We start from the raw sequence: 54,539 nt of genomic DNA, 5'->3' as shown, positions 1-54,539 counted from the left end.
GGGCGTGGAGTAGCCGGGCGAGACCTGGCCCGCGTTGGCAAAGCTGGTTTCGGACGCGGGCGCATCCTGCCGGTCCAGCACCGTGACCTCGGCACCGGCCCGCGCCAGGTAGTACGCACTGGTCACGCCGATGACACCGCCGCCAAGAACAAGGACTTTCATGGGATTCACCGCCAGGTCAACAAGATGAAATCAAAGTCTATTGACGATGAGGCAGTGGAAACCACTGAAATATTGATAATCTCCAGTGATTGATCATCCCCGGGAAGCACCGCCATGGCCGCCAGAAGTGAAAACCGCGTGCTCGACCGCACCGACCGCAAGATCCTCGACATCCTGCAGCGCGACGGCCGCATCTCCATGACCGAGCTGGCCGAGCAGGTCAGCCTCTCGGCCACGCCCTGCTCGGAGCGCGTGCGCCGCCTGGAGCGCGATGGCGTGATCACCGGCTACTACGCCCATCTGTCGCCCGAGGCGCTGGGCAAGACGCTGCTGGTGTTCGTGGAGATCAAGCTGTCGTCCAAATCGGGCGAGGTCTTCGACAAGGTGCGCCAGGAACTGCTGCACGTGCCCGACGTGCTGGAGTGCTTCCTGGTCTCGGGCAGCTTCGACTACCTGGTCAAGGCCCGCCTGGGCGGCATGCGCGAGTACCGCCGCCTGCTGGGCGACATCCTCAAGAAACTGCCCGTGCCGGCCGAGTCGCACAGCTATGTGGTGATGGAAGAGGTCAAGGAGACGCTGGCGCTGCCTGTGGATCGGTGAGGGAGCCGTCCTCGGCGTTCCAGGGTCGGATCTACTGCCATTCCTTATTGTTATTTACTGTTTGAAACGTTTGTCACAATAGATTTGATTCAAATGGGGTATTGTGCGATCCCATCCAAATGGATATTGGACGGCAGATCGGTTGTTATGGAGTTCCGCATTCATCGGCGCTCTCCGTTGAAAAGTAGGCAGGACGACAACTTGGAGTTCCATTCCAATGGCGGTATTGCAAATATTTGTCATTGAATGGTGAATTTTTGGGATTGGTGATTTTTAAAGTTCAATGCCAGTGATAACTTGATAGCTCAAATCTATATATTGCTGGGAGTTCTATGAAAAATCACGCCCTCATGGCTGCCTTGATGGCCGGTGCAGCAATCTCGGCCTGCCCACCCGCCAGCGCGCAAGTGACGCGTTACTTCGGGGAGATGAGAACCTCCTACTCGGATTTCCAGGATCGCACGGCTTGTCCCCTGGGGCCTCACGGCTCATGCCAGGATTTTCCGAGGACCGCCCGCCTGGCCGGCTGGTTTGAAACGGCCGCACCCTTGCAGCCCGACCTGGACGAGAGCGAAATAAGGGCGCTGGTCACTTCCTATAGTTTCTCGGACGGATTGAACACCTACAGCAGTGCCGATCCGGATGTGCGCGCATTCATTTTCAGGGTTTCCACGGACAGTGGGTCCAATATCGTGAGAAACAGAATCCACCTTCAACGCTGGCTGACGGGAAACAATCCGCACCGCTCCATCAATGGCGTTGGCCCGGGTGGATCTCCCAATGATGTGGATATGCTGAGCCGGTTTGAAATGGCCACGGAACAGGTGGCGGCCGTGAACAACGCGATGTGCGCTTCCCTGTTTTCGGAAACATCCCAGCAGGTCAGCCATTCGGGTGAGAGCGACACCTGTCTGGGGACCTATGAGATGCCCGACAACGGCGTGTCCGTTGCGTGGACCGGGGCGCCCGTGCAAAACCAGAACGTCATGTCCTGGCACAGGGAGGCCGTGCATCCTGCCCTGTCGTTGACCCACAGCATCTCGCCCGCAGGCCAGGTGCAGGCGGGGCAGGAGGTGCGCTACACCATCACCGTCAGGAATACGGGGACCGTGGCCGCCACCCAGGCGCAGATTGCCGACAGCCTGCCTGCCGGCCTGGAGCGCGCCACCTGGACCTGTACGCCCGGCGCCAGCACGCCATGTCCCGTGGCGTCAGGCTCCGGATCGCTGGCGGTCACGGTGCCCGTGTTCGCGGCAGGAGACTCGCTGGTGTTCACCGTGATGGCCAGCGTGTCCAACCCGGCGCCCGCAACCATTACCAATGTGGCCACGGTGGATGCCGGGGACCCGTCGGTGCAGTGCATGCAAGCAGGGCAGGTCGTGGGAACGGTGCCGTGCATGGCTTCCGCGTCCATCAATACGGTGGCGGCTTTCCCCGGCGGTGGCCAGGTGACCCCCGTGCCGACGCTGCAGCACACAGCCCTTGTGGTCCTGAGCCTGCTGGCTGCAGCCATCGGATGGATGGGGCTGGGGCGGCGCCAGCGGGTCGGCGCGGGCCGCTGACGCGGCCACAGGGGCGCTGGCGCAGCTAGGTCGCGCTGGCGTCCTGCGCGGCGGCGCCCATTTTCTGGCGCGTGTCCTCGTCGAGCAGGCTGCGCACCTGGGCGAACAGAGGATCGGCGCCCGTGTACTTCCTGCCGTAGCCCAGGTTGAAGCCGTAGTCGAAATCCTGCGGATTGATCCCCTGGTTGTGCTGCAGGATGGTCTCCAGCTTGTCCAGGGCCTTGACGGCGCGGGCCTCGGGGGTGGCGGCGTCTTCGTACTCCTGCCACAGGGCCATGATGGCGTCGCGGTGCCCGGGCTGCAGCGAGCGGGTCAGGTGCAGCAGGTCGGCCTTTTCCTGCGCGCTCTTGTCGGGGTGCTGGTTCTTTTCCACAGCGGGGATGTCGCCGTGGATGGCCTCGCCCAGGTCGTGGATCACGCACAGCTTGAGCAGCTTGAGCATGTCCAGCTGTGCGAACTGGTCCTCGAAAGCGATGGCCATCAGGCACAGGCGCCAGCTGTGCTCGGCCGTGCTTTCGGTGCGGCCGGTGGAGGTGTGGGCGCTGCGCAGCACGCTCTTGAGCTTTTCCGCCTCGCGCAGGAAGTCCAGGCGGCCCTTGATGTTGTTGATATCCATGGCGGATATTCTCGTCGGCTTTCACCAGGGCCGCGCGCGTCCGAGCTCAGTCGATCAGCCGCCCCTGCGCATCCCAGAACGGGTGCGGTCCGTCAAACTGGCCGCTGGCCACGGCATGGCTGACCAGCCGGCCGCCGGGCGGCAGGGCGTGCAGCATGAAGCCGGGCGGCTCCAGCGTCCAGGCCGATGCGGCGTCGGGCGCCAGGTCCAGGCAGACCTGGTGGGCGGGCGCAGGCGAGGTCATGGCCACCGTGCCGCCAAAGGCGACCTGGATGCTGCGGTGCAGGTGGCCGCAGATGACGCGCTGCACGTTGGGGTGGCGGCGCACCAGGTCTTCCAGCGCCTGTGCACCCTGCAGCAGGCCGATCTTGTCCATGTGGCCTATCAGGGTCTCGAAGGGCGGGTGGTGCATGGCGATCACCACGGAGCGGCCCTCGCTGGCGGCCAGTTGCAGCTCCAGCCATTGCAGGCGCTCCTCGCACAGCGCGCCCTCGCTGTGGCCGGGCACCACGGTGTCCAGCGCGATCAGCCGCAGATCGCCGATGTCCACGGCGTACTGGATGAAGCCTTCGCTGCGCAGCCAGGGATGCTCGGGAAAGGCGGTGCGCAGCGCGTCGCGGTCATCGTGGTTGCCGGGCAGCAGGTAGACGGGAAGCGTGCCCAGCGGTGCCAGCAGGCTGCGCAGGTGGGCGTATTCGGCAGGCCGGCCGAAGTCGGTCAGGTCGCCGGTGATCACCAGGGCGTGCGGCTGCTGGGGCAGGGCCAGCACGCTTTGCACCGTGCGCTCCAGGTATTGGGCGGTATCGATGCGGCGGTAGGTCAGGCGGCCGGGTTCGCGGATGTGCAGGTCGGTGAGCTGGGCCAGGAAGGTGGTCATGGAGGGGCGCAGGGTTTCAGGCGTGGGCATGGTTGGGCATCCATTGGTGGGGGGCGATGCGCAAGGCCACGCGGTCGCCCGATTGCGCGGCGTGGTCGCGGGCCACGTCGGCCATCAGCGGCGTGTGGCCCGCCAGCTCCAGCGTGAGCTGCAGGCGGTCGCCCAGGAAGACGCGGCGCGCCACCGATGCGGGCACGGCGCCCGGCGTGCCGGCGGCGCAGACCTCGATGTCTTCAGGACGCAGCAGCAGCCGGGCCGCGCCCGTGCATTCGGCCGGGCAGGCCAGCTCCATGCCGGCCAGCGCCAGCCGGTTGCTGCGCGCATCGTCTTCGCTGCGTTCGACCTGGTTCACGCGCCCCAGGAAGGTGGCGACAAAGGGATGGGCCGGGCGGCGGTACAGGCTCTCACCGTCGCCCACCTGCAGGATGCGGCCTGCCTGCATCACGGCCATGCGGTCGGCAATGGCCATGGCCTCCTGCTGGTCGTGCGTGACGTGGACGGCGGTGATGCGCAGCTGGCGCAGCAGCTGGGCCAGCTCGTCGCGCAGGGTTTCCTTGAGCTTGGCGTCCAGCGCGGTCAGCGGCTCGTCCAGCAGCAGCACGCGCGGCCGCGATGCCACGGCGCGGGCCAGGGCCACGCGCTGGCGCTGGCCGCCGGACAGTTCGGCCGGGCGCTTGTGCTCCAGGCCGTTCAGGCGCACCAAGTCCACCAGTTCGCCCACCACGCGGCGCTGCTCCTGCTCGGACACGCCGCGTATGCGCAGGCCGTAGGCTATGTTGGCCTGCACGCTCATCTGCGGGAACAGCGCGTAGTGCTGGAACACCATGCCCACCTGGCGCTTTTCTATGGGCACGCGGGTGACGTCGGTGTCGCCGAAGGCGATGCGGCTGCCCGCATCCGGCGTCTCCAGCCCCGCGATGATGCGCAGCAGCGTGGTCTTGCCGCAGCCCGAGGGTCCGAGCAGGGCCAGCACCTCGCCGGGCTCCACGCGCAGGTCGGTGGCCTGCAGGCCGCGCGTTCCGTCGGCATAGGTCTTAGCGCACTGCCGGATGTCGATGGCGACGCTGTTACTTTCCATAATGCTTCTCGATGAAATGCCCCAGCGCCTGCAGCAGCCACATCACGGGCAGGATGACGATGAGGAAGATGAGGGTGTAGGCCGAGCCCACCTCGATGCGCATGGACGCATAGCTGTCGGCCAGGCCCACGGGCAGGGTGCGCGTCAGCGGCGTGTGCAGCATCCAGGTCAGGTTGAACTCGCCCATGGACAGGGTGAACACCATCAGGCAGGCAGCCACGATGGCAGGCAGCACGGCAGGCACCAGCACGCCCAGGAAGCGCTGCGCGAACGAGGCGCCCAGGCTGCGCGCAGCCTCCTCCAGCGCCACCAGCTCCTGGCGGCGCAGTGCCGAGCCCACCATGCGCACCATGAAGGGCAGGGTGAACACCACATGGCCCACCAGGATGAAGGCAAAGCTCTGGCGGAAGGCGGCCACGCTGCCATAGGCCAGCAGCAGGGCCAGGGCGCTGGCCAGGCCCGGAATGGCCACGGGCAGGGTCAGCAGCTCCTCGAAATGCCGGGCCCAGGGCGAGCGGCTGCGCGCCAGCGCATAGGCGCAGGGCACGCCCAGCACCAAGGTCATGGCCACGCAGGCGCAGGCCAGCAGCAGCGACATCAGCACGGTATTGCCGTAGCCGGCCCAGACCTCGGCCAGCCAGCGCGTGGTCAATCCGCTGGACAGGCCCTGGCCGTAGTTCTGCACCAGCCCGGCCAGCACCGACAGCAGCATGGGCGCCAGCATGAACACGGTGACGGTGGCCGTCACCAGCCACATCAGCGGCGGCATTTTTGGCCGCCGGGCCGCCCCAAGGCAAAAAGCGGCCCCTTCGGGTGGCAGCGGACCTTGCGCTGCAAGGGCAGCGTGGGGGCTATTTTTTTGTGTAGTCCGCATGGTCAGACTCCTGTGGCGGCCGGACCCGCCCAGCGCCGCGACAGCCACAGCACCAGCCAGGTGATCAGCCCCAGGCTGATCGACAGGCTGGCGGCCAGGGCGAAGTTGGCGTAGTTGGTGAACTCGTTGTAGATGGTGATGGGCAGCACCTCGAACTTGCTCGACAGGGTGAAGGCCGTGCCGAAGGCGCCGACCGAGGTGGCGAACACGATGGCGCCGCAGGCCAGCGTGGTGGGCAGCAGCTGCGGCCACCACACATCGCGCGCCACGCGCCAGCCGTTGCCGCCCAGCGAGCGCGCGGCCTCCTCCAGGTGCGGGTCCAGCGCCTCGGCCGCTGCCGTGTAGGAGGCAATGGCGCGCGGCAGCGAGAAGTACAGGTAGCCCAGGAACAGGCCCAGCAGCCCGTAGGCGAAGGTGATCCGCTCGCTGCCCAGGGCCACCGACAGGTCGGCCAGCGCGCCCTGGCGCCCGCCCAGCAGGATGATGAAAAAGCCGATGATCACGCCCGGAAACGACAGCGGCAGCGTCAGCAGCGACAGCAGCAGGCCGCGCCCCGTGAAGCGGTGGCGCGCCAGCGCAATGCCCATCACCGCGCCGATCAGCAGCGTGGCCAGGGTCACGGCCAGCGACAGGGCCAGCGTCTGCAGCAGGCTTTGCAGGTACAGCGCGTCGGTCAGGGTGGCGAAATAGGTGCGCCAGCCTTCACGCGCCGGCAGCGCCAGCAGCAGGCCGGCCGGCAGCAGCCAGAACGCCGCGAAGAAGGCCACGGCCGGCGCGCTGCAGGCCAGCAGCAGCGCGCGGGCGCGCCAGTCGCCTGGCGCTTGGGAGGAAATGCCCACGATGCAGTCCGCCTGGCTCAACGCACTTCACGCAGGTAGCGCGTGGAGAAGCCCTTTTGCACATCCGCCATCTTCTGGTAGTCCACCGAGGTGGCGCGTGCGTACTCGCTGGCGGGCAGGAAATGGCCGGCCACCTCCTTGGGCAGGGCCACGTCGCGCACCGGGCGCAGGTAGGCGTTGGCCCAGATGGACTGGCCCTTGTCGGACAGCACATAGTCCAGCACCTTCTTGCCGTTGTCCGTGTGCGGCGCCTTGTTCACCAGGCTCATCACATAGGGCATGACCACGGTGCCTTCCTTGGGGATCACGAAGTCCACGTCGGCCTTGTCTTTGTAGCGGGCGCGGTAGGCGTTGAAGTCGTAGTCCAGCAGGATGCCGATCTCGCCCGACAGCAGGCGTGCATACGAGGTCTGCTTGGGCACGATGGGCTCGTTCTTCTGCAGCTTCTTGAAGTAGTCGATGGCGGGCTGGAAGTTGTCCAGCGTGCCGCCCATGGCCTGGTTCACGGCCACGGCGCCCACATAGCCCACGAAGGCCGAGGCCGGGTCCAGGTAGCCCACCAGGCCTTTGTATTCGGGCTTGAGCAGGTCTGCCCAGGACTGCGGCACGGGCTTGCCGCCCAGCGCCGCCTTGTTGACCATGAAGCCCAGCGTGCCCGAATGGATGGTCACCCACTCGCCCTTGGGGTCCTTGAGGCCGGCGGGAACCTGGTCCCAGTGGGCGGGCTTGTAGGCGGCGACCACGCCGTCTTTCTGCGCCTGGATGGCGAAGGTCACGCCCAGGTAGGTCACATCGGCCACGGGGCTGGCCTTCTCGGCCACCAGCTGGGCCAGCGACTGGCCGGAGTTCTTGTTGTCGGGCGGCACGGTGATGCCGGTATCGGCCTTGATGGCCTTGATCTGCGTGCCCCAGTCGGCCCATTCGGGCGGGCAGTTGTAGCAGATGGCGCTCTGGGCCAGCGCCGTGCCGCAGACGGCGGTGGTGGCGGCCAGCAGGGCAAGGCGCTTGAAGGAGAGCTTGAAGGGGAGGGCAGTCAGTTTCATGGTGCGTACTCGAAGAGGTGGGGGAGCGTGGGGAAGGGAAGGGCGCGGCCTTGGCTTGCGCGGGCCGCTGTTGTTGGTTTCAGAGCCGGCAGGACTCGCCGCTGCGCCAGCCATGCGGCAGGCACAGGCTGTCCTGCGCGGCCAGGGTTTTCTTGCCCGCCAGCGCACCGCACAGCAGGCGCACGCAGGCCGAGCCGATCTCGTGGTTGGGCTGGGAAATCGAGGCCAGCGAAGGCGTGAGATCGCCGGCCATGGCAATCCCGTCAAAGCCGACCACGCTCAGGTCCGCAGGCACGGAGAACCCGGCCAGCGATGCCGCGCGGATGGTGCGTATCGCCAGCAGATCGTTGCTGCAGACAATGGCCGTGGGCGGCGCCTGCTCGCTCAGGTGCTGCTGCAGCATCTGCACGGCGGTGGCGGCAAAGGGCACCTCCCAGACCGGCAGCGGCGACAGGCCTGCGGCCTGCATGCCCAGCGCATAGCCACGGCAGCGCTGCTGGGCGCGGTCGGACGCCTGCAACTGGCCCGTGACCATGCCGATGCGGCTGTGGCCTGCCGCAGCCAGGCGCAGCACCAGCTCCCTGACGGCGCCCGTGTTGTCCACGCCCACGCAGGCATGCTCATGGGTGTGGTGATAGGCCAGCACATAGGGCTTGCCGGCCTGGCGCACACGCGCCAGCGCCGCCGAATCGCCAGGGTTGGAGACCACCAGCACCAGCGCATCCACCCCGCTGGCCAGCAGCCGCGTGGTGGCCGCGTCTTCACCGGCGTGGTCGTATTCGGTGGTGCAAGGCGAAATCGCGTAGCCGCGCAGCGCCGCCTGCGAGGCAATGCCCTGCAGGCACTCGGCAAACACCGGATTGGTGAGCGTGGGCAGCACCACGCCCAGCACCTTGCTGCTGCGCGTGCGCAGCGTGCGGGCGCTGGCATTGGCCACATAGCCCACTTCCTGCGCCACACGCAGCACCGTGCTGCGCGTTTGCGCATTGACCACCTCCGGCGAATTGAAAACCCGCGAAACAGTGGCGACGGACAGGCCCGCGCGGCGTGCAACCTCGGTGATGCTCATGGATGTAAACGATTTCTTGAAAACGTTTACATTGCACCCGCTGCGCGTGACGGTGCGGTGACGGAGATTTGAAGCTTTTGTGGCAGCCAAGCGTTTGGCGGCTTGGGCCCTGGCGTTGCCCGGTACCTAGACTGCCGTAGATGCAGCCCGCTGGCGCCGAATCCAGCTGATGAAGGCCGAAAGCTCTGCGTTGAAACGAGCTCTGGGTGCCTCGGGCGTCCTTGCCTGCGCCAGAAAGAAAGCCATGGACTGCGCCATTTCCGGATGGAGCTGCGCAAAGCAATCGGCGAACTCCTCCAGCGTGCGCGGCCAGAAGCCCCCTGAGCAGGGGCGCAGCACATTGGTGGCCCGGATCAGCTTGCGTGCGGCTTCGCGTTGCAGGCGCAGGGCCTTCATGTCGTCCCGGGTTGCAGCAATGCGCTGCAGGTAGTCGCTCAGCACCTGCACGTAGTCGCCATTGACGGCCTGTGCAATCGCCCTGGACGGCTCGAACGCCTCAAACTGCTGCGCCAGGTCTTCTCCATGGATGCAGCGGCACTCATGCTTGAGCCAGTAGCCCCAGCTGTAGAGATGGGCCGGGTCCAGCACCTCTTGCAGAGTGCTCAGGTCGAAATCGATCTTCACGACTTCTTTGTGACGTAGTTGCAGGTCCTGGCGCGATTGTTCCAACCGGGCGCTCTCCTGCCTGGAGAGGGGGCGGGCCAGCACGATCGTCAGGTCCAGGTCCGAGAAGCCCGCCCTCGCGCAGCCGCGCGCCACGCTGCCATACAGGTAGAGGCTGTCCAGCGCCTCGCCGAGGGCGCTGGCGATGGCTGCGCGCGCATCTGCCACCAAATCCACAAATTCCGGCTGGATGGGGGCTCTGACAAAGACTTCGAGAGTGCCAGCGGAGCCGAGGTTGTTCATTGGTCTTGCAGTAGTGGAACGGGAGGCACGGCTCTGAGCCAGTCTCCTGCGAACAAGCCTGGAGCCTACAGGCCCCCTTCAGGGTCAGGCATAGGATTTGCAGCGATTGGAAACCGCATGCATCCCAGCGTGCGGGCGTCCATCATAAAAACACAACTCCAAGCCTCCTATGTCTTCATTCGATACCCAACTGCTGCTCATCGCGCTGGCCAGCGTGCTGGTCCTGGTCGCGCTGATCGTCTCGCGCATCCGTCTTCATCCCCTGCTGGCGCTGCTGGTGGTTTCCATCGGCGTGGGCTTTGCCACCGGCATGGCGCCGGGCGAGATCGTCAAGAACCTAACCAACGGGGCCGGCAAGACGCTGGGCGCGGTGGGCGTGGTGATTGCCCTGGGCGCGATGCTGGGCAAGATCCTGGCGGACTCCGGCACCACCGAGCGGCTGGCCGGTGCCATCCTGCAGCGCACGTCCGAGCGCATGATTCCCTGGGCCATGACCCTGGTGGCCTTCGTGATCGGCATTCCCATGTTCTTCGAGGTGGGGCTGGTGGTCATGCTGCCGCTGATCTTCAGCGTGGCGCGCAAGCTGGAAAGCAATGAGCGCTTCAAGGGATCGGCCTATGTCTATGTGGGCGTGCCCGTGATCGCCGCGCTGGCCGCCATGCACGGCATGGTGCCGCCGCACCCGGGCCCGCTCACCGCCATTGCCACGCTGCACACCACGGTCGGCCCGACCATGCTGTACGGCTTTCTGGCCGTGATTCCCGCCATGGTGCTGTGTGGCCCGCTGTACGGCGCCTTCATCACGCCGCGCATGAGTACGCGCCCCGATGCAGCCCTGCTGGAGCAGTTCACATCAGGCAAGAAGGAAGGCGGGGAGGGCAGTGCGCCCAGCATCGGCATGGGCGTGCTGTGCGCCTTGCTGCCCGCGCTGCTGATGCTGGTGCATGCGCTGGCCGAGGTGCTGCTGCCCAAGGATTCGGGCCTGCTGCATGCGGCGGCCTTCCTGGGCAATCCGCTGGTGGCCATGCTGCTGGGCGTGGTGTTTGCCTCCATCACCCTGGGCTATCTGCGCGGCGCCGATGCAGAGAAGCTGCGCGACGCGCTGGGCCAGAGCCTCAAGCCCATCGCCGGCATCATGCTCATCATTGCGGGCGGCGGTGCCTTCCAGCAGATCCTGACCAGCGCCAAGGTGGGCGATGCCATCGTCCACATGACCCAGCAGTTCGCCCTGCCTCCGCTGGTGCTGGGGTGGATGATCGCCATGCTGCTGTCGGTGTCCACCGGCTCGGCCACCGTGGGCATCGTGGGCGCGGCGGGCCTGCTGGCGCCGCTGGCGGCCTCCGATCCTTCGCTGAACGTGCCGCTGCTGGCGCTGGCCATCGGCTGCGGTTCGCTGTTCTTCAACTATGCCAACCACGCGGGCTTCTGGATGGTGAAGGAGTCCTTCGGCATGAGCATGGGCGAGGCCACCAAGACCATTACCGTGGTGCAGTCCATAGTGTCCTTTGTGGGCCTGCTGATGGTGCTGCTGTTCAACCTGCTGCCCAAGCTGGGATAGGTGAAAGGCATGAGGCGGGCCGACGGCGGCCGCTTCGATGCCGCGGCAACCACCAAGAGAGGGCACTTCTTCCGGTTCGACTGCGAGTTGCCCCAGTCGCGGCAGGGAAAATGCCGCCCCGTACAGGTGCGGTACCCGGCGCCGCTTCAACGCGGGTCCGGCAATTGACCTATACTGCTGGAGGTGCTGTCCTTGTTGTTCGCCTCCTCAGTGCCCGTCTGACATTCTTGCAGTCCCCGGACTGCCGTTGGCCGCCCACTGTGACGAAGTCCGCAACTGTCACTCCCATCGGCGAGCACCACGCGGGTCCAACACCCTTCCCCGGGCCCGCACTCTCCCTGCCACCTGCAGGGGCCTCTTTCCCTTTTTTCCGATGATCCGCTGCCTGTGTGCGGCGGTCATCCTGCGCTGGCCCAAGGCCGCAGCATGGTGCTGCACCGGCAACTTGCGGCGACGCACCCCTTTCAACATGTACTCACAGGAGTCCCATTGGCTAAAGAAGAACTGATCGAAATGCAAGGCCGGGTAGACGAAGTGCTGCCTGATTCCCGCTTCCGCGTAACGCTGGAAAACGGCCACCAGCTCATCGCCTATACCGGCGGAAAAATGCGCAAGCACCGCATCCGCGTGCTGGCCGGCGACAAGGTCACGCTCGAGATGTCGCCCTATGACCTGAACAAGGGCCGCCTCACGTTCCGTCATATTGAGCAACGCTCCGGCGGCGCCCCGGGCCAGCGCCCACCCCAGCGCCGCTGAGGTCTGCCAGCCCGCTCTTGCCTCGGAGCGGGCATGGGGGGTGCACAGAAAGGACCCGGCTTTGCGCCTGGTCCCATGGCCGGCAGCCCCGCCAGCCCGGCCGCCCGGGCGGCATCGGCCGGGACAGGCGAGTTCCCCGGCTTACTTGGACATTCCGTCCTTGCCCATGGAGTCCTTCTTCATTGCGTCCTTGGACATGCCATCCTTGTGCATGCCGTCCTTGTGCATGGAGTCCTTCTTCATTCCATCCTTGGACATGGAATCCTTCTTCATCCCGTCCTTGGACATGGAGTCCTTCTTCATCCCATCCTTGGACATGGAATCCTTGGTCATTGCGCCCTTGGACATGCCGTCCTTGGACATCTCATCCGCAGCGAATGCCGAGGTGGCGCCGGCCAAGGCGAGGCAGGCGGCGAGCACGGTGGTGATGAACTTGGTCATTTGAGTCTTCCTTTGGATTAGCGGTTTGCAGGTTGCACAAGTGGCCGGCCTTGCATGGCCCGGCCTCGCACCTTCGTTGGCAGCACAGCGGCTTGTGAGGCCGCTCAGCTGCCTCCGAACCAGTTGTAGCCCTGGTCTTCCCAGTAGCCGCCGGAGTAGGTGTTGGTGACGAACATGGCCTGGACGTGCTTCGGGTTCTTGTAGCCCAGCTTGGTGGGCATGCGAAGCTTCATCGGGAAGCCATATTTGGGCGGCAGGGGCTGCCCGTCGTAAGTCAATGCCATCAGCGTCTGCGGATGCAGGGCCGTGGCCATGTCGATGCTGGTGAAGTAGTCGTCCACGCACTTGAAGCCGACGTACTTGGCGCTGGTGTCGGCGCCTATATGGCGCAGGAAATCGGCGAAACGCACGCCGCCCCAGCGGCCTATGGCGCTCCAGCCCTCCACGCAGATATGGCGCGTGATCTGTTCTTCCTGCGGCATGGCGCGCAGCTCGGCCAGGCTCCAGGCATGGCGGTCGGCGACCATGCCGGTCACCTCCAGGCGCCAGCTGGCCTCGTCCACCTCGCGCACCTCGTCCTCGCCGTAGTAGGCATTGAAGGGGAAGGGGCGCGTGATCTCGGCTGCTGAATAGGTGGGCGCCAGCCGCGTGGGGCTGAACAGCAGGCCCTGCACGCGATCGTTGAAGCGCGATACCTGATTGAGCGCGGCCTCGACGTGGCTGTCATCGCTGATGCTGCAGCCCGTGAGCAGGGACAGGCCGCCCAGCGTCAGCGAGCGTTGCAAAAAGGCGCGGCGTGCGGGCTGGTCCAGCTTGCGGGCGATCAGCGAGCGTGCCTCGTGCACCACGGCCGCGCCATCGACGCCGGGCAGGGAAGGGGCTTTGAAGATTTTCATGGTGACTTGGGCGCACGGCCGTGGATCATGGTCAGGAAGGTCCGGGGCACCAGGGCGACCATTGCCAGGTGCACCACCACAAAGGCGACCAGCGCAGCCATGCCGAAGAAGTGCACGCGCCGTGCGGATTCATAGCCGCCCAGCAACTCGCGCAGCAGCGGAAACTGCACCGACTTCCACAGCACCAGGCCCGACAGCACGATCACCACCAGGTCCAGCACCACGAACAGGTAGGCCAGCTTTTGCACATGGTTGTAGCGGGCCGGGTCGGCGTGCGAGAGCCGGCCCTTGAGGGCGGCCAACAGGTCCTGGCGCACGCCCTGCACCGTGATGGGAAAGAACTTGCGCAGCCACCGGCCGCTGGCGATGTTGAGCAGCAGGTACAGCAGCCCGTTGAACACCAGCAGCCACATGGCCGCGAAGTGCCATTGCAGCGCCCCGCCCAGCCAGCCGCCCAGCGTGATCGAGCCCGGAAAGGTGAAATCAAAGAACGGCGCCGCGTTGTAGATGCGCCAGCCGCTGGTCACCAGGATGACCACGGCCAGCGCATTAAGCCAATGCGTCAGGCGCAGCCACAGCGGGTGGATGCGCTGGCCATCATGGGGCTGTGCCGGTTGAGGGGTGATGAGGGCGGTGTTCATGGGTCCCATTGTTGGAGGGACCCTGTAGCGGATGTATCACGCAAACTTCAATTAATCGTGATAACTCCCAAGGCCGGCTCAGCCCGCCTGCGCGCACCCGGCCAGATAGTCCACCAGCGTGCGCGCCGCAGGCGATAGCCGGCTGCCGTCCCTGAAGCAGATGGCGAACTGGCGCCGCGCCCAGGCATCGGTGAGCGGCACCATGTGCACACCCTGCACACCCTGCACACCCTGCACACCCTGCACGCCCTGCACGCCCTGACCGGAGCCCGCCATGCCCAGGATCTCCCTGGGCATGATGGCCACGCCCAGGCCGGCGCGCACGCAGCGGATCGTGGCGTCGAAGGAGCTGACCACGGCGCGGTAATTGAGGGGCCGGCCGATGATGGCCGCCGCCCGCGCCAGCATGGTGTAGACGGCCGTGGAGGCGGGCAGGCCCACATGCTCGCAATCCAGCGTTTCGCTGAAGCTGCAGCTGTCGCGCAAGGCCAGCGGGTGGCCGGCCGGCACGGCCACGGCCAGGGTGTCGCAGCGGTAGGGCAGGGTCTGCAGGCCCTCCAGATCGGCCGCGTTCCAGCACACGCCCACCAGGGCCAGGCCTTCGCGGATGGATCGGATGATTTCGCTGCTGGTCAGCTCCTCGATGTCCACGCGGATCTGCGCGTGCTCGGGCTTTTGCAGAAAGGCCGCAATGTCATCGGGCAGCGACTCGGCAATCGATGAGACCGAGGCCAGTATCCGCACCTGCCCCTTCACGCCATGCTGGTAGGCCGCCATGTCGCGGGCCGCGCGGTCGGCGCTGGCCAGCATGGCGCGTGCATGCTCCAGCAGCATCAGCCCGGCTGCGGTGGGCACCACGCCCCGGCGGTGGCGCTCCAGCAGCGGGGCCTGCACCTGCTCTTCCAGCAGCGCCATGCGCTTGCTGATGGCCGATGAGCCGATGTGCTGCTGCTCGCCCGCGCGGGCGATGTTGCCCAGGTCGCAGGCCGCGACAAAGAGCCGCAGGGTGGTCAGGTCCAGGTCTTTCATGGCGGTTATGGATTTCCATTTGGGAAACTCTGAGCCGAAAAATTATCGCTTCTGCACGCTGGTGGGAATGTCTAAAGTGCCATTCAAGACAAACCACCCTACGCGAACCTTCCCATGCCAGAACCCATCCGTGCCCTGCAGTCCGCCGTCATCCGCGAGGTCGGCCTGCGCGATGGCCTGCAAAGCATCCAGACCGTGCTGTCCACCGAGCGCAAGAAGGAATGGATACGCGACGCCTACGCTGCCGGCCAGCGCGAGATCGAAGTCGGCTCCTTTGTCCCCGCACGCCTGCTGCCGCAACTGGCCGACACGGGCGAGCTGGTGGCCTATGCCCGAACGCTGCCGGGCCTGTTCGTCTCCGTGCTGGTGCCCAATCTGCGCGGAGCCGAAAGCGCCCTTGCCAGCGGGGCCGACCTGATGCTGGTGCCGCTGTCGGCCAGCCATGCCCACAGCCTGGCCAACCTGCGCAAGACGCCCGATGAGGTCGTGGCCGAGGTGGCCCGCATGCGTGCCGCACGCGATGCCGCAGGTTCGAAGATGCTGATCGAAGGCGGCATTGGCACGGCCTTCGGCTGCACGCTGCAGGGCCGGGTGGAGCCGGCCGAGGTGCTGCGCTGCATGCAGGCCTTGCTGGACGCGGGGGCCGACCGCGTCAGCATGGCCGACACCGTGGGCCATGGCGGGCCGGGCCAGGTGCAATCGCTGTTCGAGCAGGCGCGGCGCATTGCGGGCGAACGCTTTTGGTGCGGCCACTTCCACGACACGCGCGGCCTGGCGCTGGCCAATGTGCATGCGGCCCTGCAGACCGGCGTCACGCGCTTCGACGCCACGCTGGCCGGCATCGGCGGATGCCCCCATGCGCCCGGCGCCAGCGGCAATGCCTCCACCGAAGACCTGGCCTTCATGCTGGACACCATGGACATCGACACGGGCCTGGACATCGAGGCCCTGCTGCGCCTGCGCGCCAAGGTGGCCGCCTGGCTGGACGGCGAAAGCCTGCATGGCGCGCTGTGGCGCGCGGGCCTGCCGCGCAGCGTCAAAGCCGACGCAGCCCCTGCCGCTGAATGAACCCCTTACCTTCCCACGAGCACACCTGTATGGCCACCGAACCCCTGCTGCCGCTGTCCGGCATCCGCATCATCGAATTCACCCACATGGTCATGGGCCCCACCTGCGGCATGATCCTGGCCGACCTGGGCGCCGAAGTCATCAAGGTCGAGCCGCCGGGCGGCGACAAAACGCGCACGCTGCCCGGCCTGGGCATTGGCTTTTTCCGCAGCTTCAACCGCAACAAGAAAAGCGTGGTGCTGGACATCACCACCGAAGCGGGCCGCGCCACCGCTGCCGAGCTGGCCGCTGGCAGCGATGTGGTGCTGGAGAACTTCCGCCCCGGCCTCATGCAGTCCCTGGGCCTGGACTACGCCACGCTGTCGCAGCGCGCGCCCGGTCTCATCTACGTCAGCCACAAGGGCTTTCTGCCCGGCCCCTACGAAAAGCGCCTGGCGCTGGACGAGGTGGTGCAGATGATGGGCGGCCTGTCGTACATGACCGGCCCTGTGGGCCGGCCGCTGCGCGCGGGCACCAGCGTCAACGACATCATGGGCGGCATGTTCGGCGCCATCGGCGTGCTCGCGGCCCTGCGCGAGCGTGAGCGCACCGGGCGCGGCCAGGAGGTGCAAAGCGCGCTTTTCGAGAACTGCGTCTTCCTGTCCTCCCAGCACATGCAGCAGTACCTGATGACGGGAGAGGCACCGCCGCCCATGCCCTCGCGCGTGTCGGCCTGGAGCGTCTACGACGTGTTCACCCTGGCCGGTGGCGAGCAACTGTTCATCGGCGCCGTCAGCGACAAGCAGTTCGCCACCCTGTGCCGCGTGCTGGACCGCGCCGACCTGCTGCAGCGCCCCGAATACGCCGACAACGCCGCCCGCGTGGCCGTGCGCCCCCAACTGCTGGCCGAGCTGGGCGCCATCCTGGCCGGCCATGAATCGGCCCGGCTTGCGCCGCAGCTGGAGGCCGCAGGCATTCCCTACGCGCCCATCACGCGGCCCGAGCAACTGGTGGACGACCCGCACCTGCGCCAAAGCGGCGGCCTGGCTTCCATGCAGACCGAAGACGGCGGCCAGACCGACGTGGTGCTGCTGCCCCTGCTCATGAACGGCCACCGTCCCGGCGTGCGCATGCCGCTGGCCGGGATTGGCGAGCACACCGAAGAAATCCTCGGAGCCCTTGCATCACGGACCTGACAGCCATCCCCGGGCGCCGAAGGCCGCAGAAAAACCACCCCGGCGCGCATGAGACAACACAAAAAGGAGACAACCCCATGCACTCGTCCCATCCCTTCCGCCGCCGCACCCTGCTGGCCCTGGCCGGCGCATCGCTGGGGGCCGCTGCCCTGGGCGTGCGCGCCCAAAATGGCACGCCGCTGCGCGTCATCCTGCCCGTGGGGGCAGGCTCGGGCGCCGACACCATCGTGCGCTCGGCCCAGACTGCGCTGGTGCGCTCGCTGGGCGGCCAGCCCGTGGTCATGGAGAACCTGCCGGGCGCGGGCGGCATCACGGGAACGCAGGCCCTGGTCAAGGCGCCGGCCGATGGCAACACCATCGCCTTCATCTCCAACAACCACGCCGTCAACCCCAGCGTCTTCAAGAAGCTGCCCTACGACAGCCTGGCCGACATCACGCCGCTGTCCATCGTCGGCGGTTCGCCCTTCGTGCTGGTCGTCCACCCCAAGGTGGCGGCGCGCAATGCGCGCGAACTGCAGGCGCTCATGAAGGCGCGGCCCGGCGACCTCAACTACGCCTCGTCCGGCAACGGCACCATCTTCCACCTCGCGGCCGAAGTCTTTCTGGACGCCGCCGGCGCCACGGCACGCCACATTCCCTACAAGGGCGTGGGCCAGATGGTGGTGGACCTGCTCAGCGGGCAGGTGGACTTCGGCGTGATCGCCGTGGGCACTGCGCAGGCGCACCTCAAATCCGGCGCGCTGCGTGCCATCGGCATCATGGGCCGCGAGCGCGTGGCATCGCTGCCCGATGTGCCCACCGTAGCCGAGCAGGGCTTTCCCGGCGTGGACATCGCCGGCTGGGTGGCCGCCATCGGCCCCAAGGGCATGCCGCCCGCCCAGGTGCGGCGCCTGCACGACGGCATCGCCTCTGCCTTTGCCGACCCCGAGGTCAAGGCCGGCTTTGCACGGCGCGACGAATACACCGTGCTCAACAGCCCCGAGGCGGCAGCCCAGTTCCTGCGCTCCGAGCAGGAACGCTTTGCGCGCCTGGTCAAGAAGGCCAATGTCGTGTTGGAATAAAAACTCGGCCCTCTGACTCCTAAGGACAATGCTGGGGCTGTGATCAGCGGGGCGGAGTGGGTGCTGTTGCCGCTGGATCTGCAGCCGGTTGGCCGGACGACATCACCGCCTCCAGCCCGCTTCTAGGGAAGACCGGGCTGTAGTTCACCTGGATCTCGGAGAGCCTGTCATTCACCCGCGTCGCCATGAAATAGCGCGGCATGTCGAATCCCACTTTCATCACCAGGCCGCGAAGTTCGGAGAGGGCGCCGACCTTCACATCGGGATCGACCAGCACGGCAATGCGAACCGTACTTTTGGCATCGTGGGCAGCGGTCAGCTTCCTGGAGAGTGTGTTTCTCAACTGAGCCGGACTGACCCGCTGGCCATCCAGACTGTACGGGCGATCATTGCCGCTTGCCGCATGCATTTCGATCACGGTCAGATCTGCAGCAAGAGCGGGTGGGCCGAGCAGGGCGGCCAGCAGCAGGAATCTTGTTGGTTTCATGGTTCTGTTGTGCGATGCAGAGCTTGTTGACCCACTCGCTCTGTGAGCTTGTACCAGCTCGTCCCCACTTCTCCCAATTTCCCCCCAGATTGGTCGCAAGAATTCCTGTGCAACTCCAGGAAAAGACCATGATTGATTTCTCGCAAACCAACGCTTCACGCATTCGCCCGGCACTGGTGCTGGCGCTGGCGGCCTTCGCGGCGGCCTGCAGCCATGCGCAGGGCCACGGGGGGCACGGCAATCCGCCGTCGCCGCCGCCCGAGGCCTATACGGCCTGCCAGGGCAAGGCCGAGGGCGACAGCGTGACGCTGACCATGCCCGATGGCAAGACGCTGGCCGGCACCTGCCGCAGCCTGAACGGGCAGCTGGTGGCCATGCCGGCCGGCGGGCCCGGCGCAGGCGGGCCGCCGCCCCATCCGCAGCAGTGATCGCGTGGCCCGGCGGGCCACGCCGCCGGGCTGTCTGCAACCCCACGGGCCTGCGCACAGGCCCTCATGAAAAGCCATCCCCATGAACCACTCTCAAGATGCCCATGATCTTGCCCACGACCTGGGCCTTCAGCACGATCTGCAAGTCATGGCGCGCCGCCTGTCCGAGCGCCGCCGCCTGTTGGGCCTGATGGCTGCCGGTGGCGCTGCCGCGCTCTTGTCCGCCTGCGGTGGCGGCGGAGGTGATTCCGGTGATTCGACAGGGACCGGCACAGGAACCGGGACAGGAACGGGCACCGACACGGGAACGGGCACAGGTACGGGTACTGGAACCACGACCGGCACCTGCATGGTCGATCCCACGGAAACCGAAGGCCCTTACCCCGCCGACGGCTCCAACGGCTCGCGCGGCAGTTTGGTCAACGTGCTGTCGCAAAGCGGCGTGGTGCGCAGCGACCTGCGCAGCAGCTTTGGCGGCATGAGCGGCACGGCTGCGGGCCTGCCGCTGACGCTCAGGATCACCCTGGTCAACGTCAGCACCAACTGCAGCCCGCTGGAAGGCTATGCCATCTACCTGTGGCATTGCACCCGCGAGGGCGAGTATTCGCTGTACTCCACCGACCTGCTCAACCAGAACTTCCTGCGCGGCGTGCAGGCGACGGACAGCAATGGCGAATGCACCTTTGTGACCATCTTCCCGGGCTGCTATGACGGGCGTTGGCCGCACATGCACTTCGAGGTGTTCCGCAGCCTCAACACGGCCGGCAGCTACACCAACAAGCTGCTGACCTCGCAGATGGCCATGCCCAAGGACATCGCCAGCGCCGTCTATGCCGGTGTCAGCGGCTACAGCGCCAGCGTCTCCAACCTGTCGCGGGTCAGCGTGACATCGGACAATGTCTTCGGCGACAACACCAGCGAGCAGATCGCCTGGCAGACGCCCACCTTCACCGGAGACACCACCAATGGCCACACCGCCACGATATCCATCGGCATTGCCGTCTGACGCAGCAACTGAATGAGCCTCCGCCTCCCACGCCTGAAGCTGCAGCACAAGGCCTTCTTCGCCCTGGCCGTGCTGCTGGTGGCCCTGCTGCTGGTGTTTCTCGGCTTCTCGCGCCTGGGGCTGCAGAGGGGCTTGGGGCCCTACATGGCCGAGGTGGAGCTGACCGGCATGGACGGGCTGGCCGAGCGGCTGGTGCAGCACCATGAGCAAAACGGCGGCTGGGATGCGGCGCGCGCCAACCCCGGTTTCTGGCGCGACATGGTGCGCCCGGGCGCAGGCATGGGCCGGGGCTTTCCTGCGGGCGAGCCCGGGCCACGGCCCCCCATGCCCATGCCCATGCCGGAGCCGAGGCCTGGTTTTGAGGGAAGCCACGGCCCGGGGCCGGGCCCGGAGTTTCCGCCGCCGCCTGGGCTGGAAGGCGGAGAGCGTGCCGATCGCTCAGATCGATCAGATCGCTCCGACCGTACAGACCGTACAGACCGCCCCGGCCCGCCGCCGGACCGCCCCTTCGGCGGCCCGTGGGCGCGCGTGGGCCTGCTGGATGCCCAGGGCCAGCTCATCTCCGGCATGGCGCCGCAGCCCGGTGCGGCGCACCGCGTTCTGCGCGCCGCCAACGGGCAGGCCATTGGCGAGATCGTGCTGTCCCCCGTGCAGACCGGGCAGGGCATGCAGCGCGACCTGGACCGTGCCTTCCTCGCGCAGCAGATGGGTTTTGTGGCCTGGACCGGGCTGGCCGGCCTGCTGCTGGCGCTGCTGCTGTCGGCCTGGCTCACGCGGCGCTGGCTGGAGCCGCTGACCGCCTTTGTCGACGGCCTGCGCGGCATTGCGGCCGGGCGGCTGGACACGCGCGTGGCCATCAGGGGCGATGCGGAACTGGCCCGCCTTGCGGAAACCTTCAACGACATGGCCGTGCAACTGGCCACCATGGAGGCCTCGCGCCAGCGCTGGCTGGCCGACGTGGCGCATGAGCTGCGCACACCGCTGTCCACCATGCGCGCCGAGGTCGAGGCCGTGCAGGACGGCGTGCTGCCCATGGACGACCGCATGGCGCTGCGCCTGCACCGGCAGATCATGCGGCTGATACGGCTGGTCAGCGACCTGCGCGTGAGCCTGGACGACCCGCAGGCCCTGCACGGCTCGGGCCATGTGCCCGTGCATGTGCTGACCCTGCTGGGCGAGGCGCTGGACGGCGCGCGGCCCGGCTTCGAGCAAGTCGGCATCGGCCTGGACCGCTCCACCGTGGACCAGCTGGCCGCGCGCGTTCCGCCGCCGCTGGTGCAGGGCGACCCGCACCGGCTGCACCAGGTGTTTGCCAACCTGCTGGAAAACAGCCTGCGCTACACGGCTGCGGGCGGGCGGCTGCAGGTGTCCGCCGAAATTGTCCAGATGCAGGACCGCAGCATGCTGCAGCTGCGCTGGGACGACACGGCTCCCGGCGTGGCCAGCCCGCACCTGCCGCGCCTGTTCGACCGCCTCTACCGCGTGGACGCCTCCCGCGTGCGCGACGGCGACGGCCTGGGCGGCTCCGGCCTGGGGCTGGCCATCTGCCGCACCATCGTCCAGGCCCATGGGGGCAGCATCGAGGCCGCCGCCTCGCCGCTGGGCGGCCTGCGCATCACGCTGTGGCTGCCCTTGCTGGAAAATCCCGCGCCATGAAGCCTGCACGCATCCTCCTGGTCGAAGACGAAACCGACATGGCCGCCATCGTCATCGACTACCTGCGCCATGCCGGCTACGAAGTCGAGCACATCCGCCACGGGCGCGAGGCGCTGGACCGCATGCTGCGCTCCCCGCCCGACCTCACCGTGCTGGACATCATGCTGCCCGGCCTCGATGGCCTGGACATCCTGCGCCAGTTCCGCCCCCACAGCGCCAGCCCCGTCATCCTGCTCACCGCGCGTGTCGAGGAAATGGACCGCCTGCTGGGCCTGGAGCTGGGCGCGGACGACTACATCTGCAAACCCTTCGCCCCGCGCGAAGTCGTGGCCCGCGTCAAGGCCGTGCTGCGCCGCAGTGCCGGCCCCGGCCCCGCTCAGCAACGCCTGACGCTGCTGCCCGAGCAGGGCCGCGCCATGCTCAACGGCAGCGTGCTGCCGCTGACCAAGCGCGAGCTGACCTTGCTGCAGGCCCTGATGCGCCAGCCCGGCCGCCTGTACTCCCGCGCGCAGCTGCTGGAGCTGGCCTGCGCCGACACGCTGGACGTGAACGAACGCGCCATCGACAGCCACATCAAGAACCTGCGCAAAAAGCTCAAGGCGGCGGACGACCGCCATGAGTGGATTCGCTCCGTCTATGGCGTGGGCTTTGCGTTCGAGCCCGATGGCGGGTCCGACACGCGGGCGCAGTGAAGGCCCGGCGAGGGCAGGGCGCAGCCCCTACCTCGACTCGTCGAGGTGCTCCATGAACGTGGTGCCCGTGTAGCGGGAGCGGAACAGGCCGGCCTCCACCAGGCGCGGCACCAGCTGCTCCAGCACGCAATGCAGGGACTCGACGGAGCCGCCGGGCGCGGCCAGAAAGCCGTCGATGGCGCCGGCAGCGCTCCACTCGGTGATCTGCGCCACGGCATCGTCCACCGTGCCGACCACCTGCCAGTGCGCGGCGGAGAGGATTTCCGGCCGCAGCAGCAGCTCGTCGATGCGCAATGACTCGCGCTCCATCAGGCGCCTGAGCAGGCCCGCATGCGTGCGGCTGGACGGGGTTGCCACAGGGGCCGGAAGGTCGGCTGCGGTGATCGGCCGGTCTGCGGGCCAGTCCGTCAGGTCCAGGCCGACCATGGCCTTGATCGATGCCAGCTTGCGGCCCCTGTCCACCCGGCCGTGCGTCTGCTGGAACATCTCCCGGGCCTGCTCGCGGGTGTCGGCCAGGTACAGGCTCAGGCCGGGCAGCAGGCGCACATCCTGCGCCTGGCGGCCATGGCGCTGTGCGCGCCGAGACAGGTCCCGGCGCAGCTCCAGCGCCGCGTCCAGGTCCGGCGTGGGCGCGAAGACAATGTCTGCCACCGATGCGGCAAAGTCGCGCCCGGTGCTGGACGCGCCCGCCTGCACCAGCGGAATGCGCGGGCCGCCGAACTCCGGCAGGTTCAGCGGGCCGCGCACCTTCAGGTGCGGTCCCTCGTGGTCTATGGGGTGGACCAGCGAGGCGTCGGCATAGCGGCCGCTGTCCCGGTCGATCTTCAAGGCCTCGTTGGGGAAGCTGGCCCACAGCCGGCGCACCACGTCGGTGAACTCTGCGGCCCGCGCATAGCGTTCATCGGCATCGGGCATGGCCTGCAGCCCGAAGTTCTCGTGGCCCTGCAGGGCCGTGACGATGTTCCATCCGGCGCGGCCGTTGCTGATCCAGTGCAGCGACTGCAGCTGGCGCGCCACCGCATAGGGCGGAAAAAACGTGGTCGATACCGTGGACACCAGGCCGATGCGCGAGGTCTCGCGCGCCAGCGCGGCCATCAGCACCGTGGGGTCCAGGCTGGCGAAGCCCGCGCCCGTCTCCAGCGCCTCCATGGGCAGAAAGCTCACGTCGGGGCGGAAGACGAAGTCCAGGTGCGCGGCCTCGGCGCGCCGGGCCAGGTCCAGGGCGAAGTCGCTGGAGTACAGCCCTTCGATATTGCTGCCGGGCCGCCGCCAGGCGTCGCCGCTCAGCCAGGTGGGGGCCAGCGAAAGGCCGATGTGCAGGGGTTTGCGGGTTGTCATGTCTGCTGTCATTCCCATCTCAGAACGTTCCGCGTACGCCCACGCCGATCATGCGCGGCGCGGTCATGCTGGCCTCGATGCCGCCGATGCCGCGGTTTTGCTGCAGATACGTCGGTGCTCGCCTGTCGAACACGTTCTTGATATAGCCGTACAGCTGCACGCGCGCGCTGTAGGCATAGGTCATGCGCAGGTCGGCGATGGTGTTGGAGCCGACCGCATAGGCGCGCGTGTTGGCGGTATCGGAGTAGTAGCCGTCCAGATGGCGCACCTGGCCGGAGACATTGAACCGGGGGCTGGCGTCCCAGCTCACGCCCAGGCTCAGGTTGTAGCCGGGCGAGCGGGCGAAGCGGTTGTGCTCGTAGCCGGGGTTGCTGCCCATTTCCTCGATGCGGGTGCGCAGCACGCCCACGCCGGCCTTGATCCGCAGGTTGTCCAGCGCGCGGTAGTCGGCGCCCAGCTCGAAGCCGTAGGCATGGGCCTTCTCCGCGTTGATGGTGTAGGACTGGGCCACGCCCGGGGAGATGACGACGGGGATGTTGTACTGCGCATCCCGCATGTCCATGTAGAACAGGTTGGTGTTGAGCATCAGCCGGTCATCGAGCAGGCTGGCGCGGCTGAACAGCTCGTAGTTCCAGATCGACTCCTTCTTGAAATACGCCCATTGCCGGCTGGTGAGGTTCAGCGACACACCGCCCGGGTTGTAGCCCCGGCTGACCAGCGCGCCCACGGTCCAGCGCGGTGTGGCGGCATAGGCCAGGGACAGCTTGGGCAGCAGTGCCGAGAAGGTTTTCGTGTAGTCGAGGGCGGTGGGTGCCAGCACCGAAGTGCCGGTGCGCACCACCTCGTCCTGCTGGTAGCGCAGGCCGCTGGTCAGGGTCCAGCGGTCGGCCAGGCGCCAGTTCAGCTCGCCGAAGACGCCCAGGTTCTTCTTCGTGTCGTCGAAGGCGGACAGGCCGCGCAGCAGCAGGCTTTCGTCCGTGCCGGTGCGCGCGTAGTAGACGCCGCCGAAGCCGCTCAGGCGGTCCTTGTCGCTGCCCACCAGGGCGCGGAACTCATTGGAGACATTGTTCTGGCGGATATCGGCATCGCCCTCGCCGGGAATGCCCGTGTAGCGCTGCACGGACGAGCGCGAATACTGGGACTGGTTGACCAGCCGCACGCCGTTGCCCAGCTCGTAGCTGAGGTCGAGGATGCCGGTGTCGGTCTTCTGCTTCCAGCTGGGCATGGTCGTCGTCCAGTGCTCCAGCGCGTTGAACGGAGCGGACGCCGCCTCCTGGCTGGGGCGGTTGCTGTCGTTGTGGGAATAGGTGAACTTGGCCTCCAGGCCCGGAACGCTGCTGGGCAGCCACAGGAACTTCATGCGTGCGTTCAGTGCGCGGAAATCCTGATCGGCCTGGCCCCGCTGGAACTGCGGATTGGTGTAGTCGATGAAAGTGTCGCGCCCCGAGTAGTCCACGGCCAGCCGCGCGGCCAGCTCCTCGCCCACGGGGCCGGAGACGGCGATGGACGCACGCCGCGAGTGGTAGTCGCCCGCCTCCAGCTGGTAGGCCCCTTCGCGCTTGAAGCTGGGGTCCTTGGTGTTCACGACGATGGCGCCCGCAATGGCATTGGCGCCCTGTGAGGTGGTCTGCGGGCCGCGGAACACCTCGATGCTCTCCACATCCCAGACCGAGGTCGCGCCGAAGAACATCTCGTTGTAGTTGAGGTAGTGCCCATCCAGGTTGATGGTGGCGCGCGGCACCGTGCCGCCCCAGAAGACGTTCTGGCCGTTGTTGGGGCCCTGCGTGTCCTGCCCGCGGATGATGGGCGCGCCCACCGTGTCGGTGTAGACCACGTTGGGCACGTCGTGCAGCACCTCGTGGACCGAGGCATTGCCGGACTCCTGCCGGGCCAGGTCCTTGCCGGCCTTGACCGACACGGAGGAGGCCGTGTCCTTGAGTTCGCGCCTGACCTTTTCTCCGCTGACCACGACCGCTTCAAGCGCGTTGGATTCCCCCCCGGAACCCGACGCGCCCTGAGCGAAGGCGCCGGCCGGCGCCATCAGGGTAGAGAGTGCGATGGCGCCCGCCCGGGACGGGAGCCTGCGATGGAAACACAGCTTCACAGCATCTTCCTTTGATGAGAATGATTCGTATTTTTCAAAGGTCGCCATCATGCATTGAAATTCCACAGTAGGGAATGCATTCCCACATGCGGAAGGAAGAAACAGCGGAGAAATGGTGTGCGCGCACCCGTGCAGAGCCTTCGGCAGAGCCGGTATCATCGACACCGGCGGCGCATGCGCCCCCACCTGCGATGCGCCTGGTACAGGCAAGAAAGCCCAGCCCTTGAAAACAACAACACCTCAGACGACAGCCGGCGAGAAGCGCTCCGGCACCATCCAGTCCGTCTCCATCGCCACCCGGTTTCTCATGGTCCTGGCCAATGCCGAAAGCGAGCTGGCGCTGGGCGAGGTGGCCCGGCGAACGGGAACGGGGGGCTCCACGGCCCACCGCTACCTGCAAAGCCTCGTCAAGGAAGGCCTGGCCAAGCAGGACCCGGCCAGCGGCCTGTACGACCTGGGCAGCGCGGCGCTGAGCATCGGCATTGGCGCGCTCAAGCGTGTGGATGCGGTGGAGATTGCGGCGCAGCGCATGAAGGCGCTGACGCACAGCCATGCGCTCAGCGGCGGCGTGGCCATCTGGACCGACCGGGGGCCCACCCTGGTGCGCTGGTACCGCAGTGCCTACTTCTCGATCAACCCGCTGGCGCTGGGCGACATCCTGCCCATAGACAACACTGCCTGCGGCCTGGTGTTCCAGGCCTTCCTGCCCAAGGCCACCATCGACGCCGCACGGCGCCAGCAGCCCGCCCATTTCCGTGGCAAGCCGCCAGCCAAGGCCGTGCTCGACGAAGTGCGCGAGCGCTGCTGGTCCGAGATGACCAGCCACCTGCTGTCCAACGTCACGGGCCAGGCGGCGCCGGTGTTCGATGCGCAGCATGAAATCGTCTGCGCGGTCACCACCGTCTCGGACCTGGGCCAGCTCAAGTCACCGGAAGACCGGGTCGCGCTGTTCCGCGAGGCCAGCCTGATCAACCAGTCCACGGGCGGGCGGGCCTTCAGCGCAGATTCGCCTTGAAAGCCGCGCCGGGAAGAATGGCCGGGCGCCTCAGTTCCCTGCGGCGCGCTCCACGGCATTCACGGCCCTGCGCCCCCTGGGCACCACCAGGGGCGTCCCCGACACAGGGTCTGCCATGATCACGGCCGGCAGGCCGAACACCTCCTGCACCAACTGCTCCGTGAAGATCTCCCCGGGCGCGCCCTGCGCGGCAATGCGCCCGTCGCGCATGGCGATCAGGTGCGAGGCATAGCGGCAGGCCTGGTTGAGGTCGTGCAGCACCGCAACCACCGTGCGGCCGGCGTCGTTGAGATCCGCCAGCAGCTCCATCAGCTCGATCTGGTGGGCGATGTCCAGGAACGTCGTGGGCTCGTCCAGCAGCAGGATCGGCGTCTGCTGCGCCAGCACCATCGCAATCCACACCCGCTGGCGCTGGCCGCCTGACAGCTCGTCCAGCAGGCGGTCTGACAGTGCTGCCACATCGGTGGCCTGCAGGGCCTCGGCCACGGCCTGCTCATCCGCGTCCGTCCACTGCCTCAGGAAGGATTGATGGGGGTAGCGCCCCCGCGCCACCAGGTCCGCCACCGTGATGCCCTCGGGCGCCACCGCGCTTTGCGGCAGCAGGCCCAGGCGCCGTGCCACCTCCTTGGCGGGAAATTGCGAGATGTGCCGGCCATCCAGGATGACCTGCCCGGCCACCGGCACCAGCAGCCGCGACAGCGCGCGCAGCAGGGTGGACTTGCCGCAGGCGTTCGGCCCCACGATGACGGTGAAGGAGCCATCGGGAATGGCAAGGGACAGGCCCTGAGAAATCGTGCGCTCGCCGTAGCGCAGCGTCACCGCATCAGCACTCAGGCGCTGCGTCATGGCCGGTCATTTCCCACAATCGATAGGTCCTTCAGTGTTTGCAATGTGGAATGAATTCTACAATACGGAATACGCTGAAGACGCCGCCCTGGCGCCCGGCCCCGTCGCTTCGGATCGAGATGAACAGACTCCAACTTGCCGCCCTGGGCGCGGCCGCCGCACTGGCCGTGCTGGCCTGTTTCGCATGGTTTCCACGCGCCGCCGTTCCCGTGGCGGGCGCCGCACCGCATACATCGCATGCGTCGGATGCATCGGGTACGCCGGCTGCAGCACACGCAGACCATGCACCGCTGCCCCGGCGCATCGTCTCCACCTCGCCCAGCGTGACCGGCATCCTGCTGGCCATCGATGCGCCGGTCGTTGCGACCGCCGCGACCACGCCCAGCCGCATGACCGACGACAAGGGCTTTTTCTCGCAATGGGCCGCGGTTGCCGACAAGCGCGGCGTGCAGGTGCTCTACCGCAACCTGCAATTCGACATCGAGGCCGCCATCGGCGCCAGCCCTGACCTGCTGGTGGCCTCCGCCACCGGAGCCGACAGCGTGGCCCAGCACCGCACCGAACTGCAGGCGCAGGGCGTGCCCATGGTCGTGGTCGACTACTCCAGCCAGTCCTGGCAGGACATCGCCACCGAGCTGGGCCGCATCACGGGCCATGCGAAGGAGGCCGCCGCAGCCATTGCCCGCTTCGATGCCCATGTGGCGCAGACCGCCGCCTCCATCATGCCCCCGGCCCAGCCCGTCAGCATCGTCGCCTACAACATGGCCGGCAGCTACTCCATAGCCCGCGCCGCCAGCCCCCATGCGCGGCTGCTGGCCGCACTGGGCTTCAAGGTGGAGGGCCTGCCGCCCGCGCTGGCCGCCCAGGTCACACGCGCCTCGGACTTCGAATTCATCTCCCGCGAGAATCTCTCGGCCGCCATCACCGGCGACTCCGTCTTCCTGCTCGGCGCCTCGCAGGGCGATGTGCAGGCCTTCCTGGACGATCCGCTGCTGGCCAACCTGCCCGCCGTTGCCGGCCGGCGCGTCTATCCGCTGGGCCCGACCTCGTTTCGCATCGACTACTACTCGGGGCAGCAGATGGTCGACGCCGTGGCAAGCCATTTCCGCTGAGCCATGCGTGCACGGCTCCAAGGCGCGGCGGCGCGGCCTGCCTCGCGCTCCTGTTTGCGCTCCTCCTCGCGCTCCTCCCTGCACTGCAGGCGTTGGCTGGGCCTTGCAGGCGGGCTGCTGGCGCTGGCCATCATCGCCGTGCTCGGCATCACCGTCGGCTCGCGCGACATTGCGCTGGCCGACATCCTCGGCGCGCTGCGGGCTCCGGACCTGCGTGATGACCAGCACCTGATCGTCAGCCTGCTGCGCATGCCCCGCACCGTGGTGGCCATCCTGGCCGGCATGGCACTGGGCGTGGCCGGCGCGCTCATGCAGGCCGTCACCCGCAATCCCCTGGCGGAGCCGGGCTTGCTGGGCGTCAACGCGGGCGCGGCGCTGGCCGTGCTCATCGGCATGACGGCCTTCGGCCTGACGTCCGTGCTCCAGTACGTCTGGTGCGCCTTTGCCGGCGCGGGGCTGGCGGGCGCTGCCGTCTTCGCGTTCGGCCAGTCCCGGGGCGCGGGCGCGCACCCGGTGCGCCTGGTCCTGGCCGGGGCCGGCCTGTCGGTCATGCTCACCTCCAGCGCCGGCATCATCCTGCTCAACGCGCCCCCGGAAGTCTTCGACGGCTTCCGCCACTGGGCGGCGGGCTCGCTGGAGGGCAGCGGCTATGCCAGCGCCGCCGTGCTGGCGGCTGCCGTGGCGGCAGGGCTGGCGGCGGCCTGGGCCATCGTCGGCCAGCTCAACGCCATGGCGCTGGGGCATGACGTGGGCCTGGCGCTGGGCGTCAATGTGCGCGCCACCGCGCAACTGGCCTGCCTGGCGGTCATGCTGCTGGCCGGGGCCGCCACGGCGGCCGTGGGGCCCATCGCCTTCGTCGGCCTGGTGGCGCCGCATCTGGCACGCCTCTCGTGCGGGCCGGACTACCGCTGGATACTGCCGCTGTCCGCGCTCTACGCGGCGGTGCTGCTGCTGGGGGCCGACGTGCTGGGCCGCGTCGTCGCGGCACCTGCCGAAGTGGCTGCGGGCATCGTCGCCTGCCTGATCGGAGGGCCGTTCTTTGTCTGGGTGGCGTGCAGATACCGGTTGAGCAGGCTATGAAGACCTTCGTGAACACATCCGTTGTGCGCTGGGGAGCCTGTTCGTTTCTCTGGCGGCCCAGGCCGCTGGCCGTGGGCATGGCGCTGGTCGTGCTGGCCATGGTGCTGGGTGTGCTGCTGCTGGGCACGGGAACCCTGTCCCTCAGCCCCGCCGAAGTGCTCGACAGCCTGCTGGGCACGGGCTCCAACCCCGCAGCAGAGCGCATCGTGCAGCGGGTGCGGCTGCCGCGTGTCCTCACGGCCGTCTTCGTGGGCGCGTCGCTTGGCATGGCGGGTGCCATCTTCCAGTCCATCTCCCGCAACGCGCTGGGCTCGCCGGACGTGATCGGCTTCACCACGGGCGCGGCCAGCGGGGCGATTGCGCTCATCGTGCTGGGTGACGCCGGGCCGCTGTGGACATCGCTGGCCGCCGTGCTGTCGGGCATGGCCACGGCGGCGGTCGTGCTTGCGCTGTCCGGGGGCCGGCGTGCTGCCGGCGGCTACCGGCTGGTGCTGGTGGGCATAGGCGTGGGGGCCACGCTCTCGGGCCTGAACACCATCTTGCTGGTCATGGGGGACCTGGACCGGGCCGTCGCCGCGCAGCGCTGGCTGGCCGGCTCGCTCAGCGCGCGGACCTGGGCGCATGTCGTGCCCGCCGCGCTGGGCTTCATCGCCATCGTGCCCGTCGTGCTGTGGTGCGCCCGCCGCATCAACCTGCTGGAGCTGGGCGACGATGCCGCCACACAGCTCGGCGTCAACGTGCCGCGCACGCGGCTCACCATGGTGATGGCTGCCGTGGCCCTGACCGCTATCGCCACGGCAGCGGCGGGGCCCATCGCCTTCATCGCGCTGGCCGCGCCCCAGGTGGCCAGGCGCCTGGGCCTGTCGCCCGACGTGCCCCTGTTCACGGCGGCAGCCATGGGCGCCGTTCTGCTGCTGGCGGCCGACATGCTCAGCCAGTGGGCACCCGTGCGCCTGCATCTGCCCATCGGGCTGGTGACGGGGCTGCTGGGCGGGGTGTATCTGCTGTGGCTGCTGTTTCGCACGCGCAAGGGGTAGACGGCCATGCAGGGTGCAGCGGCGCGCAGACCCGTTGCCTCCGGGACTACCTGCCGCCGCGCGCCACCCCAGGCCCCGCCACGGTGTACACATGCCCGGCCTCTTCGGCAGCCACCTTGGCCGCCTCGCTGCGGCGCACCTCCGCCTGGTCCTCGTACTCGCAGTTCATCACTCGGGCTTCACTGCCCGCGAACTCCGCCAGCGATTCAGCACTGTTGCGAATGGTCACCAGCGCCTGCGCCACCACGTCCAGCCGCTGATGGCCCTCGGGGATCTCCAGCCAGGCCAGCGCCAACTGGGCCAGGGCGGAAACCTCGGCACAGCCTTGCTGCACGAAGCGGTCCATTTCATGCAGCGCTGTTGCGAGCTTCTGGGCGTGGGTGTTTTCGGGGGGAGGGGATGGGGGGATGTGCTTCATGGGTTCGACTCTCCACGAAGCATTCGATTGGCGTCTGACATTGCATCTCCTTCAGAAAGGGATGATGCTTGCCGGTTTTTCGGGACGCAGATACTACGAGTTGCGTAGCTGATTGACAGGGTGTTCAAGAAGATGGGGGCTGTCGAGTGGGTCTGAGGGGGCGGCCAGCTTGTCGCAAGCGCACAGATCAATCGCTATGCGTTGGGCAAGCCCAAGCCGTACCTGCTGTACCGTGCGCAAGCTGGCCGAAGTCCTCAAGGTGCCGACGGCGTTTTTCTGCTCGGATACGGATGATGGAGTTCGCAGTCGCTGCTCAGCGATGGGCAGGCGAGTGAGGATGTGCGGGAGAACGTACGAGGATGTTGGGGAATTAGGGCGGCTCTGCCCTGCCATCCCTAGGGCCGGCGAAGACAGTCAGCTCCTGCTTGGTTCTTGTGCGCTGACACAGCAATTCCTCGATAAACAGGATGCCGACATCGATACCATATGGCTGGCTCAATCCGGTTACGACCTGCCCCTCAGCGACGAATACCTCGTCAAGGTCGAAGATGCCAACAGGCACTACGTTCGTTCGATCACCGGGCCCATCGTGATTTGCGTCGCTCAAGCCGGGGAGCATGCCTATGGCGCGATCGTAGGCTGCCTCGGCATCGCAGGCAGCGAACAAATGCGACGCGATGAAATGGCGTTTCTATTTGTTTCGACGATATGCGTGTCGATTAGTTGTGTTTTCAAATCGGATCCAATGCGATCTCGAACGCTGGTGAGGACAGAGATAGGACCGCGCAAGAGCAAGCCATAGCCTCCAGTCAGCAGTGTATGAAAGGATGCCGGTGAACCCGGCATCATTCTGGATGCGGCCAGCCAGCCTTTGTAGTGGTGATGAAGAATTTCCCAAATATAGGCATAAATTTGGTAAGGATCCTGGGGGCACGAGGAGAAGTAAAGGCTGCCTTGTCTTCCGGAGCGGTTCAGGAGCAAGGGGTGCTCCCGGTATACGGATATTGCATTTGCACTGCAAATACACACATCGGTGTCCAGCCATTGCTTGCACACGATTTTGAATTCTCTGCGTATCCGTGAATTTTCCAGTCATCGCATTCGATCGAAATCAAGAGTTCATTGTTCTCTGAACGACTTATGGATGTAATCAGGCCGTTGCTGTCATCATGGAAAATTCCTGCCAGTGCCTCGATATTCATGTCTTCTGGAATGTGATGGGTGGATGTTCGGCACCCAAGGACATGAGAGCCACCGTATGTCTGCCGTTTTATTAATCCGTGATTTTTACTGAGTTTTCGCAGATGCGTCTGATCGACCGAAAGCAGTTCTCGACATCTTATTGCTCAAGTGTCAACATTTGCTTTAGCCATTGATCCGCCGTCATGTCCTCAACTCCGATCACATGATGTATATACATCATCGCCTTTTGCAGGCCGTATCGTCCGTCCAGCCTGTATAGAAGGTAGTTGGCTGTGATCACTGCGCCGGTGGGCCAGAGCCGCCGAAAACTCTCCAGATCCTTGTCAACGATTTCGCCATAATTGGCCAGATCACCGCACTCCGCTTCGATGGATCGACCAAGAATATTCTCGATCGTGGTTCTTGTATCTGCATTTATCTTGAATGCCATTGTTATCTCCATGCGGCCGTATTGATCGTGCTTGATCTCAAGAGCTTGTACCACGGACTGGCATTGTCTGTCGTCGCACGCCGGTTGTAATCTACATCAAGCCCGCCTAGACCAATCTATTGAATGACGCAGCTATTCCGATTCGTTCGCACTCTGCTTCGGCCTGTTGGACTTCAAAATCCAGAAAATATCCTAGGTCCCAACAGAGTTTCCCGGCTCGGTGCTGCTCATCAAGTCTGGCAGGCACAAAATGCTCTGCAAATGAAAGAGCTTTCTTTAACTGGATCAATGCCTTAAGGCCCTTTATTCCTGTGGAAACCGATGCCGTTCCAACGAACAGGTCATGGCCTTTCACGTCCGAAAGATCGGGGATGTAATTGCAGCGCACTGCACATCCATTCCCGCAGTTTTTGCAGTGCCATATTTCCATTGCAGATTTCTCCGCGGGGCGATGAAAATCAGTACTTGTACAGATGGGGCATTCCATGTTGGAGGCGGGTTGCTGGTGCTTCCAGTAGATTCAAACCTGGCTTCAGGGTCGCAGTCGGCTGATTGTGCCGCATGATGAGGAGCCTGGCATCGTGATTCAGGCGTGCTGCCATGCATCCTCAGCGTTTGCGGTGGCGGTGAGTAGGCATGGTGGCAGGTCGCCTCGCGATGGCGTGCATGTCTTCGGGCGGAGTGCCCGCATGTGTCACGCGACAGGGATGGTGAGCCTACGGAGGGTGAAGGAGGTTGACGGGACCTGTGCGAGGTAAGGACAATCGATCGTCATGGACACTGAAAATTAAATCTTGACACCACATGAACGTTATTGAAGCTGTAATGCACATGTCGCTTTACGCGAAGGCTCCCCATCCTGTCCTGGTGGTTGACGGGGTGCCGCTTGAGTTATGGTTGAAAGAGGCAGATTGCTCGGCTGTCTTTGGAGAAGATACTGTGGGTGGCCTTGTCCCGGCCCAAGGGTGGCTTATTGATGAGTGCGATTTGAAAAATGCCTGGTATCTTTTGAATCCAAAAAATGAAAATTCGTCGACGATAGTGCCAATCATGATCTGTCCAGATGATATGGATATGAATTGCACTGTTGCGGTGGTAGAGCAGCTGGTTGATGAAGAAATGGTGAGTTGGGCGAGAATCGGACGTGCTATCGATGTGAGAAATGGTATTGTTGTTTCGGTTGAATGGGTAGCGGGAAATAAAAGAGCAGTATTTGACAAGACGGCTTTTTCTGCGGCGGTTGATGAGTTGAGGCGTCTGACAGAGGAGGTCTGGAGCTAGCCTCTGGCCACAGTCGCAAAGCTGGAATTGAGCGCCTTGCGGAAAACCAGTGATTCCTGGTCGATCGAGGTTGCCAATCCTCACCCAAACAACCCCCCCTCATCCAACAACTCAAACGCCACCTCTGGCGTCCTCTCCATCCCTCGCCGAATCGCCGCAGGAATCGCTTGCCGCGTCTTGCTGCACAACCCGCGCATGGGCAGGACCTCGATCTGTATGCCGCGCACGGTGCGCACTTCGCTGGCGCCGGGCTCGATGCGCACGCGGATGCCGAGCTGCTCATACATGCGCTGCTCCACATGGCGCAGGTCCTGCAGGCTGGTGATCTGTTCGAGCCGCTGCAGCAGGCGTTTTTCCTCTTCCCTGGTGAGCCGCAGGATGCGCTGGTCGGCCATGGCGTCGGCGAGCAGGGCGTCGTGCTCGCAGATGCAGGCGCCCGGAGGGCAGGGGACTCGGATCGGAATCTGAACGGGAAAGCTCATCGATGCCCAGGGAAGATCCGCCCCGGCCGGGACGGTGCAGGCCATGCTAGTTCAAGGCTGCAGCGGGGCCAAGGGGAAAGTCCTGGGCGCGCCCGCTGCCTGCGTCTGCTGCCTCTTCCCCCTCCCGTATGTCCGCGCCTGCGTCGTGGCGGTTGCGGGGTTGCAAGCCTGCCGAAGGACAGGCTTGCTTCGTCATCTGACTCGCCGTGATGTTTGAGTGAAGCGCGCAGCGCGCAACGAGTTTCACGGCGAACCCCGCAACCGCCACGACGCAGGTTGCCCGCAGCGAAGCGGAGGGTCGCGGACATTCGGGTTGTACGTGTCAAGGACATGGGTAACAACTCAGCTCACAGACATGGGTAACACTTCAAGCTCACATAGTCCTTCTGGGGTCCTCGCACATCCTCTTCGTTGAAGCAGCCCAGTCGCACCGGCCCCAGATACACATCCCACTGGCCAGCGGCCACCTCCTGCATCCCGATCCACTGCCCCGCCAGCAGGTAGCCTATGTAGACCCGCAGCGCTCGCCAGTAGATCAGGCCGTTGTGGCTGACTCGAACTTTTTCCCAATGCTTCGGGTACTGCAGCTCCGGTAGCTTTGAGGGGTATGGCCTGGCCGAGTCGCTGTAATGCTGGGCCGGCATGCTTTGCTGCAAGGCCTCATGCGGGCGCTGCTGGTTATAGTGCTCCACAAAGGCATCGAGCTGCATCTGCAATGCCGCTTTGTCCGCCGCAGGCTCTTTGCCCAGGGCATGCTTGAGCGTGCGGTGCATCCGCTCGTGGCGACCGTTTTGCTGTGGCTTGCCCCTCTCGATGCGCTCCGGCCTGATGCCCAGCCTTATCCACCATATCGCCAGGCGTGACAGGCCCGCCACGCCAGTAGTCGCGAACGGCGGACCGTTGTCACTGCGTATGCGCTCGGGCAGTCCGTATTGCCGAAACACCTGTTCGAAGCTGCGTTTGGCATCCTCGTAGTTGGGGCTGTCGTAGACGTGCACGGCCAGCAAATAGCGGCTGGCGTGGTCCATGATGGTCAATGGGTAGCACCAGTGACCATCGGCTGTCTTGAACTGGCCTTTGTAGTCTGCACTCCACACCCCATTGGGCTGCTTGCTGGTTCGCAAGGGCTGGGCCGTAGGCACCGAGCGTCTGCGTACACGCCTGCTGCAAACAAGCCCCTCAGCCTTCAGCACGTTGTAGATGGTGGTTTTGCTGGGTGTCTCCTGTGGGCCCCAACGCTGCAGGAGCAAAGCGTGCAGCTTCTTGGGCCCCATCTGTGACCTTTGCTGCGTGCGCAGCTCAATGATGGCCCGGCGCTGTGCATAGCTGATCGCCTGATTGTTCCCGTGGGGCCTGCGACTGCGCTCTTGCAATCCATCCATGCCCAGTTGGCGGTATCGCTCAACCCACTTGTAGGCCGTCTTGCGGCTGATGCCGTAGCGCCTGCACAGCTCGCTCAGCGGCACGCCACTGCGCAGATGGTCGGCTATGAAGAGCAGTTTCTCGTCCATGGGTGCGCACTCCTTCCAGGGCATGGTGATCGCTCCTTGGCTGCTGTTGGCTCCAGCTGCCAAGCTTGGATCTGTTACCCATGTCCTTGTACTGATGTGTCACCTATGAGTGTGAGTCGTACCGGTCGCCTTCTTTGATCTGACCTTTCTTGGCGAATCAAGAAAGGGAGTCGGCTGCCGGGCCGAGACCCGGCCTCTAAAAGAAACCGCCCGGCAGGGGCAAGAAGAGCGCGCGGCGCTCAAGTTTACAGACGTTGAACAACGCAAGGCCGCAGCCGCCAAGTCACACAAACTGGCCCGCCCGCCTCACGACTTCTGACTCCTCCCATAAAGATTCTCCAACCCCGCCCACACCCTGCGCGTGAGCGGCTTGCTCTGCGCCGCAGGCCGGCGGTAGAGCCGCACGTTGATGGGCACGTCCTTGTCGGGCCCGGCCGCGCGGGCCAGGCGGCCCTCGGTCAGGTCGGCCTTGACCAGGGTGAGCGGCAGCCAGGCCAGGCCCAGGCCCTGGTGGACCATGGCGTGCAGGGAGTCGGCGAGGTCGGCCTCGTAGACGGTGCGCAGGCGCGTGGTGTCGCACAGCTCGTGCAGGTGGCTGCGCAGGATCTTGCCCAGGGACATGCTTTGCGCGTAGTCCAGGTAGGGCACCAGCGGGCCGCCGCCGTGGGCGGGCAGGGCGTACTTGGGCAACTGCGGGACCAGGGGGATGCTGACGGGGATCAGCGTGTCCTGGCCCACGGGCAGCCAGGCCAGGTGGTGGCCCTGCAGGCTGCCTTCGATGGCGGGCTGGGCGTGGCACATGAGCAGGTCCACCTTGCCTTGCAGCAGCATTTCCACGCCGTAGTCCAGGCTGGTGGTGACCACTTTCCAGCACAGCTGGGGCATGGCCTGGCTGAGGGCGGTGATGATGCCCGGCAGGACGGTGTGCGACAGCGTGCGGCCGGCCGCGATGGTGATGGTTTCATCGCGCGTGCGGTGGGGGCGCTGCAGCAGGCCGTGGGTCTGCTCCAGGATGCCCAGCACTTCATGGGCCGAGGCCAGCAGCGTCTTGCCGGCGGCCGTGAGCGTGGTGGACTGGTGGCCGCGCTCGACCAGGGGCGCGCCCGCCCATTCCTCCAGCGCGCGGATGCGGCGGCCAAAGGCAGGGTGGGTGATGTGGCGGCGCTCGGCGGCCTTGTAGAGGCTGCCGGTGTCGGCCAGGGCCTGCAGGTCCTGCAGCAGTTTGAGGTTGAGTTCGTGCATGGGTAGGGTGGGTGCAGGGCTGTGCTGATCCGGCACAGCCCCGCCGCAATCGGCACAGCACCAAGGCGGGGCATGCCTAGCATGACGGCATGCGAGAGAAGCCCTGTTATGCCTGAAGTTTGCCTCAGGAAGATGCAAAGCCATTTCATTGGCGGTGCGCAGCGCACGGTGAGGGATCTGCCGATCCAGCACAGGGAAGTGGTGCGCAACGGCGGCGAGCGGCCGCTGGACATGAATGGCAGCTATGCCGTGGGCCAGATGTACGCCATGGAGTACCGGCTGGCGCGTCCGCGCAGCCCCCTGCCGGTGCTGCTGTGGCACGGCGGCGGCATGACCGGGGCGCAGTGGGAGTCCACGCCCGATGGCCGCCAGGGCTGGCTGTGGCGCCTGCTGGAGGCCGGCCATGACGTGGTGGTCTGCGATGCCGTGGAGCGCGGCCGCGCGGGCTGGGCGATGTTCCCCGAGATCTATGCCGAGGCGCCCGTGTTCCGCAGTGCCGAGGAGGCATGGACGCTGTTTCGCATAGGCCATGGCGCGCCTTCGGGCGACGGTGTGGGCGAGCCCTTCGTCGGCCAGCGGTTTCCGCATGAGAATTTTGATGCCCTGGTGCGTCAGATGGTGCCGCGCTGGCTGGGGCATGAGGCCATGGCCATGGCGGCCTATGACGCGCTGCTGGAGCAATTCGGCCCCTGTGTGGTGATAGGCCACAGCCAGGGCGGTGGCTTTGCCGCGCATGCGGCCAGCCGCAAGCCGCACCTGGTGCGCGCCGTGGTGGGGGTGGAGCCTACGGGCATGCCGGTGCTGCAAGAAGGGCAGCAAGGTCAGCAGGGGGCGGATGCCTTCGCGCCTGCCTCGGCCATCCCGCACCTGGCGGTGTGGGGTGACCATTTCGCGCACAGCCCGCAGTGGCAGAAGTACCGCGCGCAGACCGATGTGTATTGGCAGCTGCTGCGCCGCCTGGGCGGCCGTGCCGAGGTGCTGGACCTGCCGGCCGCAGGCATTACCGGCAATTCGCATTTCTGCATGCTGGACACCAATGGCGACGAGGTGCTGGGCCGGGTGCTGGCCTGGCTGGAGCGCCTGGGCCGATGACTGGCCGGTGACTGGCCGGTGCTGGTCCCGAAGAATTTCAACGAGGAGAAAAATCTCATGCAACGCCGCAATTTCATGATCCGCAGCCTGTCTGCAACCACGGCGGCCCTGGCCCTGGGCGCCCTGGCGCCCGCGCAGTCGGCCCTGGCGGCCGATGCCGGCTGGCCCACGGCCGAGCCCATCCGCCTGATCGTTCCGTTTCCGCCCGGCGGCACGGCCGATGTGGTGAACCGCCTGTTCGCGCAGCAGTTGGGCAAGGTGCTGGGCGCCTCGGTGATCGTGGAGAACAAGGCCGGTGCCGGTGGCTCGCTGGGCACGCGCTTCGTGGCCGACGCCAAGCCGGACGGCTATACGCTGCTGGGCGCCACGTCCAGCACGCATGGCACGAATCCGGCCGTCTACACCAAGCTGCCCTATGACGCGGTGAAGGATTTCACGCCCATCACCCAGGTGATCACGGTGCCGGGCGTGCTCAGCGTGCATCCCTCGGTCAAGGCGGCCAATCTGAAGGAGCTGATCGCGCTGGCCAAGGCGCAGCCGGGCCATCTGTCGTATGCATCCTCGGGCGCGGGCGGTCTGGGTCATCTGGCCATGGAGCTGTTCAAGGCCAAGGCGGGCGTGCAGATCATGCATGTGCCCTACCGTGGCGCGGGCCCGGCATTCACCGATCTGATCGGCGGCCAGGTGTCCATGCTGTGGGAGCCGCTGCCGGCCTCGCTGCCGCACATCAAGTCCGGCAAGATCCGCCCGCTGGCCGTGGCCACGGCCCAGCGCAGCAGCGAGCTGCCCGATGTGCCGACCTTTACAGAGTCCGGCGTGCCCGGCTATGCCGTGCAGGCCTGGAACGGCCTGCTGGCACCCAAGGGCCTGCCCAAGGACATCCGCGACAAGCTGCACAAGGCCAGCGTGCAGGCCCTGGCCGATCCGCAGCTGCGCCAGCGCCTGGCAGAGCTGGGCGGCACGGTGGTGGCCAATACGCCGGAGCAGTTCGGCGCGGTGATCCTCAAGGATGTGACGACCTGGAAGCAGGTGGCCGCTTCGTCGCAGATCAGCCTGGACTGATGCGGCGGGCACCGGGGAAAGCCCTGTGTCCCGGCGCCCACGGGTGGCGGGGCCAAGTGTCGTGACGGTGCCATAGTCCGGGGGTGGCGGTCCGGGCGCGTTGCCTGCGGCCGCGCACAAGGCCGCGCATAAGGCCGCACACAAGGCGGGCCGCCTGACCTGCCGCTCTCAAGCCATGGACATCAACCTCATCCGCAATTTCGTAGAGATCGTGGACGCTCGCAGCCTCAGCGCTGCGGCGCGCAAGCGCGACATCACGCGCTCCAAGGTGAGCAAGGAGCTCAAGGCGCTGGAGACGGCGCTGGGCGTGACCCTGCTGCACCGCACGACGCGCAGCTTTTTGCTGACGGCGGCGGGCGAGGTGCTGTACGAGCATGGGCGCAGCATCATCCAGGAGGTGGAGGCGGCGCAGGGCGCCATCGACGCGCTGCAGCATGTGGTGACGGGCTCGGTGCGGCTGAGCATTCCCACGGGCCTGGGCGAGCTGTACCTGGCCGACATGCTGCTGGCCTTCCAGAAGCGGCACCCGCAGGTGCGCATCCGCGTGCTGTTCTCCAACCGGGTCAGCGATCCCATGAGCGCCCAGGTGGATGTGGCCGTGCGCGTGGCGCGCGACGTGCAGGAGCACCTGGTGGCGCGCGATCTGGGGCCGGTGGGCTTTGGCCTGTATGCCAGCAGCGCCTATGCCAAGGCGCGGCCGTTCCACGACCCTGCCGAGATTCCCCACGGCGTGCTGCTGACGCCGCCCGGCGACGGCAAGACCTATGCCGTCTCGGTGAAAAAGGGGCAGCAGGAGATTGCGCTCAAGTGCGAGCCCTGCATCACCAGCGAGCATTTCCCCTTCCTCAAGCAGTCCATGCTCCGGGGCAGCGGCGTGGCCACCTTGCCCAACTACATGGTGATGGACGAGCTGCGATCGGGCGCCGTGCAGCGCGTGTGCCCGGACTGGACGGTGTCCGGCCTGGGCGACAGGCTGTACATCATCACGGCCGAGGACCGGCGGCCCTCGCATGCCGTCAAGGTGATGACCGAGTTCCTCAGGGCCAGCCTGCTGCGCTTCGTGGAGCAGGCCGAGGTGTCCGGTCCTTAGGCACTTAGTCCATCACCTTTTCGGTCTTCAGTTCTCCAGCGCAATCGCGTTGTCGGCGATCACCTTGCGCCACATCTGGCCGTCAGCGGCCAGGAAGTCGTCTAGCTGGGCCTGGGTCTGGGGCTTTCTGGCGGCCAGGGTCTGGTTGCCCAGGGCACTGGCGAACTCGGGGTTGAGCATGACCTTGTTGACGGCGGCCTGCAGGGTGTTGCGCGCGTCCGCGGGCGTGCCTGCGGGCACGGCAATGCCGAACCAGGTGGAGGCCCTGAAGCCCGGCACGCCCGATTCGGCAATGGTGGGCGTCTGCGGCAGGAACTGCGAGCGCTCCGGCCCGGTGGTGGCAATGGCCACCAGCTTGCCGGCCTTGATGTGGGGCAGGGAGGTGCCGGCCACGTCCACCATGAGCTGGGTGTCGTTGGCCATGAGGGCGGTGAGGGCCGGCGCGCTGCCGTTGAAGGGAATGTGGGTGGCGGCCACGTCCAGGCGGGACTTGATCAGCTCGGTGGTCAGCTGCAGCGGGTTGCCCAGGCCGACCGAGCTGTAGTTGAGCTTGCCCGCGTGGGCCTTGGAGTAGGCCTTGAGGTCGGCCACGTTTTTGATGCCGGTCTGGCTGTTGGTGACCAGCACCAGCGGGGCCTCGGCCAGGATGTTGGTGAGCTTCAGCTCCCGGTCGGGGTTGTAGCTGAGCTTCTTGTAGAGCAGGGGGTTGAGGACCATGCTGGCATTGCTGGCCAGCAGCAGGGTGTAGCCGTCGGCCGGCGAGCGCGCCACGGCCGAGGCGGCAATCATGGTGTTGGCGCCCGGCCGGTTCTCCACGACCACGGACTGCTTGAGCTCCGTGGACAGGTGCGTGGCCAGGGTGCGGGCCAGCACGTCGACCGAGCCGCCCGGCGCATACGGGGCGATGAGCTTGATGGGCTTGCTGGGGTAGTCGGACTGGGCGAACCCGGGGGCTGCGGCTGCGGTGGCCGCAGCGGCAAGCAGCAATGCGATGGCCTTGTTCATGCGTTGTCTCCTTCTCTTTCGGTGTTGGCGGGTTCAGATCTTGCGCTGCGTCGCGCCCCAGTGGGCGTCGCGCAGCTTTCTTTTGGCGATCTTTCCGTTGTCGTCGCGGGGCAGGCGCTGGAAGACGAAGCTGCGCGGCAGCTTGTAGGCCGCCAGCCGGCCGCGCAGCCATTCTTTCAGTTCGGCCTCGGGCAGTGTGCCTGACTGGCCGGGCTCGACCAGGGCCAGCAGCCGTTCGCCGTACTCGGCATCGGGCACGCCGATGACGGCGCAGTCTGCTATGCCGGGGTGCCTGAGCAGCTCGTTCTCTATCTCGGCCGGGTAGATGTTCACGCCGCCGGAGATCACCATGTCCGAGTCGCGGTCGCAGACGTAGAGAAAGCCTTCCTCGTCCAGGTAGCCCATGTCGCCCAGGGTGATCAGGCCGCCCTGGTCCATCTTGCGGCGGGCCTCTTCGTTGCCCTTGTAGGTGAAGTCGGCATAGGCGGGCTGGCGCACGTAGATCAGGCCCACCTCGCCCGTGGGCAGCGCCTGGCCCTGCCTGTCGAGGATGCGGACTTCGGCGTCCTGCAGCGGCAGGCCCGCGCTGCCCGGGTGGGTGAGGGCGTCGGCCGAGCCGATGAAGGTGACCAGGCCCGATTCGCTGGAGGCATAGGTCTCGTTGATGATGGGCCCCATCCACTCGATCATGGCCTTCTTGACCTCGGGCGCGCAGGGCGAGCCGGTGGAGGCAATGAAGCGCAGCGAGGAAATGTCGTAGCGCTCGCGCACTTCGCGCGGCAGCCTGAGCAGGCGCACGTACATGATGGGCACCATGTAGGCGGTGTCGATGCGGTGCTCCTGCACCAGCTGCAGGAAGCGCTCGGGGTCAAAGCGCTGCTCCAGCACCACCAGCTCGCTGAGCATGAGCGCGTTCTGGAAGTACAGGCTGGGCGCGCTGTGGTAGATGGGCGCGGTCAGCAGGGTGCGCGCGCCGGGCTGCAGGCCGTAGGCGGTGGCGATCAGCGCCTGGTTCACGGCCAGGCGCCGGGGCAATTCTTCCACGGGAAACGCCTTGCGCAGCACGCCCTTGGGGCGGCCCGTGGTGCCCGATGTATAGGCCATGTGGCCGCGCGGCGCGACCAGCGGGCCGTCGTAGGGTGCCTGGGCGGCCAGCCAGGTTTCGTAGTCCAGCTCCGGCTCGCGTGCGTGGGCGACGCGCCGGGGCAGGTCCGCATAGAGTTCGCCCTTGAGGCCGTCGAGCAGGTCCTGGCTGGTGATGAGGGCGCGGGCGCCGCTGTCGGCCAGGATGTAGTCGATCTCCGTGGCCGTGAAATGCCAGTTGATGGGACAGTAGTAGATGCCCGCAATGCGGCAGGCATGGACCACGTCGGCGTATTCGATGCCGTTGCGCAGGAAGACGGCCAGCACGTCGCCTTCGGCCAGGCCCAGGCTGCGCAGGCCCTGGGCCAGCTGGCGGCCGCGCTGCTGCTGGGCGGCGCCGGTCAGCGTGCGCTGTTCGAAGACCAGGGTGGAATGGGGCGTGGCGGCGGTGCTCATGTGGGCGTGGCCTCCTGCTCCCCATCGTTGACGTTGGGCTGGTTGGCGGCCTTGGCCATCTGCCGGGCGCGCGCCCAGTCGGCATCGTCCCAGGCCTGGTATTCGGTGAAGTAGGCGCCGTTGGCCAGGGCGTCGCCGCCGTCCAGCGTGATGGTCTGGCCGTTGAGCCAGGTGTTGCCCGGGGCCAGGATGAAGGCGGCCATGTTGCCGATGTCCTCGCCCGTGCCCAGGCGGCGCGTGGGGTTGTCCAGGCGGCGGCGGTCGGCCGAGTCCTCGTTGCCGTCGATCCTGGGGCGCAGGCGCTGGCTGGCGCCCTGGGTGGGAATCACGCCCGGCGCAATCGCGTTGAACCGTATGCGCTTGGGACCCCATTCCACGGCCAGCGATTTGGTCATGGCGTCCAGCCCGGCCTTGGACATGGCCGAGGGCACGACGAAGGGCGAACCCGTGTCCACCCAGGTGACGACGATGGACAGCACCGAGCCCGGCAGCCCTTCGGCGATCCAGCGGCGGCCCACGGCCTGGGTGACGTAGAAGGTGCCCCGGAAGACGATGTCCGATATGGCATGGAAGCCGTTGATGCTCAGGTCCTCGGTGCGGCTGACGAAGTTGCCGGCCGCGTTGTTGACCAGGCTCGTCAGCGGGCCGTGTTCGGCCCAGATGCGGTCGATGACGGTGTGCACGGCCTCGGGCTGGCGAATGTCGAGTTCATGCGCAAAAGCCTGCGCGCCCGTGTCGTTGTTCAGCATCTCGCAGGCCTGCTGCACCACGGAATGCCGCCGGCCGCACAGGTGCAGCTCGGCACCCAGTTCCGCCAGCTTGGCCGCCATGGCCAGGCCCAGCCCCGTGCCGCCCCCGGTGATCAGGACGCGCTGGCCCTGGAATAGATTGGCTTCGAACATGCTTGTCTCCTTTTGCTTTCACTCTAGGGAGACAGCGGCGGCTGGCAAAGGAGGGTGGTGGAACGCGGTTGGTTCCGTGGTGGAAACAATGGGCTTGTGTTTTGGGGCTGTGACCGCGGCTTGTCAGCGAGTGCAGGGGGGCTCATTTCCCCCTGCCGGGTGGTTGTTTTTCGAGGCCGGGTCTCGGCCCGGCGGCCGACTGCCCTTTCTTGATTCGCCAAGAAAGGTCAGATCAAAGAAGGCGACCCGGATGTCCGCGACCCTTCGCTTCGCTGCGGGCAACCTGCGTCGTGGCGGTTGCGGGGTTCGCCGTGAAACTCGTTGCGCGCTGCGCGCTTCACTCAAACATCACGGCGAGTCAGATGACGAAGCAAGCCCGTCCTTCGGCAGGCTTGCAACCCCGCAACCGCCACGCCGCAGGCGCGGGCATACGGGTTGGGCTCCGTAGAACAGCCGGTGTTTCACGGCGCAGCCTTGTGCCCTGACTTTCCGGCTGCGCTGCGCAGGTCGGCCACCTGGGCTGCGGTCACATCGGCAGGCTGGCCGCCCAGGGCCGTGCGGGTGTAGTTGGCCAGGGCGGCGACTTCGCCATCGGTCAGCTCCTGCATGAAGCCGGGCATGCCGGGCAGGGGCGTGGGGCCCTGCTGGGTGGCCGGGTGCTTGGGCAGGCCGACGAGGATGGCCAGCACCAGGTTGCGGGCGTCGGCCTGGCGCACGGTGCTGTTGCCCTTGAGCGGGGGCATGGTGAGGCTGCGGCCCAGGCCCTCGCTGCCGTGGCAGCTGGCGCACAGCGCCATGTAGTGGCCCCGGCCCGCGTCCAGCGTGCCCGCGCCGTTGCCGGTGCCATTGCCCGCGCTATTGCCCCCGCTATTGCCCCCGCTGTTGCCGGTGCCGGACTCCGGGGACACGGCGGCCGGCAGGGGCTGGGGCGCGGGCGGGTTGTCGCCCAGCAGGAAGGTGGACAGCGCCGTCATGTCCTCGGCCGTGAAGTACCGGGTGCTGTTGGCGATGACCTCGTGCATTTCATCGAAGGCGCTGCCGTGGGCCGAGAAGCCCGTCTGCAGGAACTGGGCCATGCCCTCGCGCGTCCAGCCGCGTGCGGCCAGGGCTTCTGCGGTGATGCCGGGGGCCGTGAACAGCGACAGCGTGCCGCCCTGCAGCCAGCGGTCCTTCTGCATCTGGCCGAACATGCCGCGCGGCGTGTGGCATTCGGCGCAGTGGCCCATGACATTGCCCAGGTACTGCCCGCGCAGCCAGGCCGGGCTCTGGCCCTGCGAGCCCACGGGCAGCGGCGCGCTGGACAGGAACAGCGTCTTCCAGCCGAACATCAGCACGCGAAGGTTGAAGGGGAAGGGCAGGGCGGGCTTGGTGTTGGGCTGGGCCACGGGCCGGATGTTCATCAGGTAGCCGTAGATCAGGTCCGAGTCTTCGCGGCTCATCAGGTGGTAGGAGGCATAGGGCATGGCCGGGTAGAGCTGGCGCCCGCCCGGCGCCGTGCCGCGGGTGACGGCGGCGTGGAATTCCTCGGCCGTCCAGCGGCCTATGCCTTGGTCGGGGTCGGGGGTGATGTTGGTGCCGTAGAGGGTGCCGAAGGGCGTGGGCAGGGGCTTGCCGCCCGCAAAGGGCTGGCCTTCCCGGGCGCCACCTATGCCACCCACCCCGTCATGGCAGGCCATGCAGTCGGCGGCGCGCGCCAGGTACAGGCCCTGGGCCAGCTGCTGGGGGCTGCGGTGCACGGCCTGCGGCTCGCGCTGCGGCACATGGGGCCGGTTGCCCCAGACGGCGGCAATGGCAAACAGCACGGCCAGCAGCAGGAGGACGAGCAGCAGCCCGCGCCAGCGGCGCCTGGGCCTGCGCGGTGGCGGGGGGCGGGCACCGCTGTAGTCTGCGGGTGGCGCGGCGGCGGCTGCGCTGGGGTCGGCGGCGGACATGGCGCTCATCCTTTCAAGGTCAGCCCGGGCGTGTTCAGGACCAGGTCCTTCACGGCCGCGTAGTAGCGCACATAGCCGGTGCAGCGGCACAGGTGGGGCTGCAGCGCCTCGCCCACGACCTGTTCCACATCGGCCGCGCGGATGGGTGCCTTGGCCAGGCGCTCGACCAGCACCGTGGCGGCGATGACGAAGCCCGGCGTGCAGTAGCCGCACTGGAAGCTGAAATGCTCCAGGTACTTCTGCTGCACGGGGCTGATGGCGATGACCTTGCGCGGCTGGCCCGAGGCGCCGGGCGAGGGCAGGGGCGCGGTGTCCGCGCCGGCCGGGTCGGCAATGCCTTCGATGGTGCGGACCTTGCGGCCCTGGAAGTAGTGGGCGCCGGTGATGCAGGTGCGCATTTCGCGGCTGCCCTCGGGCCCGTCCACGATGATGGTGCAGGCCCGGCATTCGCCGATGCCGCAGCCCAGGCGCGAGCCGGTGAGGTTCAGGTATTCGTGCAGGAGGTCGATCATGGGCATGCCTTCGGGCACGTCCATGGGGCCGACGCTCTGGCCGTTGACGGTCAGCGACAAGGGGCGCGGGACAAGGCTCATGGTGCGAGTGCCTCCCTGATCTTTTGCGGGGTCACGGGCAGGTCATGGAAACGCTTGCCTATGGCGTGGTGCAGTCCGTTGACGATGGCGGCGACGATGGGAATCATCACCACCTCGGCAATGCCCTTGGGTGGATCGGTGTCCGACAGAGGTGCCAGCAGCTCGGCCGTCTGCTTCCAGACCGCCACCTCGCTGCCGCGCGGCAGGTGGTAGCGGTGGAAGTTCCAGTTGCCGTCGCCGGGGCCGCCCTCGTACAGCGGCATGGTTTCGTACAGCGCATGGCCTATGCCCATGGCGATGCCGCCTTCGAGCTGGCCGTGCACCAGCTCGGGCACGATGGGCCGCCCGCATTCCATGATGGAGTGGTGGGCCAGCAGCTCGACCGCGCCCGTGCCCGTGTCCACCGCCAGCTCGACCAGGGCCGCATTGGCGCTGTAGTAGGTGACGCCCGCGTTGTTGCGCTGCATGGGCGGATAGAACAGGTTGCGCCGCGCAATCATGCGGTAGCCGGCGGCGCTGCGCCGCGCGGTGACAGAGGCCTCGACGGGCGTGGCCGCCTGCGGCGTGTCGCTGGTGTCAGGGGCCGGCGTGACTGCGGCAGCATCGGGCGCGCTGCCCAGGCGCACGGCCAGCGCGTCCAGCGGCCGGCGCGCGCTGGTGCCCAGGATGTCGAAGTCGGCCTCGGCCCATTGCCAGCGGTTGAAGGTATGGCCCACGGCGCCCGTGACCAGCTGCATGGCATGGGCCTTCTGGGCCAGGGCCTGCAGGGACAGCGGCTGCATGCCGTTGGCCGTGAGCATGCCGTTGACCCAGCGCGCGTCCTCGCGGCGCACCACGTAGGGCGCCTTCTGGCCGCCGCCCGTGCCCTGGCTCCAGATGGCCACGGCGGCCGGCCACAGGCCGTGCTCGAAGATTACGCGCGCCGTCTCGCTGGTGGCGTGGCTGTAGTAGTAGGCCGAGTTGCTGGCGCTGGCCGGCGAGGCGTAGACCGGCGTCCACAGCGGCCGGGTGGCGAAGCGGTCCTGGTCGGCCTGGGGCATGGTGTAGTTGTCGCCCTCGGCCTTGAGCGGCAGCTCCGGCCAGTCCAGGCAGGCGGTCTGCAGCTCGTCGGCGGGCTTGCCGAACCACTGCACGCACAGCTGGGCCTGCGAGGTGCCCATGCCCGTGCCGATCTCGGTGCCCGAGTGGTGCAGCAGCACGCGGCCCTGGGGCGATATCTCGATGCGGGCGAAGGCCGCCTCGCCGCCCGTGCCGAAGTCCTTTTGCACGCAGGCAAAGCCCACGCCGTAGCGCTGGCCCGGGTGGCTGGCCTCGTAGGCGGTCTTGCGCTTGGCGCGCTCGGTCCACAGCGGATGGCGGCGGGCGCGCTCCAGCACCTCGTCGGCGCGCAGTGCGCCGGCGGCAATGGCGCCCTGGGTGTTCTTGGCGCCCGAGGTCAGCACGTTGCGCAGGCGCAGCTCGATGGGGTCGATCTGCAGCAGTTCTGCGATTTCGTCCACCATCATTTCGGTGGCCGCCATGCTCTGCAGCGTGCCGTAGCCGCGTGCCGAGCCCGCGTCCAGCGCGCGGCTGGCCAGGGCCACGGCGGTGATGTCGTTCTTGGGAAAGTAGTAGATGGACTGCGCCGCCGTGCCGCCCACCATGGCGACCGAGGGCGAGAAGTTGGCCCGGCCGCCGCCATTGGCCGTCATGTTGGCCACCAGGCTCTGGAAGAGGCCGGTCTTTCTGTCGATGGCCATGGTGTAGTCGATCTCGAAGGCATGGCGCTTGAGCGAGGACTGGAACTGCTCGAACCGGTCATTGGCCAGGCGCACGGGCTTGCCATCCGCATAAAGCGCGCAGACCAGGCCGTAGTAGGGCATGGGCGCGTGGTCCTTGGAGCCGTAGCCCACCGTGTAGCACGGGTGCACGAAAAGGCGCTTGAGCGGGAACCTGCTGGCCTGCACCATCTGCGCAGCCCATTCGGCCACTTCGTGCGGCGACTGCGTGGCCAGCACCATGTGCAGGCTTTGCGTGGCCGCGTCATACCAGCAGTTGGCGTTGTCGGGCTCCAGCGCGGCCGTGTCCACCGATTGCGTGGCGTAGTGGCGCTGCAGCACCAGCCAGTCGGCCGGCGGCGTGGCCAGTTCCTGGGCGATCTGCTCGGCCGCGCGCAGGCCGCGTGCCGTGACCGCGTCGGCCTTGGAGATCTGCGGCCAGACCAGCGGCTTGCGTTCGGCGGGGAACAGCGGGGCATCGCGCAGGCTGGAGAACACGTCGTCGTCAAAGGCCGTGGCGCCGCCCTGGCGCACATAGCGGAACACGCCCCAGGGTGGACGGTCCAGCGCGCCCGTGATGCGGCCGTAGCGGATGACGCCGGCCGTGGCCTGCAGCCTTTCCTTGGCAAAGCGAAAGCGCGCGAAGTCGTGGTAGATGAGGATGGCCACGGCCTGGCCCAGGTAGGCGGGGGTCTTGCCTGCGGGTAGCAGCATGTCTTCGCCATAGAACTCGGGAAAGGCCAGGCCGTCGCGCGCCAGGTCTTCGGCGGTGACCACGCGGTCGGGCGCCAGCTCGCCGTCCAGGGAAGACAGGTCCATGCCGTCGAACAGCCGGTCGGCCAGCGTGGTGCGCACGATGAAGGCATGGGATTGCTGCTGGGGCCAGTGCGGCATGTCGCGGGCGCGGATGTCGCGGGCGAAGACCTTGGCGCCCATGACCTTGGAGCGGCCATCGAGCCGCATGCGCGGCAACTGGGTGGCCGGCTCGCGGGCCACGCTGCCCAGGACGCGGTCTTCAAAGAGGGCTGCATAGGCCTGGCTGGCCAGCGGCGCCACCCAGACGCTGACGCCTGCGATGCTGGCGGCCTGCAGAAAGCCGCGCCGCGACAAGGGAGCCGCGCCGGCCTGGCTGCCGGCGCCGGAGTGTTGTTCTGGGCGCATGGCGCTCTTCTCCTGTGGGGTTGAGCCCACTGTAGGAGGGCGCATGCCGCGCGGCCTGTCAGCAAAGGCTGCTTCTGGCGTCAGCGCGGCGGCAGCGGAGGGTGCTTGCCATCGTCAAAAGCAGGAGCGGGCCAGGGCCGCCAGGCCGCGACGGCAGCGTGCCGGCCATACTGTCAATCAGACGCCGCCGCAAGAAGGGCCTTGCCTCAGTGCTCCGTGGCGCCGCGCATAGCCCGGCAGGGCCAGGGAGTGTCCACATTCAGGCATAGTTGAGGGTTGTGCAGAAAGTAGTGAAGTCCTGGGCATAACCGGAGCTTCTTATTACTTAATTTTTTTATAGTTTGCGTTTTTATACGCGCAACCTATATTTGCTCCCACTTCCCAACAATGCGCAGCGGCGTCCCCAGGCCGTCCTGCGCCGCGGCGTTTTTTCATGATCGAGATTCGGGATCTTTCCCTGACCTACAAGGGCCCCACCGGGCCCGTCCATGCCTTGCGGGGCATCAACCTGCAGATCGAGTCGGGCGAGGTGTTCGGCATCATCGGCCGCAGCGGCGCGGGCAAAAGCTCGCTGGTGCGCTGCCTGAACCTGCTCAACCGCCCGACCTCCGGCCAGGTGCTGGTGGGCGGCCGTGACCTGATGCAGCTCAGCGATGCCGAGCTGCGCACGGCGCGCCGCGACATCGGCATGGTGTTCCAGCATTTCAACCTGCTGTCCTCGCGCACGGTGTTCGACAACGCCGCGCTGCCGCTGGAGCTGGCGGGCATGTCGGCGGACGACATCAAGAAGCGCGTGGACCCGCTGCTGGACCTGGTGGGCCTGAGCGCGCTGCGCGACCGCTATCCGGCGCAGATCTCGGGCGGGCAAAAGCAGCGCGTGGGCATTGCGCGCGCGCTGGCCAGCCACCCCAAGGTGCTGCTGTCGGACGAAGCCACCTCGGCCCTGGACCCCGAGACCACGCGCTCCATCCTGGACCTGCTGCGCAAGGTCAACCGCGAACTGGGCCTGACCGTGGTGCTGATCACGCACCAGATGCAGGTGATCAAGCAGATCGCCGACCGCGTGGCCGTGATCGACGGCGGCGAGATTGCCGAGCTGGGTCCCGTGATCGACGTGTTCACGCGCCCGCAGCAGGCCATCACGCGCAGCCTGATCGACGAGATCGTTCCCCAGCAACTGCCCGAGTCGGTGGCCGTGCGCGTGAACGCGCTGGCCGCCCAGCTGGCGCCCGGCCAGCAAGGCCGGCTGCTGCGCCTGTCGTATGCGGGCGAGAGCGCCTACCAGCCCATCCTGTCGCACCTGATCCGCGAGCTGGGGCTGGACCTGTCCATCCTGCATGGCCAGATCGACGAGATCCAGGAGCAGACCTTCGGCTCGCTGGCCGTCTTCGCCAGCGGCGACGCGGCAAAGATCGATGCCGCCGTGGACCATCTGCGCGCCACGGGCGTGCAGGTGCAGATCGTTTCCACCAGGGATTGAGCGATGTTTGAGAATTTTTCGGAAATGATGCTGGAGCTGTTCGTCAGCTCGCTGTGGGAGACCATCATCATGGTCGGCGTCTCGGGCTTGGTGGGCGGCCTGATCGGCATTCCCCTGGGTGTGTTCCTGCGCCTGACCGACCACGGCGGCGTGCTGCAGAACGGCCCGGCCAACAAGATCGTGGGCTGGATCGTCAATGCCCTGCGCTCCACCCCCTTCATCATCCTTTTGGTCGCCATCATCCCGCTGACGCGTCTGATCACGGGCTCGTCCATCGGCACCTGGGCGGCCGTGGTGCCGCTGACCATTGCGGCAGCCCCCTTCGTGGCGCGCCTGGTGGAGACCGCGCTGCGCGAGGTGGACAACGGCCTGGTGGAAGCGGCCCAGTCCATGGGCGCCACCACGGGCCAGATCGTCTGGAAGATCCTGCTGCCCGAGGCGCTGCCCGGCATCGTGGCAGGCCTGACCATCAGCTTCGTGAGCCTGACCGGCTACTCGGCCATGGCCGGCGCCATTGGCGGCGGCGGCCTGGGCGACCTGGGCATCCGCTACGGCTACCAGCGCTTTTTGCCCGATGTGATGCTGGCCGTGGTCATCATCCTGATCTTCTTCGTGCAGGCCATCCAGAGCCTGGGCGACTGGGCGGTGCGCAGGTTGAGCCACCGCTGATCCACACACCCCGGCGGCCGGTGCGGCTGGCGTGGCCGGGGCGGCAAGCTGCCGCGAGATTGTCTGAAAGAGGGATTCCATGAAAAAGCGCGCATTGCTTCAATCGCTGGCTCTGGCCGCCGTCCTGCCCCTTGCCGGGCTGGTCGCACTGCCGGCCCATGCGGCCGACGGCTCGGTCACCATCGGCGTGACCTCGGGCCCGCATGCCCAGATCGCCGAGGTGGCCAGGAAAGTGGCCGAGAAGAACGGCCTGAAGGTGAAGCTGGTCGAGTTCGGCGACTTCATCCAGCCCAATGCGGCGCTGTCGCAGGGCGAGCTGGATGCCAACATCTACCAGCACCAGCCCTTCATGGACGCCCAGAACAAGGACCGCGGCTACAAGCTCGTGCCCGTGGCCCGTGCGGTCAACCAGCAGATGGGCGTGTACTCCAAGAAGATCAAAAGCCTGGCCGACCTCAAGAGCGGTGCGCGCGTGGGCATCCCCAACGACCCCACCAACGGCTCTCGCGCACTGATGGTGCTGGCCGCGCAAAAGCTGATCGAACTGAAGACCGGCGCGGGCGCCCGTGCCTCGGTGCTGGACATCACGGCCAATCCGAAGAAGCTGAGGTTCGTGGAACTGGAGGCCGCCCAACTGGCGCGCTCGCTGGACGACCTGGACGCCGCCGCCGTCAACAGCAGCTACGCCGTGGCCGCAGGCCTGTCGCCGCAAAAGGATTCGCTGGCGCTGGAAGCCACGGACACGCCGTACGTGACCGTGCTGATCGCCACGCGCGCCGGCCATGAAAAGGACGCGGGCCTGCAGGCCTTCGTCAAGGCCTACCAGTCGCCCGAGGTGCGCCAGTTCATCGACACGCAGTTCAAGGGCGCCTACACGGCGGCCTGGTAAGACCATGGGCGCCCTCGCATCCCACCGGGTTTCCGACGCGGACTTCGTGGCCGCCATCGGCGTGCAATGGCAGCACCGTCCGCTGGCGCCCGAGCCCGGCCTGGCCGCGCTGCTGGCGCAGGCCCAGCTGGATGACGGCGGCAAGGCCACCGTGGTCCAGGCCGTGGGCATGCTGGTGGTCGACGAATGCGTGGCCCATGGCTACCACAGCATGGACCTGGTCGTGCTGCACCCAGGCATCCCGGGCCTGGACGAGGCGCTGGAGCGCTTCGACAAGCCCCACACCCATGCCGATGACGAGGTGCGCTACATCCTCGAAGGCGAAGGCCTGTTCGGCTTCTTCGATGCCGGCGGCCAAGAGCGCGTGCTGCGCGTGCAGCCCGGCGACTACCTGCGCATACCGGCCGGCGTGGAGCACCGCTTCACGTTGACCGCCACGCGGCGCATCAAGGCGCTGCGCCTGTTCGCCGATACGGCGGGCTGGGTGGCGCAATATACCCAGCGGCCCGCCGCTGCCATGGAGGTGCCTGCATGAGCCTGCCTGTCCCGACACTGTTCCAGACACTTGACGAGGCGCTGTTCACGCGCGCCCAGGACCTGCTCGACGAGGAATGGTTGCGCAGGGATGCCGACCTCGCCCCCGTGCTGCCCGTGGTGCTGGCGCGCGGCGTGGGCCAGGACTGGCACAAGGCCGGCACCTTCCGCCACCACCTGGCGGGCGTGGCGCGTTCGCTGGCGCTGTGGCGCCAGCCGCGCGACGTGCGCCTGCTGGGCCTGCTGCACAGCGTCTATGGCAACGCCTTCGTGGACCTGGTCAAGTTCGATGCGGGCAGCGAGCGCGGCCGCCTGCGCGAACTGGTGGGCGAGGGCGCCGAGCACCTGGTCTACCTGTTCTGCACCATGAGCCGCACGCAGTTCATGCAGAAGATCCTGGCCGGCGACCTGGCCGAAGACGGCTCCATGGCGCTGGAATCCGCCGGCCGCAGCCAGCGCCTGAGCGCCCATGAGGTGGCGGCCTTCACCATCGTGAGCATGGCCGATGCCATGGAGCAGTGGTTCAGCTGGCAGGAAGACATCTACTCGCAGTTTCCGCAGGTGCAGAACCAGCGGCAGCAGGGCGTGCACTGGGCGGCCTCGCTGTGGCCCGGCCCCATGCGGCCTGCCAGCCGCATGCTCAGCCAGATCAGCGACCTGGGCCGTGCGCTGCAGCACCCGGCGCTGCGCGCCCAGCTGCCGCTGCCGCCGGTGTTCGACCATTGCAGCCGGCAGCTGTCGCCTGGCGACGAGGCCGCTGCCGTGTCGCTGTACTGGTCGGTGATCCAGCTGGACCAGCCGCTGGTGGACCTGGACGCCGCCACGGCCGTGCTGGAAAGCGCCGTGCGCCTGAACCCCTGGGTGGGCGAGCCGCAGATGGTGCTGGCCCAGCTCTACCTGTCTGCCGGCCGCGCCGACGACGCCGCGCGCGCAGCCACCAGCGCGCTGCAGTGCTTCAGCGGCTGGGGCAATGCCTGGGACAAGCGCGTGCAGTGGGACGCCTGGATCGCCTGGACGCGCATCCTGCTGCAGTCGGCGCAGCAGGGAAGCTGGCCTGAACGGCTGGACAAGCTCAACAACCTGGCCCTGAAGGGCTGAGATGCAAAAAAGCCTGGCGCGAGAGCCAGGCTTTTTTGTGATGGGAGCGCGCCCGCGCCTTATTTGGCCGGCGCCGTTTCGGCCTTGGCGGCCGGCGCAGCGCTGGCGGGCACGGCGC

Annotated in this window: 54 protein-coding genes (2 of these 54 cut by a window edge); 25 read left to right on the top strand and 29 right to left on the bottom strand. The window is 66.9% G+C overall.

Annotated features, from left to right (window positions below):
* On the bottom strand, positions 1-162 hold the start of the coding sequence (locus ACRSCF_RS17190) for a D-amino acid dehydrogenase (protein ID WP_016448135.1). 1,137 nt of this gene lie to the left of the window's left edge; the window shows 162 of its 1,299 coding nt (coding positions 1-162); the start codon lies at positions 160-162; the stop codon falls past the left edge of the window.
* A gap of 114 nt (positions 163-276) precedes the next feature.
* On the opposite strand from ACRSCF_RS17190, the gene ACRSCF_RS17185 reads away from it, so the two are divergent.
* Together ACRSCF_RS17185 and ACRSCF_RS17180 are read left to right on the top strand one after the other, a co-directional pair.
* Positions 277-762, top strand: a complete 486-nt coding sequence (locus tag ACRSCF_RS17185) for a winged helix-turn-helix transcriptional regulator (protein WP_034367238.1) — start codon at positions 277-279, stop codon at positions 760-762.
* An 809-nt stretch (positions 763-1,571) separates the two neighbouring features.
* A complete protein-coding gene (locus tag ACRSCF_RS17180; RefSeq protein ID WP_244386221.1) occupies positions 1,572-2,324 on the top strand; it encodes an IPTL-CTERM sorting domain-containing protein in 753 nt (250 codons plus the stop codon).
* 25 nt (positions 2,325-2,349) lie between these two features.
* Here the strand turns inward: ACRSCF_RS17180 and ACRSCF_RS17175 are convergent, their stop codons facing one another.
* The 8 genes from ACRSCF_RS17175 to ACRSCF_RS17140 all read right to left on the bottom strand — a co-directional run bounded on the left by ACRSCF_RS17175 (position 2,350) and on the right by ACRSCF_RS17140 (position 9,626).
* The gene (locus ACRSCF_RS17175) at positions 2,350-2,940 is read right to left on the bottom strand and encodes an HD domain-containing protein (RefSeq protein ID WP_016448132.1); all 591 of its coding nucleotides are present in this window, start codon (positions 2,938-2,940) and stop codon (positions 2,350-2,352) included.
* 46 nt (positions 2,941-2,986) lie between these two features.
* Positions 2,987-3,847: a phosphodiesterase gene (locus ACRSCF_RS17170; protein WP_244386219.1), complete on the bottom strand. Its 861-nt coding sequence runs from the start codon at positions 3,845-3,847 to the stop codon at positions 2,987-2,989.
* Positions 3,834-4,895 carry an ABC transporter ATP-binding protein gene (locus ACRSCF_RS17165; RefSeq protein WP_016448130.1) on the bottom strand — a complete coding sequence of 354 codons (1,062 nt, stop codon included), beginning with the start codon at positions 4,893-4,895 and terminating at the stop codon, positions 3,834-3,836. The genes ACRSCF_RS17170 and ACRSCF_RS17165 overlap by 14 nt, the downstream gene beginning before the upstream one ends.
* Complete coding sequence (locus ACRSCF_RS17160) at positions 4,885-5,652, bottom strand: ABC transporter permease (protein WP_034347925.1); 768 nt, start codon at positions 5,650-5,652, stop codon at positions 4,885-4,887. Before ACRSCF_RS17160 ends, ACRSCF_RS17165 begins: the two co-directional genes overlap by 11 nt.
* 119 nt (positions 5,653-5,771) lie before the next feature.
* Complete coding sequence (locus ACRSCF_RS17155; protein WP_244386217.1) at positions 5,772-6,629, bottom strand: ABC transporter permease; 858 nt, start codon at positions 6,627-6,629, stop codon at positions 5,772-5,774.
* Complete coding sequence (locus tag ACRSCF_RS17150; protein WP_017407209.1) at positions 6,626-7,651, bottom strand: ABC transporter substrate-binding protein; 1,026 nt, start codon at positions 7,649-7,651, stop codon at positions 6,626-6,628. Before ACRSCF_RS17150 ends, ACRSCF_RS17155 begins: the two co-directional genes overlap by 4 nt.
* A gap of 79 nt (positions 7,652-7,730) precedes the next feature.
* Complete coding sequence (locus tag ACRSCF_RS17145; RefSeq protein ID WP_244386215.1) at positions 7,731-8,720, bottom strand: LacI family DNA-binding transcriptional regulator; 990 nt, start codon at positions 8,718-8,720, stop codon at positions 7,731-7,733.
* A 126-nt stretch (positions 8,721-8,846) separates the two neighbouring features.
* Complete coding sequence (locus ACRSCF_RS17140) at positions 8,847-9,626, bottom strand: nucleotidyltransferase domain-containing protein (protein ID WP_034367233.1); 780 nt, start codon at positions 9,624-9,626, stop codon at positions 8,847-8,849.
* 169 nt (positions 9,627-9,795) lie between these two features.
* Here ACRSCF_RS17140 and ACRSCF_RS17135 point away from each other — a divergent pair, with 169 nt between their 5' ends.
* Complete coding sequence (locus ACRSCF_RS17135; protein WP_034367230.1) at positions 9,796-11,184, top strand: GntP family permease; 1,389 nt, start codon at positions 9,796-9,798, stop codon at positions 11,182-11,184.
* A gap of 489 nt (positions 11,185-11,673) precedes the next feature.
* Positions 11,674-11,940 (top strand): translation initiation factor IF-1, encoded by a 267-nt coding sequence (gene infA / locus ACRSCF_RS17130; RefSeq protein WP_016448120.1) that lies wholly within the window; start codon positions 11,674-11,676, stop codon positions 11,938-11,940.
* Positions 11,941-12,081: 141 nt separating this feature from the next.
* On the opposite strand, the gene ACRSCF_RS17125 is transcribed toward infA, so the two are convergent.
* From ACRSCF_RS17125 to ACRSCF_RS17110, 4 genes are all read right to left on the bottom strand, one after another.
* Positions 12,082-12,381 carry a pentapeptide MXKDX repeat protein gene (locus ACRSCF_RS17125; protein ID WP_034367227.1) on the bottom strand — a complete coding sequence of 100 codons (300 nt, stop codon included), beginning with the start codon at positions 12,379-12,381 and terminating at the stop codon, positions 12,082-12,084.
* 104 nt (positions 12,382-12,485) lie between these two features.
* Positions 12,486-13,277, bottom strand: coding sequence for a molybdopterin-dependent oxidoreductase (locus tag ACRSCF_RS17120; RefSeq protein ID WP_034367224.1), 792 nt, complete (start codon positions 13,275-13,277; stop codon positions 12,486-12,488).
* On the bottom strand, positions 13,274-13,927 hold the full coding sequence (locus ACRSCF_RS17115; RefSeq protein WP_034367221.1) for a cytochrome b/b6 domain-containing protein: 654 nt from the start codon (positions 13,925-13,927) through the stop codon (positions 13,274-13,276). Before ACRSCF_RS17115 ends, ACRSCF_RS17120 begins: the two co-directional genes overlap by 4 nt.
* Positions 13,928-13,996: 69 nt before the next feature.
* Positions 13,997-14,947 carry a LysR family transcriptional regulator gene (locus tag ACRSCF_RS17110; RefSeq protein WP_432675067.1) on the bottom strand — a complete coding sequence of 317 codons (951 nt, stop codon included), beginning with the start codon at positions 14,945-14,947 and terminating at the stop codon, positions 13,997-13,999.
* A 114-nt stretch (positions 14,948-15,061) separates the two neighbouring features.
* Here ACRSCF_RS17110 and ACRSCF_RS17105 point away from each other — a divergent pair, with 114 nt between their 5' ends.
* From ACRSCF_RS17105 to ACRSCF_RS17095, 3 genes are all read left to right on the top strand, one after another.
* A complete protein-coding gene (locus ACRSCF_RS17105) occupies positions 15,062-16,015 on the top strand; it encodes a hydroxymethylglutaryl-CoA lyase (protein WP_034367218.1) in 954 nt (317 codons plus the stop codon).
* A gap of 29 nt (positions 16,016-16,044) precedes the next feature.
* Positions 16,045-17,190 carry a CaiB/BaiF CoA transferase family protein gene (locus ACRSCF_RS17100; RefSeq protein WP_341827216.1) on the top strand — a complete coding sequence of 382 codons (1,146 nt, stop codon included), beginning with the start codon at positions 16,045-16,047 and terminating at the stop codon, positions 17,188-17,190.
* Positions 17,191-17,267: 77 nt separating this feature from the next.
* Positions 17,268-18,251, top strand: coding sequence for a tripartite tricarboxylate transporter substrate binding protein (locus ACRSCF_RS17095; protein ID WP_047472782.1), 984 nt, complete (start codon positions 17,268-17,270; stop codon positions 18,249-18,251).
* A 43-nt stretch (positions 18,252-18,294) separates the two neighbouring features.
* Here the strand turns inward: ACRSCF_RS17095 and ACRSCF_RS17090 are convergent, their stop codons facing one another.
* Complete coding sequence (locus tag ACRSCF_RS17090) at positions 18,295-18,738, bottom strand: hypothetical protein (protein WP_034367212.1); 444 nt, start codon at positions 18,736-18,738, stop codon at positions 18,295-18,297.
* A 128-nt stretch (positions 18,739-18,866) separates the two neighbouring features.
* Here ACRSCF_RS17090 and ACRSCF_RS17085 point away from each other — a divergent pair, with 128 nt between their 5' ends.
* The 4 genes from ACRSCF_RS17085 to ACRSCF_RS17070 all read left to right on the top strand — a co-directional run bounded on the left by ACRSCF_RS17085 (position 18,867) and on the right by ACRSCF_RS17070 (position 22,520).
* Positions 18,867-19,166 carry a hypothetical protein gene (locus ACRSCF_RS17085; RefSeq protein WP_016453656.1) on the top strand — a complete coding sequence of 100 codons (300 nt, stop codon included), beginning with the start codon at positions 18,867-18,869 and terminating at the stop codon, positions 19,164-19,166.
* A gap of 82 nt (positions 19,167-19,248) precedes the next feature.
* Positions 19,249-20,172, top strand: a complete 924-nt coding sequence (locus tag ACRSCF_RS17080) for an intradiol ring-cleavage dioxygenase (protein WP_034367209.1) — start codon at positions 19,249-19,251, stop codon at positions 20,170-20,172.
* Positions 20,173-20,184: 12 nt separating this feature from the next.
* Complete coding sequence (locus tag ACRSCF_RS17075) at positions 20,185-21,828, top strand: ATP-binding protein (RefSeq protein ID WP_244386211.1); 1,644 nt, start codon at positions 20,185-20,187, stop codon at positions 21,826-21,828.
* A complete protein-coding gene (locus tag ACRSCF_RS17070) occupies positions 21,825-22,520 on the top strand; it encodes a response regulator (protein WP_012204984.1) in 696 nt (231 codons plus the stop codon). The genes ACRSCF_RS17075 and ACRSCF_RS17070 overlap by 4 nt, the downstream gene beginning before the upstream one ends.
* 27 nt (positions 22,521-22,547) lie before the next feature.
* On the opposite strand, the gene ACRSCF_RS17065 is transcribed toward ACRSCF_RS17070, so the two are convergent.
* Positions 22,548-23,858, bottom strand: a complete 1,311-nt coding sequence (locus tag ACRSCF_RS17065; protein ID WP_244386201.1) for an NtaA/DmoA family FMN-dependent monooxygenase — start codon at positions 23,856-23,858, stop codon at positions 22,548-22,550.
* Positions 23,859-23,877: 19 nt separating this feature from the next.
* A complete protein-coding gene (locus tag ACRSCF_RS17060) occupies positions 23,878-25,827 on the bottom strand; it encodes a TonB-dependent receptor (protein WP_244386199.1) in 1,950 nt (649 codons plus the stop codon).
* Positions 25,828-26,185: 358 nt separating this feature from the next.
* Between ACRSCF_RS17060 and ACRSCF_RS17055 the strand changes: the two genes are divergently transcribed.
* Positions 26,186-26,977, top strand: a complete 792-nt coding sequence (locus tag ACRSCF_RS17055) for an IclR family transcriptional regulator (protein ID WP_096916011.1) — start codon at positions 26,186-26,188, stop codon at positions 26,975-26,977.
* Between the two features lie 30 nt (positions 26,978-27,007).
* On the opposite strand, the gene ACRSCF_RS17050 is transcribed toward ACRSCF_RS17055, so the two are convergent.
* Positions 27,008-27,823, bottom strand: coding sequence for an ABC transporter ATP-binding protein (locus tag ACRSCF_RS17050; RefSeq protein ID WP_034367206.1), 816 nt, complete (start codon positions 27,821-27,823; stop codon positions 27,008-27,010).
* Positions 27,824-27,942: 119 nt separating this feature from the next.
* Here ACRSCF_RS17050 and fepB point away from each other — a divergent pair, with 119 nt between their 5' ends.
* From fepB to ACRSCF_RS17035, 3 genes are read left to right on the top strand one after another with little or no spacing between them, the layout of a single operon-like run.
* Positions 27,943-28,935 carry a Fe2+-enterobactin ABC transporter substrate-binding protein gene (gene fepB, locus ACRSCF_RS17045; RefSeq protein ID WP_034367264.1) on the top strand — a complete coding sequence of 331 codons (993 nt, stop codon included), beginning with the start codon at positions 27,943-27,945 and terminating at the stop codon, positions 28,933-28,935.
* A 3-nt stretch (positions 28,936-28,938) separates the two neighbouring features.
* On the top strand, positions 28,939-30,015 hold the full coding sequence (locus ACRSCF_RS17040) for a FecCD family ABC transporter permease (RefSeq protein ID WP_034367203.1): 1,077 nt from the start codon (positions 28,939-28,941) through the stop codon (positions 30,013-30,015).
* Entirely contained in the window at positions 30,012-31,052 is a 1,041-nt protein-coding gene (locus ACRSCF_RS17035; protein WP_133073440.1) for a FecCD family ABC transporter permease, read from the top strand. Before ACRSCF_RS17040 ends, ACRSCF_RS17035 begins: the two co-directional genes overlap by 4 nt.
* 46 nt (positions 31,053-31,098) lie before the next feature.
* Here ACRSCF_RS17035 and ACRSCF_RS17030 read toward each other — a convergent pair whose 3' ends face one another.
* Positions 31,099-31,470, bottom strand: coding sequence for a hypothetical protein (locus tag ACRSCF_RS17030; protein ID WP_016448101.1), 372 nt, complete (start codon positions 31,468-31,470; stop codon positions 31,099-31,101).
* A gap of 232 nt (positions 31,471-31,702) precedes the next feature.
* Between ACRSCF_RS17030 and ACRSCF_RS17025 the strand changes: the two genes are divergently transcribed.
* Positions 31,703-32,272, top strand: coding sequence for a hypothetical protein (locus tag ACRSCF_RS17025; protein ID WP_244386195.1), 570 nt, complete (start codon positions 31,703-31,705; stop codon positions 32,270-32,272).
* A 537-nt stretch (positions 32,273-32,809) separates the two neighbouring features.
* Here the strand turns inward: ACRSCF_RS17025 and ACRSCF_RS17020 are convergent.
* Positions 32,810-33,103, bottom strand: a complete 294-nt coding sequence (locus ACRSCF_RS17020) for a hypothetical protein (protein ID WP_013802861.1) — start codon at positions 33,101-33,103, stop codon at positions 32,810-32,812.
* An 804-nt stretch (positions 33,104-33,907) separates the two neighbouring features.
* On the opposite strand from ACRSCF_RS17020, the gene ACRSCF_RS17015 reads away from it, so the two are divergent.
* A complete protein-coding gene (locus ACRSCF_RS17015) occupies positions 33,908-34,384 on the top strand; it encodes a hypothetical protein (protein WP_080650046.1) in 477 nt (158 codons plus the stop codon).
* A gap of 80 nt (positions 34,385-34,464) precedes the next feature.
* Here the strand turns inward: ACRSCF_RS17015 and ACRSCF_RS17010 are convergent, their stop codons facing one another.
* The 3 genes from ACRSCF_RS17010 to ACRSCF_RS17000 all read right to left on the bottom strand — a co-directional run bounded on the left by ACRSCF_RS17010 (position 34,465) and on the right by ACRSCF_RS17000 (position 37,619).
* The gene (locus ACRSCF_RS17010) at positions 34,465-34,911 is read right to left on the bottom strand and encodes a hypothetical protein (protein WP_016448099.1); all 447 of its coding nucleotides are present in this window, start codon (positions 34,909-34,911) and stop codon (positions 34,465-34,467) included.
* 302 nt (positions 34,912-35,213) lie between these two features.
* A complete protein-coding gene (locus ACRSCF_RS17005) occupies positions 35,214-36,401 on the bottom strand; it encodes an IS481 family transposase (RefSeq protein WP_409354021.1) in 1,188 nt (395 codons plus the stop codon).
* 282 nt (positions 36,402-36,683) lie between these two features.
* Positions 36,684-37,619 (bottom strand): LysR family transcriptional regulator, encoded by a 936-nt coding sequence (locus tag ACRSCF_RS17000; protein WP_034369222.1) that lies wholly within the window; start codon positions 37,617-37,619, stop codon positions 36,684-36,686.
* 132 nt (positions 37,620-37,751) lie between these two features.
* Here ACRSCF_RS17000 and ACRSCF_RS16995 point away from each other — a divergent pair, with 132 nt between their 5' ends.
* The 3 genes from ACRSCF_RS16995 (at position 37,752) to ACRSCF_RS16985 (ending at position 40,863) form a co-directional block, all read left to right on the top strand.
* On the top strand, positions 37,752-38,711 hold the full coding sequence (locus tag ACRSCF_RS16995; RefSeq protein ID WP_244386193.1) for an alpha/beta fold hydrolase: 960 nt from the start codon (positions 37,752-37,754) through the stop codon (positions 38,709-38,711).
* A 57-nt stretch (positions 38,712-38,768) separates the two neighbouring features.
* Positions 38,769-39,773, top strand: coding sequence for a tripartite tricarboxylate transporter substrate binding protein BugE (locus ACRSCF_RS16990; RefSeq protein WP_244386192.1), 1,005 nt, complete (start codon positions 38,769-38,771; stop codon positions 39,771-39,773).
* A 175-nt stretch (positions 39,774-39,948) separates the two neighbouring features.
* On the top strand, positions 39,949-40,863 hold the full coding sequence (locus tag ACRSCF_RS16985; protein WP_016448094.1) for a LysR family transcriptional regulator: 915 nt from the start codon (positions 39,949-39,951) through the stop codon (positions 40,861-40,863).
* A 27-nt stretch (positions 40,864-40,890) separates the two neighbouring features.
* On the opposite strand, the gene ACRSCF_RS16980 is transcribed toward ACRSCF_RS16985, so the two are convergent.
* The 6 genes from ACRSCF_RS16980 to ACRSCF_RS16955 all read right to left on the bottom strand — a co-directional run bounded on the left by ACRSCF_RS16980 (position 40,891) and on the right by ACRSCF_RS16955 (position 49,751).
* Complete coding sequence (locus tag ACRSCF_RS16980) at positions 40,891-41,868, bottom strand: Bug family tripartite tricarboxylate transporter substrate binding protein (protein WP_012205004.1); 978 nt, start codon at positions 41,866-41,868, stop codon at positions 40,891-40,893.
* 33 nt (positions 41,869-41,901) lie between these two features.
* Complete coding sequence (locus tag ACRSCF_RS16975; protein ID WP_034369225.1) at positions 41,902-43,407, bottom strand: acyl-CoA synthetase; 1,506 nt, start codon at positions 43,405-43,407, stop codon at positions 41,902-41,904.
* On the bottom strand, positions 43,404-44,309 hold the full coding sequence (locus tag ACRSCF_RS16970) for an SDR family oxidoreductase (RefSeq protein ID WP_016448092.1): 906 nt from the start codon (positions 44,307-44,309) through the stop codon (positions 43,404-43,406). The genes ACRSCF_RS16975 and ACRSCF_RS16970 overlap by 4 nt, the downstream gene beginning before the upstream one ends.
* A 461-nt stretch (positions 44,310-44,770) precedes the next feature.
* Positions 44,771-46,240 (bottom strand): c-type cytochrome, encoded by a 1,470-nt coding sequence (locus ACRSCF_RS16965; protein ID WP_244386191.1) that lies wholly within the window; start codon positions 46,238-46,240, stop codon positions 44,771-44,773.
* A gap of 5 nt (positions 46,241-46,245) precedes the next feature.
* The gene (locus ACRSCF_RS16960) at positions 46,246-46,833 is read right to left on the bottom strand and encodes a (2Fe-2S)-binding protein (RefSeq protein WP_432675066.1); all 588 of its coding nucleotides are present in this window, start codon (positions 46,831-46,833) and stop codon (positions 46,246-46,248) included.
* The gene (locus tag ACRSCF_RS16955) at positions 46,830-49,751 is read right to left on the bottom strand and encodes a xanthine dehydrogenase family protein molybdopterin-binding subunit (protein WP_244386190.1); all 2,922 of its coding nucleotides are present in this window, start codon (positions 49,749-49,751) and stop codon (positions 46,830-46,832) included. The genes ACRSCF_RS16960 and ACRSCF_RS16955 overlap by 4 nt, the downstream gene beginning before the upstream one ends.
* A 433-nt stretch (positions 49,752-50,184) precedes the next feature.
* On the opposite strand from ACRSCF_RS16955, the gene ACRSCF_RS16950 reads away from it, so the two are divergent.
* The 5 genes from ACRSCF_RS16950 (at position 50,185) to ACRSCF_RS16930 (ending at position 54,421) form a co-directional block, all read left to right on the top strand.
* Positions 50,185-51,231, top strand: a complete 1,047-nt coding sequence (locus ACRSCF_RS16950) for a methionine ABC transporter ATP-binding protein (RefSeq protein ID WP_016448088.1) — start codon at positions 50,185-50,187, stop codon at positions 51,229-51,231.
* A 3-nt stretch (positions 51,232-51,234) separates the two neighbouring features.
* A complete protein-coding gene (locus ACRSCF_RS16945; RefSeq protein WP_012205011.1) occupies positions 51,235-51,900 on the top strand; it encodes a methionine ABC transporter permease in 666 nt (221 codons plus the stop codon).
* A gap of 79 nt (positions 51,901-51,979) precedes the next feature.
* The gene (locus ACRSCF_RS16940; protein WP_034368322.1) at positions 51,980-52,789 is read left to right on the top strand and encodes a MetQ/NlpA family ABC transporter substrate-binding protein; all 810 of its coding nucleotides are present in this window, start codon (positions 51,980-51,982) and stop codon (positions 52,787-52,789) included.
* A gap of 4 nt (positions 52,790-52,793) precedes the next feature.
* Positions 52,794-53,324, top strand: coding sequence for a cupin domain-containing protein (locus tag ACRSCF_RS16935; protein WP_034368326.1), 531 nt, complete (start codon positions 52,794-52,796; stop codon positions 53,322-53,324).
* Entirely contained in the window at positions 53,321-54,421 is a 1,101-nt protein-coding gene (locus ACRSCF_RS16930; protein ID WP_043791303.1) for a DUF6817 domain-containing protein, read from the top strand. Before ACRSCF_RS16935 ends, ACRSCF_RS16930 begins: the two co-directional genes overlap by 4 nt.
* A gap of 59 nt (positions 54,422-54,480) precedes the next feature.
* Here ACRSCF_RS16930 and ACRSCF_RS16925 read toward each other — a convergent pair whose 3' ends face one another.
* A protein-coding gene (locus ACRSCF_RS16925) for a bile acid:sodium symporter family protein (protein WP_034368328.1) crosses the window boundary here: on the bottom strand, positions 54,481-54,539 show its end. 985 nt of this gene lie beyond the right edge of the window; only the last 59 of its 1,044 coding nucleotides appear in the window; its start codon lies beyond the right edge, outside the window — the gene reads right to left on this strand; its stop codon occupies positions 54,481-54,483.

The sequence above is a fragment of the Delftia sp. 11MD genome (assembly GCF_050907895.1).
In the GTDB taxonomy this organism is placed as follows: Bacteria; Pseudomonadota; Gammaproteobacteria; order Burkholderiales; family Burkholderiaceae_C; genus Comamonas; species Comamonas tsuruhatensis.
The sequence above is the reverse complement of the archived record's forward strand: the minus strand, read 5'-3'. Positions and strand labels throughout refer to the sequence as shown.

Coding starts and splice junctions, on each gene's coding strand:
- ACRSCF_RS17065 (WP_244386201.1), bottom strand. CDS start 23,858: ATGACAACCCGCAAACCCCTGCACATCGGCCTTTCGCTGGCCCCCACC.
- ACRSCF_RS17125 (WP_034367227.1), bottom strand. CDS start 12,381: ATGACCAAGTTCATCACCACCGTGCTCGCCGCCTGCCTCGCCTTGGCC.
- ACRSCF_RS17180 (WP_244386221.1), top strand. CDS start 1,572: ATGGCCACGGAACAGGTGGCGGCCGTGAACAACGCGATGTGCGCTTCC.
- ACRSCF_RS17030 (WP_016448101.1), bottom strand. CDS start 31,470: ATGAAGCACATCCCCCCATCCCCTCCCCCCGAAAACACCCACGCCCAG.
- ACRSCF_RS17100 (WP_341827216.1), top strand. CDS start 16,045: ATGGCCACCGAACCCCTGCTGCCGCTGTCCGGCATCCGCATCATCGAA.
- ACRSCF_RS17185 (WP_034367238.1), top strand. CDS start 277: ATGGCCGCCAGAAGTGAAAACCGCGTGCTCGACCGCACCGACCGCAAG.
- ACRSCF_RS16990 (WP_244386192.1), top strand. CDS start 38,769: ATGCAACGCCGCAATTTCATGATCCGCAGCCTGTCTGCAACCACGGCG.
- ACRSCF_RS16950 (WP_016448088.1), top strand. CDS start 50,185: ATGATCGAGATTCGGGATCTTTCCCTGACCTACAAGGGCCCCACCGGG.
- ACRSCF_RS17120 (WP_034367224.1), bottom strand. CDS start 13,277: ATGAAAATCTTCAAAGCCCCTTCCCTGCCCGGCGTCGATGGCGCGGCC.
- ACRSCF_RS17040 (WP_034367203.1), top strand. CDS start 28,939: ATGCGTGCACGGCTCCAAGGCGCGGCGGCGCGGCCTGCCTCGCGCTCC.
- ACRSCF_RS16935 (WP_034368326.1), top strand. CDS start 52,794: ATGGGCGCCCTCGCATCCCACCGGGTTTCCGACGCGGACTTCGTGGCC.
- ACRSCF_RS17070 (WP_012204984.1), top strand. CDS start 21,825: ATGAAGCCTGCACGCATCCTCCTGGTCGAAGACGAAACCGACATGGCC.
- ACRSCF_RS17035 (WP_133073440.1), top strand. CDS start 30,012: ATGAAGACCTTCGTGAACACATCCGTTGTGCGCTGGGGAGCCTGTTCG.
- ACRSCF_RS17005 (WP_409354021.1), bottom strand. CDS start 36,401: ATGCCCTGGAAGGAGTGCGCACCCATGGACGAGAAACTGCTCTTCATA.
- ACRSCF_RS17010 (WP_016448099.1), bottom strand. CDS start 34,911: ATGGCCTGCACCGTCCCGGCCGGGGCGGATCTTCCCTGGGCATCGATG.
- ACRSCF_RS17115 (WP_034367221.1), bottom strand. CDS start 13,927: ATGGGACCCATGAACACCGCCCTCATCACCCCTCAACCGGCACAGCCC.
- ACRSCF_RS17140 (WP_034367233.1), bottom strand. CDS start 9,626: ATGAACAACCTCGGCTCCGCTGGCACTCTCGAAGTCTTTGTCAGAGCC.
- ACRSCF_RS17080 (WP_034367209.1), top strand. CDS start 19,249: ATGAACCACTCTCAAGATGCCCATGATCTTGCCCACGACCTGGGCCTT.
- fepB (WP_034367264.1), top strand. CDS start 27,943: ATGAACAGACTCCAACTTGCCGCCCTGGGCGCGGCCGCCGCACTGGCC.
- ACRSCF_RS16955 (WP_244386190.1), bottom strand. CDS start 49,751: ATGCGCCCAGAACAACACTCCGGCGCCGGCAGCCAGGCCGGCGCGGCT.
- ACRSCF_RS16995 (WP_244386193.1), top strand. CDS start 37,752: ATGCAAAGCCATTTCATTGGCGGTGCGCAGCGCACGGTGAGGGATCTG.
- ACRSCF_RS17075 (WP_244386211.1), top strand. CDS start 20,185: ATGAGCCTCCGCCTCCCACGCCTGAAGCTGCAGCACAAGGCCTTCTTC.
- ACRSCF_RS17020 (WP_013802861.1), bottom strand. CDS start 33,103: ATGGCATTCAAGATAAATGCAGATACAAGAACCACGATCGAGAATATT.
- ACRSCF_RS17095 (WP_047472782.1), top strand. CDS start 17,268: ATGCACTCGTCCCATCCCTTCCGCCGCCGCACCCTGCTGGCCCTGGCC.
- ACRSCF_RS16960 (WP_432675066.1), bottom strand. CDS start 46,833: ATGAGCCTTGTCCCGCGCCCCTTGTCGCTGACCGTCAACGGCCAGAGC.
- ACRSCF_RS17090 (WP_034367212.1), bottom strand. CDS start 18,738: ATGAAACCAACAAGATTCCTGCTGCTGGCCGCCCTGCTCGGCCCACCC.
- ACRSCF_RS17110 (WP_432675067.1), bottom strand. CDS start 14,947: ATGAAAGACCTGGACCTGACCACCCTGCGGCTCTTTGTCGCGGCCTGC.
- ACRSCF_RS17165 (WP_016448130.1), bottom strand. CDS start 4,895: ATGGAAAGTAACAGCGTCGCCATCGACATCCGGCAGTGCGCTAAGACC.
- ACRSCF_RS16930 (WP_043791303.1), top strand. CDS start 53,321: ATGAGCCTGCCTGTCCCGACACTGTTCCAGACACTTGACGAGGCGCTG.
- ACRSCF_RS16970 (WP_016448092.1), bottom strand. CDS start 44,309: ATGTTCGAAGCCAATCTATTCCAGGGCCAGCGCGTCCTGATCACCGGG.
- ACRSCF_RS17160 (WP_034347925.1), bottom strand. CDS start 5,652: ATGTGGCTGGTGACGGCCACCGTCACCGTGTTCATGCTGGCGCCCATG.
- ACRSCF_RS17150 (WP_017407209.1), bottom strand. CDS start 7,651: ATGAAACTGACTGCCCTCCCCTTCAAGCTCTCCTTCAAGCGCCTTGCC.
- ACRSCF_RS16975 (WP_034369225.1), bottom strand. CDS start 43,407: ATGAGCACCGCCGCCACGCCCCATTCCACCCTGGTCTTCGAACAGCGC.
- ACRSCF_RS17105 (WP_034367218.1), top strand. CDS start 15,062: ATGCCAGAACCCATCCGTGCCCTGCAGTCCGCCGTCATCCGCGAGGTC.
- ACRSCF_RS16940 (WP_034368322.1), top strand. CDS start 51,980: ATGAAAAAGCGCGCATTGCTTCAATCGCTGGCTCTGGCCGCCGTCCTG.
- ACRSCF_RS16965 (WP_244386191.1), bottom strand. CDS start 46,240: ATGTCCGCCGCCGACCCCAGCGCAGCCGCCGCCGCGCCACCCGCAGAC.
- ACRSCF_RS17085 (WP_016453656.1), top strand. CDS start 18,867: ATGATTGATTTCTCGCAAACCAACGCTTCACGCATTCGCCCGGCACTG.
- ACRSCF_RS17145 (WP_244386215.1), bottom strand. CDS start 8,720: ATGAGCATCACCGAGGTTGCACGCCGCGCGGGCCTGTCCGTCGCCACT.
- ACRSCF_RS17015 (WP_080650046.1), top strand. CDS start 33,908: ATGAACGTTATTGAAGCTGTAATGCACATGTCGCTTTACGCGAAGGCT.
- ACRSCF_RS17170 (WP_244386219.1), bottom strand. CDS start 3,847: ATGCCCACGCCTGAAACCCTGCGCCCCTCCATGACCACCTTCCTGGCC.
- ACRSCF_RS16980 (WP_012205004.1), bottom strand. CDS start 41,868: ATGAACAAGGCCATCGCATTGCTGCTTGCCGCTGCGGCCACCGCAGCC.
- ACRSCF_RS16985 (WP_016448094.1), top strand. CDS start 39,949: ATGGACATCAACCTCATCCGCAATTTCGTAGAGATCGTGGACGCTCGC.
- ACRSCF_RS16945 (WP_012205011.1), top strand. CDS start 51,235: ATGTTTGAGAATTTTTCGGAAATGATGCTGGAGCTGTTCGTCAGCTCG.
- ACRSCF_RS17050 (WP_034367206.1), bottom strand. CDS start 27,823: ATGACGCAGCGCCTGAGTGCTGATGCGGTGACGCTGCGCTACGGCGAG.
- ACRSCF_RS17000 (WP_034369222.1), bottom strand. CDS start 37,619: ATGCACGAACTCAACCTCAAACTGCTGCAGGACCTGCAGGCCCTGGCC.
- ACRSCF_RS17135 (WP_034367230.1), top strand. CDS start 9,796: ATGTCTTCATTCGATACCCAACTGCTGCTCATCGCGCTGGCCAGCGTG.
- ACRSCF_RS17175 (WP_016448132.1), bottom strand. CDS start 2,940: ATGGATATCAACAACATCAAGGGCCGCCTGGACTTCCTGCGCGAGGCG.